The organism is Exiguobacterium sp. UBA1053, from assembly GCF_002316465.1.
Lineage (GTDB): Bacteria > Bacillota > Bacilli > Exiguobacteriales > Exiguobacteriaceae > Exiguobacterium_A > Exiguobacterium_A abrahamii.
The window spans coordinates 1-57671 of record NZ_DCDO01000013.1 but is presented as its reverse complement, the minus strand read 5'-3'; the positions used below and the strand labels follow the sequence as shown (position 1 = coordinate 57671).

55 protein-coding genes and 2 tRNA genes are annotated in these 57671 nt (G+C 45.8%); 37 read left to right on the top strand and 20 right to left on the bottom strand.

Translation table 11 applies throughout. The features are described 5' to 3' along the window. The first annotated feature begins 144 nt into the window (after window positions 1-144). The 6 genes from B3G15_RS08065 to B3G15_RS08040 all read left to right on the top strand — a co-directional run bounded on the left by B3G15_RS08065 (window position 145) and on the right by B3G15_RS08040 (window position 4863). A tRNA-Thr gene (locus tag B3G15_RS08065) sits at window positions 145-215 on the top strand. Window positions 216-304: 89 nt separating this feature from the next. Beyond that, a complete protein-coding gene (locus B3G15_RS08060; RefSeq protein ID WP_290719826.1) occupies window positions 305-1192 on the top strand; it encodes a helix-turn-helix domain-containing protein in 888 nt (295 codons plus the stop codon). 7 nt (window positions 1193-1199) lie between these two features. Further along, a complete protein-coding gene (locus B3G15_RS08055; RefSeq protein ID WP_290719823.1) occupies window positions 1200-2090 on the top strand; it encodes a helix-turn-helix domain-containing protein in 891 nt (296 codons plus the stop codon). 83 nt (window positions 2091-2173) lie between these two features. Next, window positions 2174-3055 (top strand): helix-turn-helix domain-containing protein, encoded by an 882-nt coding sequence (locus B3G15_RS08050; RefSeq protein ID WP_290719821.1) that lies wholly within the window; start codon window positions 2174-2176, stop codon window positions 3053-3055. 37 nt (window positions 3056-3092) lie between these two features. Then, the gene (locus B3G15_RS08045; RefSeq protein WP_214859885.1) at window positions 3093-3959 is read left to right on the top strand and encodes a helix-turn-helix domain-containing protein; all 867 of its coding nucleotides are present in this window, start codon (window positions 3093-3095) and stop codon (window positions 3957-3959) included. Between the two features lie 28 nt (window positions 3960-3987). Then, window positions 3988-4863: a helix-turn-helix domain-containing protein gene (locus B3G15_RS08040; protein ID WP_290719815.1), complete on the top strand. Its 876-nt coding sequence runs from the start codon at window positions 3988-3990 to the stop codon at window positions 4861-4863. Here B3G15_RS08040 and B3G15_RS08035 read toward each other — a convergent pair. After that, window positions 4860-5489 (bottom strand): FMN-dependent NADH-azoreductase, encoded by a 630-nt coding sequence (locus B3G15_RS08035; protein WP_050678294.1) that lies wholly within the window; start codon window positions 5487-5489, stop codon window positions 4860-4862. The two genes, B3G15_RS08040 and B3G15_RS08035, sit on opposite strands and share 4 nt — an antisense overlap. Before the next feature lie 145 nt (window positions 5490-5634). Here B3G15_RS08035 and B3G15_RS08030 point away from each other — a divergent pair, with 145 nt between their 5' ends. Further along, window positions 5635-7476, top strand: coding sequence for a putative bifunctional diguanylate cyclase/phosphodiesterase (locus B3G15_RS08030; protein WP_414651118.1), 1842 nt, complete (start codon window positions 5635-5637; stop codon window positions 7474-7476). Between the two features lie 81 nt (window positions 7477-7557). Here the strand turns inward: B3G15_RS08030 and B3G15_RS08025 are convergent, their stop codons facing one another. Both B3G15_RS08025 and B3G15_RS08020 read right to left on the bottom strand, forming a co-directional pair. Next, entirely contained in the window at window positions 7558-8235 is a 678-nt protein-coding gene (locus B3G15_RS08025) for an amino acid ABC transporter permease (RefSeq protein WP_290719810.1), read from the bottom strand. Between the two features lie 2 nt (window positions 8236-8237). Continuing rightward, window positions 8238-9080: a transporter substrate-binding domain-containing protein gene (locus B3G15_RS08020; RefSeq protein ID WP_064299704.1), complete on the bottom strand. Its 843-nt coding sequence runs from the start codon at window positions 9078-9080 to the stop codon at window positions 8238-8240. 294 nt (window positions 9081-9374) lie between these two features. Here B3G15_RS08020 and gltB point away from each other — a divergent pair, with 294 nt between their 5' ends. The 22 genes from gltB (at window position 9375) to B3G15_RS07910 (ending at window position 35900) form a co-directional block, all read left to right on the top strand. Then, window positions 9375-13847 carry a glutamate synthase large subunit gene (gltB, locus tag B3G15_RS08015; protein WP_290719806.1) on the top strand — a complete coding sequence of 1491 codons (4473 nt, stop codon included), beginning with the start codon at window positions 9375-9377 and terminating at the stop codon, window positions 13845-13847. Beyond that, the gene (locus tag B3G15_RS08010; protein WP_290719803.1) at window positions 13844-15310 is read left to right on the top strand and encodes a glutamate synthase subunit beta; all 1467 of its coding nucleotides are present in this window, start codon (window positions 13844-13846) and stop codon (window positions 15308-15310) included. The genes gltB and B3G15_RS08010 overlap by 4 nt, the downstream gene beginning before the upstream one ends. Window positions 15311-15467: 157 nt before the next feature. Next, on the top strand, window positions 15468-15761 hold the full coding sequence (locus B3G15_RS08005; protein WP_290719801.1) for a hypothetical protein: 294 nt from the start codon (window positions 15468-15470) through the stop codon (window positions 15759-15761). Next, window positions 15754-17766: a BglG family transcription antiterminator gene (locus tag B3G15_RS08000; protein ID WP_290719798.1), complete on the top strand. Its 2013-nt coding sequence runs from the start codon at window positions 15754-15756 to the stop codon at window positions 17764-17766. Before B3G15_RS08005 ends, B3G15_RS08000 begins: the two co-directional genes overlap by 8 nt. Before the next feature lie 192 nt (window positions 17767-17958). After that, the gene (locus tag B3G15_RS07995) at window positions 17959-19389 is read left to right on the top strand and encodes a PTS mannitol transporter subunit IICB (RefSeq protein WP_064299708.1); all 1431 of its coding nucleotides are present in this window, start codon (window positions 17959-17961) and stop codon (window positions 19387-19389) included. 34 nt (window positions 19390-19423) lie between these two features. Beyond that, a complete protein-coding gene (locus tag B3G15_RS07990) occupies window positions 19424-19861 on the top strand; it encodes a PTS sugar transporter subunit IIA (RefSeq protein WP_231884652.1) in 438 nt (145 codons plus the stop codon). 2 nt (window positions 19862-19863) lie between these two features. Continuing rightward, entirely contained in the window at window positions 19864-21006 is a 1143-nt protein-coding gene (locus B3G15_RS07985) for a mannitol-1-phosphate 5-dehydrogenase (RefSeq protein WP_290719793.1), read from the top strand. A 238-nt stretch (window positions 21007-21244) separates the two neighbouring features. Then, complete coding sequence (locus B3G15_RS07980) at window positions 21245-22042, top strand: hypothetical protein (RefSeq protein WP_050678284.1); 798 nt, start codon at window positions 21245-21247, stop codon at window positions 22040-22042. A gap of 68 nt (window positions 22043-22110) precedes the next feature. Then, window positions 22111-22635: a TraR/DksA C4-type zinc finger protein gene (locus B3G15_RS07975; protein ID WP_023468557.1), complete on the top strand. Its 525-nt coding sequence runs from the start codon at window positions 22111-22113 to the stop codon at window positions 22633-22635. 198 nt (window positions 22636-22833) lie between these two features. Next, on the top strand, window positions 22834-24354 hold the full coding sequence (adh, locus tag B3G15_RS07970; protein WP_214859903.1) for an aldehyde dehydrogenase: 1521 nt from the start codon (window positions 22834-22836) through the stop codon (window positions 24352-24354). Window positions 24355-24376: 22 nt separating this feature from the next. Continuing rightward, the gene (locus B3G15_RS07965) at window positions 24377-24739 is read left to right on the top strand and encodes a DUF779 domain-containing protein (protein ID WP_023468555.1); all 363 of its coding nucleotides are present in this window, start codon (window positions 24377-24379) and stop codon (window positions 24737-24739) included. 188 nt (window positions 24740-24927) lie between these two features. Beyond that, window positions 24928-25938, top strand: coding sequence for a S66 family peptidase (locus tag B3G15_RS07960; protein ID WP_290719787.1), 1011 nt, complete (start codon window positions 24928-24930; stop codon window positions 25936-25938). Window positions 25939-25953: 15 nt separating this feature from the next. Then, the gene (locus tag B3G15_RS07955) at window positions 25954-26295 is read left to right on the top strand and encodes a hypothetical protein (RefSeq protein ID WP_023468553.1); all 342 of its coding nucleotides are present in this window, start codon (window positions 25954-25956) and stop codon (window positions 26293-26295) included. Between the two features lie 21 nt (window positions 26296-26316). Next, window positions 26317-27249 (top strand): alpha/beta hydrolase, encoded by a 933-nt coding sequence (locus B3G15_RS07950; RefSeq protein ID WP_029341930.1) that lies wholly within the window; start codon window positions 26317-26319, stop codon window positions 27247-27249. Window positions 27250-27291: 42 nt separating this feature from the next. Then, window positions 27292-27375, top strand: a tRNA-Leu gene (locus B3G15_RS07945). A gap of 202 nt (window positions 27376-27577) precedes the next feature. Further along, window positions 27578-28345, top strand: coding sequence for a transporter substrate-binding domain-containing protein (locus tag B3G15_RS07940; protein ID WP_023468551.1), 768 nt, complete (start codon window positions 27578-27580; stop codon window positions 28343-28345). A 31-nt stretch (window positions 28346-28376) separates the two neighbouring features. Next, a complete protein-coding gene (locus tag B3G15_RS07935; protein ID WP_214859905.1) occupies window positions 28377-29021 on the top strand; it encodes an amino acid ABC transporter permease in 645 nt (214 codons plus the stop codon). Continuing rightward, entirely contained in the window at window positions 29018-29746 is a 729-nt protein-coding gene (locus B3G15_RS07930; RefSeq protein WP_023468549.1) for an amino acid ABC transporter ATP-binding protein, read from the top strand. Before B3G15_RS07935 ends, B3G15_RS07930 begins: the two co-directional genes overlap by 4 nt. A 312-nt stretch (window positions 29747-30058) precedes the next feature. After that, window positions 30059-32899 (top strand): 2-oxoglutarate dehydrogenase E1 component, encoded by a 2841-nt coding sequence (locus B3G15_RS07925; protein ID WP_290719781.1) that lies wholly within the window; start codon window positions 30059-30061, stop codon window positions 32897-32899. Window positions 32900-32934: 35 nt separating this feature from the next. Beyond that, a complete protein-coding gene (gene odhB, locus B3G15_RS07920) occupies window positions 32935-34191 on the top strand; it encodes a 2-oxoglutarate dehydrogenase complex dihydrolipoyllysine-residue succinyltransferase (RefSeq protein WP_290719779.1) in 1257 nt (418 codons plus the stop codon). Between the two features lie 151 nt (window positions 34192-34342). Then, window positions 34343-35239, top strand: a complete 897-nt coding sequence (locus B3G15_RS07915; protein ID WP_414651117.1) for a glycerophosphodiester phosphodiesterase — start codon at window positions 34343-34345, stop codon at window positions 35237-35239. A 217-nt stretch (window positions 35240-35456) separates the two neighbouring features. Continuing rightward, window positions 35457-35900, top strand: a complete 444-nt coding sequence (locus B3G15_RS07910; protein WP_050678277.1) for an Rrf2 family transcriptional regulator — start codon at window positions 35457-35459, stop codon at window positions 35898-35900. A 52-nt stretch (window positions 35901-35952) separates the two neighbouring features. Here B3G15_RS07910 and mnhG read toward each other — a convergent pair whose 3' ends face one another. From mnhG to B3G15_RS07875, 7 genes are read right to left on the bottom strand one after another with little or no spacing between them, the layout of a single operon-like run. Continuing rightward, window positions 35953-36327 (bottom strand): monovalent cation/H(+) antiporter subunit G, encoded by a 375-nt coding sequence (gene mnhG / locus B3G15_RS07905; protein ID WP_047395592.1) that lies wholly within the window; start codon window positions 36325-36327, stop codon window positions 35953-35955. Continuing rightward, complete coding sequence (locus B3G15_RS07900; protein WP_369792030.1) at window positions 36311-36547, bottom strand: Na(+)/H(+) antiporter subunit F1; 237 nt, start codon at window positions 36545-36547, stop codon at window positions 36311-36313. The genes mnhG and B3G15_RS07900 overlap by 17 nt, the downstream gene beginning before the upstream one ends. 47 nt (window positions 36548-36594) lie before the next feature. Next, on the bottom strand, window positions 36595-37071 hold the full coding sequence (locus B3G15_RS07895) for a Na+/H+ antiporter subunit E (protein WP_047395595.1): 477 nt from the start codon (window positions 37069-37071) through the stop codon (window positions 36595-36597). Between the two features lie 3 nt (window positions 37072-37074). Further along, window positions 37075-38562: a Na+/H+ antiporter subunit D gene (locus tag B3G15_RS07890; protein WP_290719769.1), complete on the bottom strand. Its 1488-nt coding sequence runs from the start codon at window positions 38560-38562 to the stop codon at window positions 37075-37077. Beyond that, a complete protein-coding gene (locus B3G15_RS07885) occupies window positions 38555-38896 on the bottom strand; it encodes a Na(+)/H(+) antiporter subunit C (RefSeq protein ID WP_023468540.1) in 342 nt (113 codons plus the stop codon). Before B3G15_RS07885 ends, B3G15_RS07890 begins: the two co-directional genes overlap by 8 nt. A 1-nt stretch (window position 38897) precedes the next feature. Then, window positions 38898-39338: a Na(+)/H(+) antiporter subunit B gene (locus tag B3G15_RS07880; protein ID WP_035407436.1), complete on the bottom strand. Its 441-nt coding sequence runs from the start codon at window positions 39336-39338 to the stop codon at window positions 38898-38900. After that, window positions 39335-41740: a Na+/H+ antiporter subunit A gene (locus B3G15_RS07875; RefSeq protein WP_290719762.1), complete on the bottom strand. Its 2406-nt coding sequence runs from the start codon at window positions 41738-41740 to the stop codon at window positions 39335-39337. Before B3G15_RS07875 ends, B3G15_RS07880 begins: the two co-directional genes overlap by 4 nt. Window positions 41741-42097: 357 nt before the next feature. Between B3G15_RS07875 and B3G15_RS07870 the strand changes: the two genes are divergently transcribed. After that, on the top strand, window positions 42098-42349 hold the full coding sequence (locus B3G15_RS07870; protein ID WP_029341919.1) for a hypothetical protein: 252 nt from the start codon (window positions 42098-42100) through the stop codon (window positions 42347-42349). Between the two features lie 40 nt (window positions 42350-42389). On the opposite strand, the gene B3G15_RS07865 is transcribed toward B3G15_RS07870, so the two are convergent. Together B3G15_RS07865 and B3G15_RS07860 are read right to left on the bottom strand one after the other, a co-directional pair. After that, window positions 42390-42683 carry a hypothetical protein gene (locus B3G15_RS07865; RefSeq protein ID WP_023468536.1) on the bottom strand — a complete coding sequence of 98 codons (294 nt, stop codon included), beginning with the start codon at window positions 42681-42683 and terminating at the stop codon, window positions 42390-42392. Between the two features lie 244 nt (window positions 42684-42927). Then, window positions 42928-43641, bottom strand: coding sequence for a YebC/PmpR family DNA-binding transcriptional regulator (locus B3G15_RS07860; RefSeq protein ID WP_023468535.1), 714 nt, complete (start codon window positions 43639-43641; stop codon window positions 42928-42930). Window positions 43642-43835: 194 nt separating this feature from the next. Here B3G15_RS07860 and B3G15_RS07855 point away from each other — a divergent pair, with 194 nt between their 5' ends. After that, on the top strand, window positions 43836-45608 hold the full coding sequence (locus B3G15_RS07855) for a glycoside hydrolase family 13 protein (RefSeq protein WP_290719749.1): 1773 nt from the start codon (window positions 43836-43838) through the stop codon (window positions 45606-45608). Between the two features lie 51 nt (window positions 45609-45659). Here the strand turns inward: B3G15_RS07855 and B3G15_RS07850 are convergent, their stop codons facing one another. From B3G15_RS07850 to B3G15_RS07825, 6 genes are all read right to left on the bottom strand, one after another. Then, window positions 45660-46862 (bottom strand): DUF1015 domain-containing protein, encoded by a 1203-nt coding sequence (locus B3G15_RS07850; protein ID WP_290719746.1) that lies wholly within the window; start codon window positions 46860-46862, stop codon window positions 45660-45662. A gap of 14 nt (window positions 46863-46876) precedes the next feature. Next, on the bottom strand, window positions 46877-48034 hold the full coding sequence (locus B3G15_RS07845; RefSeq protein WP_290719743.1) for a phosphoglycerate dehydrogenase: 1158 nt from the start codon (window positions 48032-48034) through the stop codon (window positions 46877-46879). After that, the gene (gene serC / locus B3G15_RS07840) at window positions 48035-49099 is read right to left on the bottom strand and encodes a 3-phosphoserine/phosphohydroxythreonine transaminase (RefSeq protein WP_290719740.1); all 1065 of its coding nucleotides are present in this window, start codon (window positions 49097-49099) and stop codon (window positions 48035-48037) included. Window positions 49100-49223: 124 nt separating this feature from the next. After that, window positions 49224-49589 (bottom strand): nuclear transport factor 2 family protein, encoded by a 366-nt coding sequence (locus B3G15_RS07835; protein WP_290719737.1) that lies wholly within the window; start codon window positions 49587-49589, stop codon window positions 49224-49226. Window positions 49590-49673: 84 nt separating this feature from the next. After that, complete coding sequence (locus B3G15_RS07830; RefSeq protein ID WP_023468529.1) at window positions 49674-49874, bottom strand: cold-shock protein; 201 nt, start codon at window positions 49872-49874, stop codon at window positions 49674-49676. A gap of 243 nt (window positions 49875-50117) precedes the next feature. After that, a complete protein-coding gene (locus tag B3G15_RS07825; RefSeq protein WP_055968430.1) occupies window positions 50118-50378 on the bottom strand; it encodes a hypothetical protein in 261 nt (86 codons plus the stop codon). Between the two features lie 144 nt (window positions 50379-50522). On the opposite strand from B3G15_RS07825, the gene B3G15_RS07820 reads away from it, so the two are divergent. The 5 genes from B3G15_RS07820 to egtD all read left to right on the top strand — a co-directional run bounded on the left by B3G15_RS07820 (window position 50523) and on the right by egtD (window position 55077). Continuing rightward, window positions 50523-51080: a GNAT family N-acetyltransferase gene (locus B3G15_RS07820; protein WP_290719722.1), complete on the top strand. Its 558-nt coding sequence runs from the start codon at window positions 50523-50525 to the stop codon at window positions 51078-51080. Then, window positions 51067-51573: an NUDIX domain-containing protein gene (locus B3G15_RS07815; protein ID WP_290719720.1), complete on the top strand. Its 507-nt coding sequence runs from the start codon at window positions 51067-51069 to the stop codon at window positions 51571-51573. Before B3G15_RS07820 ends, B3G15_RS07815 begins: the two co-directional genes overlap by 14 nt. 160 nt (window positions 51574-51733) lie before the next feature. Next, window positions 51734-52717 (top strand): GMP reductase, encoded by a 984-nt coding sequence (gene guaC / locus B3G15_RS07810; RefSeq protein ID WP_023468525.1) that lies wholly within the window; start codon window positions 51734-51736, stop codon window positions 52715-52717. Between the two features lie 123 nt (window positions 52718-52840). Then, window positions 52841-54121 (top strand): ergothioneine biosynthesis protein EgtB, encoded by a 1281-nt coding sequence (egtB, locus tag B3G15_RS07805; RefSeq protein WP_290719715.1) that lies wholly within the window; start codon window positions 52841-52843, stop codon window positions 54119-54121. Continuing rightward, the gene (gene egtD / locus B3G15_RS07800) at window positions 54121-55077 is read left to right on the top strand and encodes an L-histidine N(alpha)-methyltransferase (protein WP_215147502.1); all 957 of its coding nucleotides are present in this window, start codon (window positions 54121-54123) and stop codon (window positions 55075-55077) included. Before egtB ends, egtD begins: the two co-directional genes overlap by 1 nt. Before the next feature lie 79 nt (window positions 55078-55156). On the opposite strand, the gene B3G15_RS07795 is transcribed toward egtD, so the two are convergent. Together B3G15_RS07795 and B3G15_RS07790 are read right to left on the bottom strand one after the other, a co-directional pair. Next, on the bottom strand, window positions 55157-55480 hold the full coding sequence (locus tag B3G15_RS07795) for a hypothetical protein (protein WP_029341907.1): 324 nt from the start codon (window positions 55478-55480) through the stop codon (window positions 55157-55159). A gap of 42 nt (window positions 55481-55522) precedes the next feature. Next, the gene (locus tag B3G15_RS07790) at window positions 55523-56641 is read right to left on the bottom strand and encodes an NAD(P)/FAD-dependent oxidoreductase (RefSeq protein WP_023468521.1); all 1119 of its coding nucleotides are present in this window, start codon (window positions 56639-56641) and stop codon (window positions 55523-55525) included. A 284-nt stretch (window positions 56642-56925) separates the two neighbouring features. On the opposite strand from B3G15_RS07790, the gene B3G15_RS07785 reads away from it, so the two are divergent. Further along, a complete protein-coding gene (locus B3G15_RS07785) occupies window positions 56926-57474 on the top strand; it encodes a hypothetical protein (protein WP_023468520.1) in 549 nt (182 codons plus the stop codon). Window positions 57475-57671: the final 197 nt, after the last annotated feature.

Here is a 57671-nt window from a genome sequence, read left to right as displayed (position 1 = left end):
GATGAACATTATTCAGTTTTAGTCGTCTATGATAACTCGCTAACGAAAACTACATTGTAAATTAGTGACAAGAAGTTGATCTGAAAAGCATCGACTTCTTGTTTTGTCTTTTTTTATAAGTTATACTAGAATCAGGTTTTGCAAGCTTCCGTAGGTTAATGGCAGACCTCAGCAATGGTAATGCTGCAGTGCGAGTTCGATTCTCGCCGGAAGCATAGACACGTCTTCCGTCTCAAGTGATATATACTTGAAACGGAAGACTTTTTTCATGAGTTCGATATTTTTGATTTGAGGAGTGACCTCTATGCATCCAGTCATTCATTCTGTTGGTGATAAAATCAAGCAAGAACGAAAAAAACAAGGAATGACACAAAAAGCACTTTGTGAAGGAATTTGTAGTCAGGCTGAAATCAGTAAAATCGAAAATGGTCGAAATTCTCCAACGATTGATTTGTTACAGCAGATTTGTCGAAGACTACGCATCCCGATTTCATTGTTTTTTGAAGATGAAATCGTATCACAAAAGTTAAATGAGATAGACCAACGAATGATTCGGCATTTGCGTGAAAAAACGTACTCAGATATGGCAAAAGACTTAGCAAAATATGAGAACGTTAATAATGCGGTTGAAACTCAAATTTTAATTCGCTACCATCAAGAATTACTAGACTATGAAAGAGGAAATATTGATTTTCGGACATGTATCGCCTCCTTATTACAAGTTGTCAGACAGGAACAGGTCAAAGACAAATCCTTTCTTCTTTATACACGAATTCAGATGGTGATTGCTGTTCTGTATACGAACCACGAAGAATATAGTCGTGCCCATCAAATATATAAGGAACTATTAGACTTACCTTATCAAACAAGAGAATATAAAAAAATTCGAATGAAGATCATGTATAATTTCATACGTAATTTAGTAGAGTTTGAACGATTCGAAGAAGGGCTGCAGGAAGTTGAAAAGGTCATCGAAGAGACAAAACAATTGCAGGATTTAACGTATCTTGGACAGTTTTATTTTCAAAAAGGAATTTTATTAGAGGCGTTAAAAGCATCTGAATCAGAAACAAAGGAAGCGTATACGACCGCTTATTCTTTTTTCATTGCTACTCAGAGTCACTCTTATCTAAAAATCCTTGAAACCTATTTTTCTGAACACCTCTTATTTCCGATTAATGAAAGTGAGTGAATAAACGATGGAGATGAATACTTTAACTTCATCGATTGGTACAAAAATCAAACAATTTCGTATCGAAAAGCAAATGACTCAAAAAGAACTATGTGTTGATTTATGTAGTCAAGCTGAAATTAGTAAAATTGAAAACGGGTTAAATTCTCCGACTGTGGAATTATTAAAACAACTTGCTGTAAGGTTGCAAGTTCCCATCTCTTTGTTGTTTCAAGAACATACCGATGAGGAAAAGTTCTTTCAACTAGATCGATTCTTATCCGATTTGCTTCGAGAAGAGAAATACAAAGAGGCGTTAGAGCGAATTCACCAGCAAGAAAAGGATAGCATCGTCGAAATCGACATTTTAAAAAGCTACATCAAGACGATCATTGACCTAAAGCAAAATCGAATCGATTTTCGGGCAGCGGCAAGCCTACTCAGCAACTTGTTGATTGAAAAAGAAGTCTGGTCTCAGTCCATTCAATTGTTCATTCGAATCAAAATGGCAATTGCGAATATGTATTCAGAGCAGGACTTATTTCATTTAACGGAATCCGTGTATCAGGAATTAGAAAATGAAATCGAAGTTCTTCAGTCCACTACCCATCTAAATGCGCTATTGAAAATTTACTTCAATCATTGTCAGATTCTTGAGTACCAAGGGAAGTCTGAGGAAAGTATCGTCATCGCCAAAAAAGGATATGAGTTATGCTTGATGCATAATCATACATTTCTATTCGGTCATTTTTATTATCAACTCGCTCACTATGATGAATACTCAGGTGAGGATGAGAAGTCACTCCAAAAACAGTATTCAGTCGCCTATACACTATTTCATGCATTTGAACACGACGTTCGGAAAAAGATGATTCTTCGTATGAAGGAACCGTATATGTTGTTTACCTTTGAGAATTAATAAAAAGGATACGTAACCTTCTTGGTAAACAAGAAGGTTTTTTCATGAAAAGTGCAACTCGTTTATTTCAAAGAGGTGATTAGATGAAGGACGAACATCCAATTGGTAAAAAACTAAAATTTTTTCGACAGTTGAATGGTTTATCGCAAAAAGATCTGAGTGCAGGGATTTGTAGTCAAGCTGAAATTAGTAAGATTGAGAACGGGAAGACGATGCCGACTGTGGAATTATTACGACAAATCGCAACAGTACTTCGTGTTCCTATATCAGAATTATTAAAGAGCGATTCTGAACATCAATTGGAGCAGGCAAATATCCTTGATCAAAAACTTAGTACCTTACTACGCGAGAATGCTTTTGATGAATGTTTTCATGAAATGAAACAAATCTCAGTAGAGGATTCTGCTGATGAAATAAGACGATTAATAACCTACTATGAAATTGTGATTGATTATCGAAAAAAACAAGTTGATTATCGAACGACCTCCGTTTTATTTACGCGATGGATGGATCAAGAGGATCTATGGGTGAAAGATCCGATGCTTTACTTTCGAATCAAGATGGCATTATCCATTTTATATGCAGAGTGCGGACAGTATCAACAAGCAGAAAAGATTTATGATGAAGTATTACGCATCACTACAGAAATCAGTGGTCTGAAGAGTGAGCGACTAAAGATCCTTTATAACTATGCAAAATTATTATATAAAATGGATCAGTCTCAAAAGGGTCTTCGTATCATCGAGGAAGGCATACAGCTCAGTCGACAATTGAGACAGACTTCCTATTTAGCACATTTGTATTATCAACGTGGTGAGTTTCATGAACGGATGGATACGGACGTCACGCAGATGAAATATGATTATACGATGGCGTATGAATTATTCTCTGCTTTTCAGATGAAACAATACGCTACCATCGTTCTAAAGACGAAAGGTTCTTATTTACAATCTGTACTGGACTAAGATCATGACTAAAAAATACAAGAAAGGAGGAGGAAGATTGCGTATCGAGTCATTTGGTATACAGATAAAACAACTACGAATCGAGAAAAATTTAACACAAAAAGAATTAGCAAAGGGTGTATGTAGTCAAGCGGAATTAAGTAAGATTGAAAATGGAAAAATAATTCCAACGATCGATCTTGTTCAACGTTTGTCTCAAAAATTACATATTTCAATGGATCAAATCTTCATCGATTCAAATGAAGTAAAGCTATTTCAGGACTATGACGTACAACTGTCGGACTTTTCTAGGCAACGTCGTTATGATGAAATGCTAGAATTTATGAAACGTTTACCGACTAGTCTTCCTTCTTCCGTTCAATTATTGATTCAATATTTTGACTGGGTCGCTCGCGAAGGTAAAAAAGATATCGATTACCGGACATGTATCTCCCAATTGCTTCGCTTATCGGATGAACACCAAATGGAAATAGAGTATCCTGTTCTTTATTTACGTATTCGAATGTCAGTCGCGAACTATTATTATTTGAACGGTCAATATCCATATGCACGAAAAATCTACGAAGATTTATTAACGTATGAGTATTCGACATATGCACTCAAAAAATTACAGTGTAAAATCATATATAATCATGCGCAACAGTTGTATTTTCAAAATGACTTCAAAACAGGACTACAGGTTACTGAACAAGGAATTTGTTTATCCATCGAACGAAAAGATACAGCGATGTTAGGACATTTCTTTTATCAAAGAGGATGTTTCTATGAAGAATTGAATTATCGAAAGTGTGATATCCATGATGCGTTTACTCATGCCTATTCACTTTTTACTGCCTTCGGCAATGAGAATCATGCCGCGTTAGTCTTAAAAGGTAAAAAACAATTTCTCCACTTTCAAATGTGAGGATGGAAGTGAAAGAAAGGATGATATAATGGATCACTTACCCGTCTCGATTGGTTATGAAATCAAGCGGCTTCGAAAAGAAAAAAAGATTACACAAGCAGAATTGTGTGAGGGCATTTGTAGCCAAGCTGAAATCAGTAAAATCGAAAATGGTAAAAATTCACCCACCATCGATTTGCTACAACAAGTCGCAAAACGATTAAAGGTACCATTGTCGATGTTGTTTCAAGATCATTTACGAAGTGATGTTTTTCAAACGTATGACGAGCAATTAGCAGAACTATTGCGGACTAATCAATACGTTGATGCTTTAAAGATGATCGAACATGTTCTTTCAACGGTTGATTTTGAGGAAGTTCGTGATTTAGTAGCATATTATCAAGTCATCGTTCAGGAAAAAAGTGGTCAACTTCACTATCTAAAAGCCATTCAAGCGCTCGGACGATTACTCAATAAAGAACACCTTTGGTTTGAATCAGCTACTCTGTATGTAAGAGTTCAGATGGCGATAGCAAATTTGTATGTTGAACACGGTGACTTCGATTTAGCGGAGAGTATCTTTCAAACATTGATTCATTCGAATTATCCATCCATCGAATTGAAAAAAGTTCGCATCAAGATTTTATATAACTATGGACAACAACTTTATAGGCAAAAAAAATACCTTGCCGGTCTAAAAATCACCGAACAAGGTATTCAAGAGAGTCTTCAAATAGAAGATGGTCATTTCTTAGGTCACTTTTATTATCAGCGAGGATATTTCACTCAACAACTGAATGGCGATCTTTCAGCTATCCAACGCGATTTTACGATGGCCTATTCCGTTTTTCGAGCATTTGATATGCCAATTCATGAAAAAATACTTCTGGAAGAACATGCAGAGTACGTTCTCTTCCCAACTTAGAACGAACGACCGAATTGTCGGCATTCTTGAAGTGCTTGTTCGATTAATTCAGAGGCACGTTCCGGATATTGCTGATGTCCCTCGAGAATGACAGTCGATACATCCTCAATGCCGAAAAATGCCAATAGATCGAGCATGTAGCGAACAGCGTGTTCACTCGGTGCTTTCTCTTTCGTCGAATAATCACCACCGCGTGAATGAATCAACAGGACTTGTTTGTCTTCAACAAGTCCAATCGAACCTTCGGCCGTATAACGAAATGTTTGACCAGCTTGAGCAAGGTAATCCATATAATTGTGCAGCGGTGCCGGAACCGTCAAGTTCCACATCGGAAATGAGAAGACGACCTTATCGGCATCTAAGAAACCGTTTAAATACTCCTGAAGTCGCTGTGCATGTGTCGCATCCTCTCCAGTTAATTCCTCGCCTTTAAAGAGGCGACCTGCCGCGCTCGCCAGTTTCAAATCGAAGAAGGGAAGACGTTCTTCAAATAAATTTAAAACCGTAACTGTATCATCCGGATGTGTTTCACGATACGCGTTCAAAAAGGCATCGTTCAATTCAGAGCTAATGCCTTTTTTTTGATGTGTGCTATCGTTCGCTTCAATGAATAGTAAATGTGACATAATCATTACTCCTTTCTATACCTCTCTATTCCCATTCTACTTAAAATCATGACTTCCCAATATTTTATTATTTTTAGAAAATTCAGGTTTTATTTCGGTTCTGATAAGGAAAATAAACGACAGGAACTAGAAAGAGGGGATGGCGGTGAATACACAGCGACGTTCTTCCAATAGTCTGCAATATCATCGAGAAATTCGAGCAAATTATCAATTGTTCGGGATGATCATTTTTGTATTGACGAGTTGTGGTGCCGTTTTATATATCGTTGCCAACGTATTTAGTCGTTCTGGTCTGAACGGGGAGGATTGGACACGTGCACTTGTCATTGCAAGTGCTGGAATCGTGCAATATTTCATCGGTAAAAGTTCGTTGTCAGATCGTTTAAAACCTCATATGATGTCGAGTATTTTTTTATTGATTCCTTATATTTATTATCCATTCATCGATCGGGGAGTCCAGACGGTTTGGGCATGTGCCCTTCTTTTCATTTTAGCGTCCTTAGTCGTCATCAACCGGACGATGCTACTGTATGCAACAAGCATCACGACGATCTCCCTACTCTATATCTGGTATCAAACTCCTTCATTAGAGAACGTTACGATGTTTGCGTCTGATCATATCGCACGAATTGGACTTATCTTAATTGCGACGATCATTAGTTTACTGATTCATAATCAATATGTTACTCGTCTTGAACGCAATATTGACTACTTAGCCCGTCTACAGGAACAAGCATTTACGGATCCCGTGACAGGTTTGTCGAACCGTTCTTCTTTTGTCATAGAAGTGGACAAGAAAAAACGAGAAGGCGACATGATTTGTCTGGTTGATCTGGATGATTTTAAAACCGTCAATGATGCTTTTGGTTACCGGACAGGTGACCGCACTTTGCACATCATTGGTCGTCGATTGATGAATCGCTTTCCGGATTGTACGATTGCGAAAGCAAGCGGAAGTGCCTTTTTACTGCATGCTCCAAACCATTACGACGCACGAAGCCTTTGTGACGATATTTTATCGAGTGTATCAGAACGCGTCCAAATCGACTTTAAACAGATTAACGTCACTGCAAGTATTGGTGTTTCCTATATGAATGACGAAACGACGGACCATGTCATCAATGATGCGGAGATTGCCTTGTTCACTGCTAAATCCAATCGTAAAAATACGTATGCGATTACAGATTTGGCGACACAAAATGAACGAAAACGAGCGCTTCAGTTAACACGCGACTTATACGATGCAGAGTTGGATCGCGACTTTTTTATTTTATTTCAACCTCAAGTCAGTGCAAAAACGCGTCAAATTACAGGAGTCGAAGCATTGATTCGTTGGAATCATCCGGAATATGGTCTTGTTCCGCCAATTGAGTTCATTCCACTTGCGGAAAGGACACGTTTTATTGAGACTCTCGGAGGTTGGGTCATGCGTCAAGCCTGTTTCCAAGGAAAAGCATGGTTGGAAGAGGGGAAGGAACCTTTAACGATTTCCGTGAATGTCTCGCCGTGGGAACTGCGCCAACCCGATTTTACGGAGCGTGTATTAGCAATCTTAAAACAGTCAGGCTTTCCTCCATCATTACTCGAAATCGAAATGACAGAACACATCTTCATCGAAGGAACTGAGCAAATCATCGAGACATTAAATGCACTCCATTTATATGGGATTCGGATTGCGCTCGATGACTTCGGAACGGGCTTCTCATCCATGCAACCATTAGTGGAGTTACCATTCGATCAATTGAAGATTCCAAAAGAAATCGTTCAAGAAGCCATTCATTCAGAGAAAAAGCGAGCGATGATCGAGACGATTATTCAGTTAGGGAAACGATTAGATATGACAATCGTAGCTGAAGGGATTGAATTAGAAGAAGAGGCGACATTGCTCGAGCGATTGGGATGTCATACGTTGCAAGGATATCTCTTCCATCGCCCGTTACAACCAAGACAATTAGAACACTTTTTAACGATGTATCGAGAAGGCTGACGATATGATATATCAAAGAAAGAAAGTAAACAGGCGATGGACATGGTCCATCGCCTGTTCGTATAGCTATTTATCAATGAATCACAGATACCGCGCAAAACGACGTTCGAGAACCTCTTGAATGACTGCGATACAAGAACAGATTCCCCAGTAGATGAACGCAACAACAAAATAAACGGTCATATAATCGAATTCGCGCCCACCGACGATTTTTGCTTTTTGAAAAATCTCAGGAACTGTAATCATGGCAGCAAGCGATGAAGCTTTGACCAGATCAAGCAAGACGTTTGAGAGTGGTGGGATGGCATTCCGGATCGCTTGTGGCAAAATGATTCCAACAAACGTCCGATACCTGGATAAACCGAGAGACGCTGCCGCCTCTTCTTGACCACGATCAATCGACAACAAGGAGGAACGAATGATCTCCGCCATGTACGCCGCACTGTTCAAACTAAAACCGGTGATTGCTGCTGTTAACGCGTCAAGTTGAATATTGATGACCGGCAGTCCGAAATACAACATGAACAGCAACACGAGAATCGGAACACCACGCATGAACGAGATATAAGCGCTAGCCCCGATGCGTAAAAGTCGAAGGTGAGACAGACGGCAAAGGGCAAGGATTAACCCGATTCCGAGACCAATGGCCATGCTGAGCAAGGAAATCCATAGCGTCTGTCCCAATCCACTCAAAATATAAGGAAACGATTCGACCGCCAATTCCGGATTGAAGACGGACCGCCAATCAATTGAAGACATCGTTAGTTCACATCGACGATCGTCGTTTTGACGTCAGGCATTTGGGAGACATCTTTTCCGGCATAGAATTGCTTCGAAATTTCTTTTAATGTGCCATCTTCCTTCATTTTATCGAGTTGTTCGTTAATGTTGGATTGAAGTTCCTTGTTATCTAAATCCATGATTAAACCAACCTGACTTGGATTATAAGCGATATCAGGATGAATCGTAATATCGAAGTCCTTGAAGAAATCGACAGCGAGTGTTTGCAAGTAGTAATCATTCAAGATAACGTCTGTTCGACCATTTGAGACATCGCGTAGATACTGATCGTTCGTCGCGTTATCGTACGTGACTTCTTTTGCACCGAATTTTTTAGCAATCTGCATATACGTCGTTGTAGCTTCTCCGGCAGCTTTTTTCCCTTTTAAGTCTTCAAGAGACTTGATGCCTGACAAATCACTTTTACGGACGATTGCCGTACCATACGTATATTTATATGGTTTTGAGAACGCGAATTTTTCTTTACGATCATCGGTGATCGTAATGTCGTTAGCGGCAAGATCAACTTGACCCGTATTAACACTTGTCAACATACCGTCGAATGACATCTCTTTGAATTTCACTTTCAAATCAAGACGTTTTGCTACTTCTTTGACGACTTCGACATCAAATCCAGTCAACTTATTGTTTTTCTCTTCATGATAAGATGTCGGAAAAAGTGTACCAGCCGTCGCGACGACGATCGTTCCTTCTTTTTGAATCTTATCATATGCGGTTGCCTTCTCCTCTTGCTGACCACATGCGCTTAATAAAATCGAGCTTCCTGCGATCAAGAGACCCGTAAATTGCATTGTTTTTTTCATCGTATTATTCCTCTCTTTATTTCCATGATCAATAACTCTTTTCATAGTTAAAAATACCACGGAATCATATGTTCGGGCAAAGTAATACGCGCACAAAGTGTAGAATTCAACCAAAAAAAATATTGAATGAATATCCAAGTTTATGTAAGCGTTATCAATGTTGATATATGGTAATTCTATCTCTAGAGGTTGAACAAAATGGTGATTATGCATAGTAGCGTATAAACATAAAAGGGTGTAAAGTATAATTTAACTGAATATACAGAAAATTAAGAAGGCAAGGAGAGTGCTACTATGACATTTCATCAATACCCTGAACAGCAGGGATTATACGACCCTCGTATGGAACATGATGCGTGCGGGATCGGGGTTTACGCACATCAAACAGGACGAGCGAGTCATGAAATCGTTGAACATGCATTGACCATGCTTTGTCAAATGGAACACCGTGGTGGACAAGGAAGCGATGCGAAGACGGGAGACGGGGCGGGTATTTTAACGCAATTACCAGATCGTTTGTTTCGTGAAACGGTTCGTCACATTTCCTTTCCTAAAAAAGGGGATTATGGCGTTTTCATGATTTTCTTACCACGTGAGGAACGGGAACGGATGCGACTCGAACGAACGTTAGAGTCAATCATTTTGACGGAAGGACAAGACGTCTTAGGATGGCGAACCGTACCCGTCCAGTCCGAAGTGCTTGGGTCGGGTGCCCGCCGCACAGAGCCAGTCATTCGTCAATGTTTCATTGGTGCAAAGGCGATGGAAGGATTGACATTTGAACGAACACTCTTTTTGATTCGTCGCGCATTTGAACGTGAATCGGAGCAACTCGGTCTTGAACAATACGTCCTGAGTAGCTCGAGTGAAACAATCGTTTATAAGGGACTCGTGACGACGGATCAATTGCGTGCGTACTTCGATGACTTACGAGACGAACGTTATCAATCAGGATTTGGTATTGTGCATTCGCGTTTTAGTACGAATACGTTCCCAAGTTGGAAACGTGCCCATCCGAACCGTTATTTGATTCACAACGGCGAAATCAATACGTTGCAAGGAAATATTCGTGCGATGCGCGGTCGAGAACGTCGACTTGCTGAGACGACATATGGTAATCGGGCAGAGGAAGTGTTACCGATTCTAGATGAGACAGGTAGCGACTCGTCGATGCTTGATAATGCGTTTGAGTTTCTTCATCTGTCCGGACTCTCACTCGCTGAGACAGCACTGATGCTCGTACCGGAACCATTCGAACATGCTGAAATCAGACCAGCGAAGCGCGCGTATTATGAGTACCACAGTAGCATGATGGAGCCATGGGATGGTCCGTCTGCAATCGTCTTTACGAACGGAAAACAGATCGGTGCGACGCTTGACCGAAACGGTTTACGTCCAGCGCGATATGTATTGTTACGCGATGGTCACTTCATGTTGTCGTCAGAAGCAGGAGTACTCCCTCTTCGTGAACAAGACATCCTGTACAAAAAACGATTAGCACCGGGTGAACTGCTTTTACTCGACTTTGCGTCCGGTCAGTTGATCGCAGACGAAGAGATTAAACGGGAGCTAGCGACACGTCATCCCTACGCGGAGTGGCTCGCGCAAGAAGTCGTTTCCCTTTCAAGTAACGACTTCAAGGAAACACTCGTTGAACTTGGAACGAAACAACGACACTTCGGATATACGCGTGAAGATATCGATCAATACTTGATCCCGCTCGTCGAAGAACAAAAGGATCCGTTAGGTGCGATGGGGACGGATATACCGCTAGCGGTCTTAAGTGAACGCCCTCAATCCTTGTTCCGATATTTCAAGCAACTGTTCGCACAAGTCACGAATCCACCAATTGACGCGTTACGCGAAGAGATCGTCACCTCGACGCTGACATGGCTTGGTCGACAAGGGGAACTGCTGACGCCGAACCGCGCGAACTGTCGTCGTGTTCGCTTAGAGACCCCGATTCTGCGACCAGACGAAGCCCATGCGCTTAAACAAAGTGGGCTTAAGCAAAAAACGATTTCGACGACGTTCACCGACTCGCTTGCAGAAGCGCTCGACATGATCGTTGATGAGGCTGTGACCGCTGCACGAAACGGGTATGAATTATTGACATTATCGGATCGTCTCGTACGCCCTGGCACATTGCCGATGCCAATCCTCTTAGTGACGAGTGCGATTCATCATGCGCTGATCCGCAAGGGATTACGTACAAATCTCAGCTTGATCGTTGAAGGGGGAGAGATTCGTGAAGTCCACCATGTCGCGACGTTGCTCGGATATGGTGCGGATGCGATTTATCCGTACCTGGCATATGCGACGCTTGAAGAAGCGGTAGGGGATCGTTTTACGGATGTCGACAAACGTTACCAAAAAGCAGTCACGGAAGGCGTCGTCAAAGTCATGTCGAAGATGGGCATTTCGACGGTCTTCAGCTACCGTGGTGCGCAAATCTTTGAAGCGGTCGGAATCGATCGTTCCGTCATCGAGCAGCATTTCACGGGTACGGTCTCTCAATTGAGCGGGATGACGCTTGAACTGATGGAAGAAGAAGTCCGACGAGCACAACAGATTGCAGATGAACGGATTTATTTAGAGTCCGGTAGTGTCTTCCGGTACCGTCAAGCGGGAGAACATCATGCCTTTAACCCAGCAACGATTCATTTGTTGCAACACGCATGCCGTACGAATGATTACCGGCTCTATCAAAAGTACGCTCAACGCATTCAGGAGGAACCGGCAACGGTGCTACGACATCTGTTGACGTTCAAGGAGACGACGGCGATCCCAATTGAAGAAGTTGAGCCTGTCAGCGAAATCGTCAAATACTTCAAGACGGGTGCGATGTCATACGGCTCGTTATCAAAAGAAGCGCACGAGACGCTTGCGATCGCGATGAACCGCTTAGGCGGAAAGAGTAACAGTGGTGAAGGCGGTGAAGAGGAGGAACGATACGAACGGGATGAAAATGGTGACTTCCGGATGAGCCGAATCAAGCAGATCGCCTCTGGTCGTTTTGGGGTGACAAGTCATTACCTCGTTCACGCGGACGAATTACAAATCAAGGTGGCACAAGGTGCGAAGCCCGGAGAAGGTGGTCAATTGCCTGGTGAAAAAGTCTATCCGTGGATCGCACGGGTGCGTGCATCGACACCGGGTGTTGGATTGATTTCTCCTCCACCACATCACGATATCTATTCGATTGAAGATTTGGCCCAGTTAATTCATGACTTAAAACGTGCCAACGATCAAGCCCGGATTAGCGTCAAACTTGTCGCAAAAGGTGGCGTTGGAACGATCGCGGCTGGAGTTGCGAAGGGGCTTGCGGACGTCATTGTCATCAGTGGTCATGACGGCGGCACGGGTGCCTCGCCGAAGACGAGTATTCAACATGCCGGACTGCCATGGGAACTTGGTCTTGCTGAGACGCACCAAACGTTGACATTAAACGGGTTGCGCGAGCGTGTCGTCCTTGAAACCGACGGAAAGCTATTGACTGGTCGCGACGTCATCCTCGCCGCGATGCTCGGAGCGAATGAGTATGGGTTTGCGACAGCTCCGCTCATCGCCGTCGGATGTATCATGATGCGTGCTTGTCATCTCGATACGTGTCCTGTTGGTGTCGCGACGCAAGATCCAGAGCTCCGTAAGAAATTCACGGGATCTGCCGATGACGTCGTCCATTTCATGACGTTCATCGCAGAGGAAGTACGAGAACATTTAGCGAAACTCGGTGTAAGACGGCTGCAAGATCTCGTAGGGCGTACGGATTTACTCGAACCATCGGAGCGACAACGGACACATTGGAAAGCGAAGAGTCTTGATTTTTCGCGTCTCCTCGTCCATGTGACACACGGTCCGGCTGAACAACAACAGCATCATGTCGAGCGTTCCTTTGACGCTCGTGAAATCTCGCCGTATTTAGAGGCGGCAGATTTCAGTCAGCCTCAGACACTACGTTTAACGATTCAAAATACAGACCGTGCGATCGGAACACAGACCGGTGCCATGCTGACAAGACGGTTTGGAGCACTTGGTCTGCCGACGGATCGATTGAAACTCGAACTGAATGGATCTGCCGGACAAAGTTTAGGCGCGTATTTACCACGCGGAGTAACGCTTGATGTCACGGGAGAAGCGAATGATTACGTCGGGAAAGGATTGTCCGGAGGTATCATCGCCGTCCATCCTCCACGTTCGATTTCGTTCGTCTCGTCCGATCAGTCGATCATTGGTAACGTCGCACTTTACGGGGCGACGAGTGGAGAACTCTATGTCAACGGTCAGGCAGGTGAGCGATTTGCGGTTCGAAACAGCGGAGCAGTCGCTGTCGTCGAAGGAATCGGTAATCATGGACTCGAGTATATGACCGGTGGATCCGTCGTCGTCCTTGGCGATGTCGGAAAAAACTTTGCTGCCGGTATGTCAGGTGGTGTCGCCTATGTCTTACCGCGTAATCCTGAACAATTTTTACAGCGCGTCAACCGCGAACTCGTCACGACGGGACTCGTCACGCATGTCGAAGAGATTGCGCGACTGAAGACGTTTATCGAACGTCACGTTGCACGAACCGGTAGTGAGCAGGGCGATGCGATTCTAGCGAACTGGGATCATGTCATTCATTCGTTCATCCGCGTCATTCCTTCGACGTATGAGAAAGTGACGACGTTGATGGCTGATTTCGCAAAACAAGGACACAACACCGAAGAAGCGATGTTGCTCGCATTTGAGACACATCTAGGGCGCAGAACAGGAGGGGTACGATGAAACGACGCGATCAATTCATGACAGTTGCTCGTTCGGGTGGGACGGAACGACATCCAAGCGAACGGGTGGATGACTTTAAGGAATATAAGACGGCTTTGACGGAAGCGGAAGCGAGTCAACAAGCAAGTCGATGTATGGATTGTGGCACCCCGTTTTGCCATGTAGGGGAAGTATTTGATCAAGTGAAGATTGGTTGTCCAGTCTATAACTTGATTCCAGAATGGAACTTGCTCGTAGAAGAAGGACGTTTTCAAGAGGCACTCGATCGCCTTCTTGAGACGAACAATTTCCCGGAATTCACGGGTCGCGTCTGCCCGGCGCCATGTGAAGGGTCGTGTACGTTGTCGATTCATGAACCTGCGGTCGCAATCAAAGATATCGAACGGACGATCATCGACATTGGCTTTGAAAAAGGATGGGTCGTGCCCCGAATTCCAGCAATACGATCGACACGTTCGATTGCCATCGTTGGATCTGGTCCTGCCGGTCTTGCGGCTGCCGATCAGCTGAATCAAGCCGGTCATCAAGTGACGGTCTACGAGCGGGAAGATCGGATTGGCGGATTACTCACGTACGGTATACCAGCCATGAAACTTGATAAAGAGGTCGTACAGCGCCGTGTTGATTTGCTTGAAGCAGAAGGGATCCACTTCCGGACGAACGTCACGATCGGTGCAGATATCACTCTCGAGACACTTGAAGCGGAGTATGACGCCGTCATCTTATGTGTCGGCGCGACGGAACCACGCAAATTGATGGATGCGCCAACGCGTGGAGTCGGTTATGCGATGGATTATTTGACAGGGGTAACACGTCACGTGCTCTCGCAAGAACCGTTGTCTGCTGATCATGACGCAAAAGATAAAGATATTCTCGTCATCGGTGGAGGCGACACCGGAGCGGACTGTGTGGCAACAGCACTCCGTCAACGTTGTCGCTCCGTCGTCCAATTCGGTAAACATGAACAACCGGGTACGACGCGTGCAACAGGAAACATGTGGCCGGATACACCGTCACTCTACTCCATCGATTATGGGTACGCAGAAGCGTTTCAACAATTCGGTCGGGATCCTCGTGAATACTTGATCGCGATCAAGCGATTCACAACAAGTGAATCGGGTCAAGTCACGGGTGTCTGGACGATTCAGACAACGAAAACAAAAAATGAATCGGGAGCAGTGATCTTTGAGGAGATCGAAGGGAGCGATCGTTACTTCCCGGTCGATCAAGTCTGGATCGCCATCGGATTCAGTGGTGTCGAAGAGAATGTACTCGAACATTTAGCGGTCGCCTCGGAACGAGGGAAAATCAAGACGACGCGTTACGCGACGAACCGGCCAGGCGTATTTGCCGCAGGTGACGCAAGACGGGGTCAATCATTGATCGTCTGGGCGATTCGCGAAGGTCGTGAAGTAGCGGAAGCCGTCGGACAATATTTAAAAGCAATGCAACAAACAGGCTAAATCACATAGCCTGGATTTCTGGCATCATCAGAAATCCAGGCTTTTTTGTGTTTGGCAAAGAAAGCTGCCAGTTCAAAAATAACTATTGATTTTGTTTCAAGGTGAAACACCGAAAATATTTCTGCTATTCTTATAAAATGAAGAGGAGGTATGACAGATGAATTCAGAAATCATCTATTTCGTATGCGAGAGTGGAATAGCGAGTAGTGTCATGGGTGCTACGATTTTAAGAAAGCGCTTACTTGAATGCGGTATTACGACAGACGTTAAGACATGTCGGATCGCAGAACTACCTGATCAGGCATCTTTTATCGTCGGAGAAACGCAACTCGTCCATCGACACGTATGGAAAACACATTGTTCGGTGCATCCAGTCGATCGGGTTCTTGATCCGACTGCATATGATGTCATCCTCGAATCTTGGCAGAAAAGAGTGAGGCTGCATGACTGAATTTACACCACGGGAACATGATATCTTATTTTTCCTCTTATCACGCGAAGAACCTGTTCAAATACAAGAGATCGCGGAAACACTCGAGACATCGGAACGAACGATTCAACGTGAACGCGATCGTCTTGCCCAATCTTTAGAAGATCATGACTTGCGTTTGACATATGTCCGCGGCAGAGGTCTCTTAATTGAAGGAACAGACGAAGCCAAACATGCATTACGGGACCAACTCTTGTTGTCACATAAACAATTACCTAACGCTGAAGATCGCCAAGTCGAGTTAGCGTATCGGCTACTACAAGAAGAAGGGATGGTCAAATTACAGGCAATCGCCCATGCGATGTATGTGGCTCCGAGCACGGTTAGCCAGGATTTAGAGCGGATTGATGAATGGTTTCTACAATATGACCTTGAAATCAAGCGAAAAAAAGGTATTGGTGCCGAAGTCATCGGCGAAGAAATCAACAAACGCCGTTTACTGATTTCATTGATCTTTACGCAATGGGATGTTCTTGCTTTCTATCGCTTGTTACAAGGCGACGCCGGGCAATTACCTCATCTGTTACGCATGAATCGAACATCCTGGCTTGAGATGATCAATCAAGCGTACGCGGTCATAGCATCATTGACGAAAGAAGGGCGTCTCAATGACCGACAAATCATGCGTGCGACACTCAGCTTAGCTTTACAAGCGTTACGCAAAGATCAGTTTCCGATGCGTTACGAGTTAAAAGCGTATCCGGTCGAAATCCTCAAATGGGTGGAACGCGTCGAAGAGCGTTTACCTGACACGTTGTCGATTGCTGAACGCCAATGGTTATCAGAAGAATTGCGTGCTTTCTTTCAATCGGACGCAGGGGATACGGAAGAACTCGTCACGCGCCTTCGTGTAAAACGATTGATTGAGCATGTTTCCTTACTATATGGAACGAACTTTACGAAGGATCATGCGCTAGAACGCGGACTCGTTTCGCATATTCAATCGTACACACGTCAAAATAGCGTCAATCCGTCCTATGTCATCAAACAAATCGAACGGGAATATCCGCGCTTGTTCGATGCGGTCAAACAAGCAGCGCTGTCTATCTTCACCGATGCGACATTTGAAGACGTGGATTTAGCATTTTGGGTCATGCATTTCGGAGCTGTCCTGAGTAAACCGACACCTAAACTACCATATCGTGTTCTCGTCGTTTGCTCTGCTGGACTCGGTTCTTCGAAGTTATTGATGAACCGGTTACGGCAAGAATTCGCTGAACTCGAGCACATCGATAACTCGTCCCTTTTTGGCATCGAACGGTTACCAATCGACTCGTACGACTTCGTTTTGTCGACTGTGCCGTTGCCTGATATTCGCCCACCACATCTTCTCGTCAACCCGTTGCTTCCTCAGGATGAGGTCGAACGTATCCGGAAATTAATTCTCGCCTTGCCTAAATCCTTTCAACCGGCACCGCGAAAGACGAAAACGGAATGGCTCGATCTTGAGCAATTGCATCGGCTCGTTGCATCGTCCATTCAAGTATCGGACGGATTCCGAATGGAACGGTTAGAGCGCGTGGGCGATGGGATTGAATCGCTCTTGTTTGAAATCAGTACACGCATGGTCGAGCAAAGATTAGCGAAGTCAGCTGTGTCGCTCTCTGGACAATTGCTACGTCGTCATGAGATGTCAGGTCTTGGTATTCCGGGAACGCGGCTTGCGCTGTTTCACGGACGCGATGCGACGATTCAACGAGGGGGATTCCTCATCTTTGAATTGCCTGAACCGATCGACTTGCTCGGAATGGATCAACAGTTACAATCCGTCGAACGGCTCCTCGTCTTGGTCGCACCGGAAGAGACCTCGAACGAACTGCTTGAATTACTCAGTTCGATCAGTGCTGCGATCATCGAGAGTCCCGAACAAATGGATCAATTCGAGTTCGGGGAGGAACAGACGATTCGTCTGCTTTTGAATCGAACGTTTCGAACGGTCATTGATCAATTCCTAGGTCACACTTGAAAAATCCCTGTCACTCCATTCCTGAAGTGACAGGGATTTTTTCACGTCAAGCAGGCTTCTTTTCAGTCTGTCCAACTTCTTGGACAAAGACTGAACTAGGAAAGATTGAGTAAGCGCTTGCAGTACTCTTACAATAAGGTCATAGCAAAGCAATCATCTTATCAACTCATACACGAAATGGAGGCTAACGCAATGGCGACAGCTCAAAATGGAGCACGGGGCATCCGTGTACAAGTTCAACGGTTCGGAAGCTTTTTAAGCGGTATGGTCATGCCGAACATCGGTGCATTCATCGCCTGGGGGATCATCACGGCACTGTTCATCCCAACTGGATGGGCACCAAATAAGGAACTCGGTGAACTCGTCGGTCCGACAATCACCTATCTTTTACCGTTGCTGATCGGATACACAGGCGGAAAATTAATGCATGACGTCAGAGGGGGCGTCGTCGGGACGCTCGCGACGATGGGGGTCATCGTCGGAACAGAGATTCCGATGTTCCTCGGTGCCATGATCATGGGACCACTTGGCGGATACGTCATCAAAAAGTTCGATCAGTTGATCGAAGGAAAAATCAAACCAGGTCTCGAAATGCTCGTCAACAATTTCTCGGTCGGAATCATCGGTGGTTTGTTGATGCTCGGTGGATTCAAAGTATTCGGACCACTCATGACAGGTCTTGACGACATCATGGCTGCAGCAGTTGGTGCGATCGTCAGTGCACACTTGCTACCATTAGCGAGTTTGTTCATCGAACCAGCGAAAATTTTATTCTTGAACAACGCCATCAACCACGGCATCTTAAGCCCACTGGGTCTCGATCAAGTAAACGAGGCGGGCAAATCAGTTCTGTTCTTACTCGAAGCTAACCCCGGTCCGGGTCTCGGATTGTTACTCGCTTACTCGTTCTTCGGTTCTGGTGCAGCAAAGAAAACAGCACCGGGTGCTGCGTTCATTCAGTTCATCGGTGGGATTCACGAAATTTACTTCCCTTATGTCTTGATGAAGCCGGTCTTATTGCTTGCGATGATCGCAGGTGGTATGAGTGGGATCCTCACATTCGTCCTATTTGATGTCGGTTTAGTTGCACCTGCTTCACCAGGTAGTATCATTGCGGTTCTTGCAATGGCATCCCGCGGTTCTTACGTCGGATTGATCGCCGGTGTCCTTGTTTCAGCATCTGTGACCTTCGTTGTCTCAACTGTTCTGCTGAAGACAAGCAAAGCAAAAGAGACATCCCTTGAAGAAGCAAGCGCGAACGTCAGTGCGATGAAAGGAAAACAATCGATTGCCTCGACACTCGTTTCAGCTGATGCCAAACCACTTGCGGAAGTCGAACACATCATCTTCGCTTGTGACGCTGGTATGGGATCGAGTGCGATGGGAGCATCCGTCCTTCGCAATAAGATCAATAAAGCGGGCTTACCGATCAAGGTAACGAATACGTCGATCAGTCAATTGCCGCCAAACGCCGAACTGATCATCACGCATCGTGATTTGACGGAGCGGGCGAAGGAACAAGTACCAACGGCAGAACACCGATCAGTCGATAATTTCTTAAATGCAGGATATTATGATCAACTCGTTCATGAGATCGAAACAGCAAGAAATAAGATTTCTTAAAAATAAAGATAGAGATATTCAAGGAGGAATAAACATGACAACGACAATGAACCTTTCACCGGAACTTGTATTACTGGACCAACAATTCGCAGACGAGACGGCAGCCATTACGGCTGCCGGTCAACTCCTCGTCGATCATGGATATGTCGAAGCGGGTTATATCGATTCAATGCAAGAGCGTCACGCTTTATCGACGGTCTATATCGGTAATCATGTCGCAATTCCCCACGGAACAGAGTCGGCTAAATCACAAGTCAAGAAAACAGGACTATCGATTCTACAAGTACCGCAAGGCGTAACGTTCGGAACGGAACAAGCACGACTCGTCATCGGTATCGCTGGCGTCGGGGACGAACATCTCGAGTTGCTCTCGAATATCGCGGTCATTTGCTCCGATGAGGAGAACGTCGAGCGTATCGTGGCAGCGACATCAAAAGAAGAAATCATCGCCTTATTGACAGCGGAGGTGTAACCATGAAAGCCATCCATTTTGGTGCCGGTAACATCGGACGTGGTTTCATCGGCTTACAACTTGTCAAGACGGGTTACGAAGTCTGTTTCGTAGATGTCAATACGACGGTCGTCGATGCATTAAAAGCACGCCATACCTATGAGGTCGGTTATGCCTCTGAACAAGGGGGACGTGAACGGGTCGACGGCGTAACGGCGCTCAACAGTTTGTCTGAACCGGATCAAGTCATTGCAGCGATTCGCGATGCAGATGTGATTACAACAGCTGTCGGTCCGAGCTTGTTGTCGAAAGTAGCTCCTTTGATCGCGGAAGGGTTACGTCAACGTGATCAAAAGACACCTGTCTACGTCATTGCGTGTGAGAACATGATTGGTGGGTCAAAACACTTGCAAACAGAGGTGGCGAAACATCAGCCGGTAGCGGAGAACTGGTATTTCCCGAATGCAGCGGTTGACCGGATCGTGCCGTTTCAGCATCATGAAGACCCGTTGTACGTCGAAGTGGAAGAATTCTTCGAATGGGTGATTGAAACGACTGGACTACCGGAAGACTATCCACGGATCGAAGGCGTCACCTATGTCGAGAACATCGAACCGTTCATCGAGCGGAAGCTGTTCACCGTTAATACGGGACATGCGATCGCTTCTTATCTCGGAGCACTATTCCATAAAGAGACAATCGCTGAAAGTTTAAAGGATCCACGCATCCGTCGTGGTGTCCAGACAGCACTTTACGAAACAGGATGGCTATTACTTGAAAAGTACGGCTTTAATCCGGTCGATCATAGTGCGTATATCCAAAAGAATATGAAACGCTTTGAAAACCCGCGGATTCATGATGAAATCATACGTGTCGCTCGTTCACCGATTCGTAAACTGAGTCCAAGTGACCGACTCGTCAAACCAGCAAAGGAATTGATGGAGCGTGGCATCGAAGCAGATGGATTAGCGCGTGGGATCGCAGCAGCTCTAACCTATTTCGATCCAAATGATTCAGAATCTTCAGAATTAAATGCATATATTACGAAACATGGAATCAAAGATGCGCTAAACGCGTATTTACAATTATCGGCAACGGATCCACTTGGATCTCGAATCATCGAACATTATGAAGCGATGCAACAACAAGTCAATTCGATTGCTTAAGAATAAGTGTTCTCAACACCTTTCACGGGATGTGAAAGGTGTTTTTGTATATCGAATTAAATGCGACGTGTCGTCATCGAAATGATCAGTTTTTGAAATTCTTCTATCACAATTTGATTACAATTTGTATATTAAATTTGGAATATTCGAAAACGAATATTTAGCGATTAAAATACATTGTACGCTATATGAACGGAACATCTCTATTCCGATTTTTCAGGTAAGAGAAGGTGATCATATGTTGAATTATAAAGTGAACGTATATAGATTAAACGGAGCACGACCAAAAACTACAAAAGGAACCGGACCAAAACATTTGATTTATTCGAGTCAATTTTCTTCGCGTACGCCAGTCCATTTATTGCATCAACTCATCTTGAATCGACTATTGGTTGAACAAGAAAAAAACCTTGATTTGACGTACACGATCGAAGTAAATGCGGTACTTGATCAATTCGTGATCGACGTCCGTGTCTTTTCGACAGATACGGTCAGTGTCCAAGTTGAGCGTGACTTGATTGAAATCATTGAACGCGAAGAAGTCCGTCATATCCCGGCTCTTGAAATCGGGAAACCTGATTTTGCTGAATTCGCCCACATCGTCTTAAAGGTGAAGGAAGGTGGACCACGCCTTTCACAAGAGGATACGCAACGAATTTTCAATGAGTCTGGTGTTCGAGGACGAATCATCCTGCACAAGGAGCGCATCGATAGTCATGAGCCCTCCCATTCGATTCAGTTGTTGATTGGTGGGGCCGAGAAGTGTTTGTATAGTCTTTCGCAATATCAGCTTGATCCACTCTTCCGTAAACATGGTTTGACGATTCAATCCTTGAATCTGTTACCGTTTGATTTATTCATGATTCGTGACAAAATTGCGATGCTGTCTTCGGCAGATGCTTCGCAACTGTGGATTGATGACATCACGACATCCAAGAACGGACGATCACATCAGATTTGTTTTAACGATGGGAATGAATGCATGACGGTCATCTGTGATCTTCATGGATCAATTCGTTCTTATAAGTGTTCGTGATGGTTTAACTCTTCTTCGAATAGGCTACATTCTTAACAGAGGTTCTAACGAAGGGGAGTCGAACAATCATGTTATCTAAACAACAGACGGAAGAATTCAAGCAACGGTTATTAAAGGAAAAAGAAAAGACGACATCAAACATCGAACAACGCGATACCGACTACGATGAAGGTGAATTGTCGAGTTACGATAATCATCCTGCCGATTCCGGCGATGAATTGTTCTTGCGGGAACGCGATCAAGCAATCACGGACATGCAAGAGGATATGCTTTCGGATGTGGACCGTGCCCTAAAAGCGATCGAGGACGGAACGTATGGCATTTGTAAGGTCTGTGGAAAAGAGATTGAGATTGAACGTCTTGATATCATTCCGGAAACGTTATTATGCATCGAGCATGCAAAAGAAGAAGCAGAACAAAACGAGAACGATCCCAATTCGCGACCAAGCGAAGAAGACGTACTGGATCCATCTGTCACAGCCCGCGGCAAAGACATCGACGGTGATACGGACGGATTCTCGAAAGTGAGTGACTTTGGTAGTTCTGATACACCGTCTGACCAAGAAGACGGAATTGACCCGACACGGTCTTGACCGGCAAAACATCTCCCGAAAATGGAGATGTTTTTTTCTCGAAAAAAAATCATAAATAGTTACCGGAATTTTTTGACTTTTCATATAATTTTGGTACGATGGTATCGAGAGGGCTGTTTTTAGCCTATATTAAAATGTAAGCGCATACAAGCATCCGTCTCACTGCTTGACCATTTTAGTTGAGGGAGGAAATAAAGCATGATTTATGACATTCCGAACAAGCAAGGGTCAAAGGTACAGTACAAGGAACGGTATGAAAATTACATCAATGGAAAGTGGACGGCACCTGTCGGGGGAGAATATTTTGATAATGTAACACCTGTTACCGGTAAAGTATTGTGTCAAGTCGCTCGTTCCGGTAAGGAAGACATCGAACTGGCTCTTGACGCAGCACATGCGGCAAAAGAAGCATGGGGGAAAACGTCTGTAACGGAACGCTCAAACATTTTAAATAAAATCGCGAATCGGATGGAAGAAAACCTTGAGATGCTCGCTTATGCAGAGACACTTGAGAACGGGAAAGCGGTCCGTGAGACACTCAACGCCGATCTACCGCTCGCAATCGATCACTTCCGTTATTTCGCCGGCGTCATCCGTGCCCAAGAAGGTTCGGTCGGCGAACTCGATCAAGATACGGTCGCGTATCACTTCCATGAGCCACTTGGCGTCGTTGGTCAAATCATTCCATGGAACTTCCCACTCCTGATGGCTGTCTGGAAACTAGCGCCAGCACTCGCGGCAGGGAACTGCGTCGTCTTAAAACCAGCAGAACAAACACCAGCGAGCATCATGGTACTCGTTGAGCTCATTGAGGATTTACTCCCACCGGGTGTTCTTAACATCATCAACGGTTTTGGTCTTGAAGCAGGGAAACCGCTCGCTTCAAGCAAACGAATCGCAAAAATCGCCTTTACGGGTGAGACGACGACAGGACGTTTGATCATGCAGTACGCATCACAAAATTTGATTCCAGTCACACTCGAACTCGGTGGGAAATCACCGAATATCTTCTTTGAGGATATCATGCAGGCAGACGATGCTTTCTTCGATAAAGCAATCGAAGGATTACTGATGTTCGCGTTGAACCAAGGAGAAGTCTGTACGTGTCCGTCGCGTGCCTTGATTCAAGAATCGATTTACGAACCGTTCATGGAACGTGTTCTTGAGCGCGTCAAAGCCATCAAGATCGGAAATCCCCTTGATTCGGACGTCATGATGGGTGCTCAAGCTTCGAACGAGCAGATGGAGAAAATTCTTTCATATCTTGAAATCGGTAAGTCAGAAGGCGCAGAATGTCTCATCGGTGGAGAGCGCAACATGCTCGAAGGGGATCTCGCAGAAGGATATTACATCCAACCAACGATCTTCAAAGGACACAATAAGATGAGAATCTTCCAAGAAGAAATTTTCGGACCGGTTCTATCGGTCACGACATTCAAGACGGAAGAAGAAGCACTCGAAATTGCGAATGATACGTTATATGGTCTTGGTGCGGGCGTCTGGACACGTGATATGAACCGTGCTTATCGGTTTGGGCGTGCGATCGAAGCAGGACGCGTCTGGACGAACTGTTATCACCAATATCCAGCTCACGCGGCGTTTGGTGGTTACAAAATGTCAGGGATCGGACGTGAAAACCATAAGATGATGCTCAACCATTACCAACGGACGAAAAACCTACTCGTTAGTTACAACCCGAATAAACTCGGTTTCTTCTAAGTCGGAAAGGACGTGGATGCAAATGGTGGAACGTGTTCAGGCGACAGCAGCTTGTTTAGAGTTAATCGACCAGTTGAGAGAAAAACACGGTCCGTTGATGTTTCATCAATCTGGTGGTTGTTGCGATGGCAGTTCCCCGATGTGTTTTGCGCAGGGTGATCTATTCCTGGGAGATCAGGATAAAAAACTGGGAGAGATCGGTGGTTGTCCGTTTTATATTCATGAAGATCAATATGAGTACTGGAAACATACGCAACTCATCATTGATGTCGTGGATGGTCGAGGCGGAATGTTCTCTCTTGAAGGTGTCGAAGGGAAACGTTTTTTGACACGCTCCCGTGCGTTCACGCAAGAGGAATACGCTGAACTATCAGCATCAAGCTAATAAAGGAATCAAACACGGTTTCGTCGATGCGACTTGTTCATTCAGGTCGCTTGTACGGAATCGTGTTTTTTGTTCGTATCACGACGTTCTAACAGGATAAAAGTTGGTAATGCGGCATAAGAACGGTATAATGAACTCATATTTTGACGAGAAGATAGTTCCACACTATGACATTATAGGGGGTCACCATGAAATATCCATTTTTAGGTTGGACAGGTCAAACGATCGGAGTGACGGCGCCCTCCTCCGGATTACGTGAACAGCAACAGGAATGGGTCGAACAAGCAGTTGAACAGGTACAAGCACGGCAAATGAACGTCCGTTTAGGCGAAACGATTTGGTCGCATCAACTTGCTGAGAGTGCACCGGTCAAACAACGCGCCGAAGAATTGAATCACATGATGACGGATGAGACGATTGATGCCGTCATCCCGCCATTTGGCGGGGAACGCGCCATTGATCTATTCCCCGAGTTGACGCTAGCTACTTACCAAACAAAATGGTTGCTTGGCTATTCCGATATCAGTACGTTATTGCTCAGTCTGACGCTTCAGACGGGAATCGCGACAGCACATGGTCCAAATTTCGTTGAGCTTCGAAGTGAAGAATGGGACGAGACGACAAGTGCCTGGCGACGGGTGCTCGCGACGCCAACTGGAGGAACCGTCACACAGTGGGCTTCCGATCGTTATCAACCCGAGTGGACTGATGAAGAACGTCCAGCAGGTTCGTTATTTCAGCTAACGGAAGCGACGGAATGGAAAGCACTTGATGAGCGAACCGAGGTGACCGGACGTTTACTTGGTGGATGTCTGGAGACGATTCGCCATCTGATTGGGACACCGTATGGAGATGTGCAGCGTTTCCAGCGTGAAGAAATAAACGGAGAACCGATACTCTGGTACTTCGAGGTGTCTGAAGCGAATTCGGCAGAGGTGCACCGGACACTGCGACAAATGGCGTATGCTGGGTGGTTTGACCATGCGGCTGGCTTTTTATTCGGGCGTACGTCTGCAAGGATTACAGAAGATCTGACATGGCTAGACGTGTACCAATATCTAGCGGATGAGACGGGCTTACCAGTCTTATACGATCTTGACATCGGTCATCAGCCGCCACAGTTGACGTTAATCAATGGAGCGACGGGTACGGTTCGTATTCAAGGAAAAGATTCACGAATCGATCTGACGTTCAACTAAAAAGGAGAGCACGCAATGGCACGTCGTAAGTTTCAAGCACTAGGCGTTTATAAACGCGTCCATATCAACCCGGAGACACGTCGTATGACGTTACCGGAACCATTTTACGATGCACTTCGTCTAGAAGATGAATTGCTGATTGCACAAGTCGGAGATGTTCTCGTCATGCGACGTCCGGGGGAGGTCGTCGAGACAGAAACAGATTTATTGAGCGAACTCGTAGAAGATGGATTCACGGGTACAGAGCTTGTCCAAGAGTTTGCCTACCGGCGTCAGCAACAAGAACAACGATTACGTCAACAAGTCTTGCAGGATGAAGAGGATGACCATGCTGCTCAACTGAAGATCGAGCTATAACGGAAAGAAGGAGTGGGGCAGATGCGTCGCAGAACAAAAATTGGAATCGGAGTCATCGGATCCGGATTAGTAGCAGCGAGTTATTATTTTTATGAGATGGCAATCGCCACGAATCCAAAGCCATTCTTATCGAATAATCGAGATTTAAGTGACGAGATGGTCCGATTGATGCAACCTGGTCAGACGTGGATCAAGGAGCAACCGCTTGAGCGGATCGAGATTGAAGCGAAAGACGGTTTAACGTTACGCGGGCATTTTCTTCCGTCACCTGTTCCGTCAGATCGGATCGTCATTCTCGTGCACGGGTACGGAGGCGTCGGAACGGATTTAGCCGGATTCGCCTATCTGTACCATCAGGCCGGTTTCCATGTCATGATGCCCGATAATCGTGGACACGGAATGAGTGACGGTCACTATATCGGATTCGGATGGCATGATCGGGAAGATTGTCTCAGTTGGTCGAATTATCTGATTGAACGGATCGGACAGGATGCGAAACTGTTCTTGCATGGGGTGTCGATGGGAGGGGCGACCGTATTGATGACGAGTGGCGAACAACTCCCACCACAAATCAAAGGAATCATTTCTGATTGTGCCTATACGTCCGTCAATGCTGTCCTTGCGTATCAGATGAAGCGGATGTATCGACTACCACACTTTCCGTTCTTAGGCATGACGAGCGTATTGACGAAGCTAAAGGCAGGTTATACGTTCCGTGAAGCATCAGCGTTGAAACAAGTCAAAAAAGCACAGGTACCGATTTTGTTCATCCATGGTGGGGCGGATACGTTTGTACCGACAGACATGGTATATGAGCTGTATGAAGCTTGTCCAACGGAAAAAGAGCTCGTCGTCATTCCAAATGCCGCTCACGCGATGGCCTATTTTGAGGATCCGGCATTGTATGATGATGTCGTCGAGAAGTTCGTTCGCAACATCTTGCGAAATGATTGACAACTCAGTTCGTTACCCGCTATATTAATATCATAAATCAACGTCGTCGTGGCGGAACTGGTAGACGCGCTAGACTCAGAATCTAGTGGTGGCAACACCGTGGAGGTTCAAGTCCTCTCGGCGGCATAAATGATTGAAGGAGGCAATCCCAGCAAGGGGTTGCCTTCTTTTTTGTTGCTGAATAGAAAACGATTACAACGAATAAAAATTCAGAAATATTTATCTTTTTAGAATTTTTCTGGTAAAATACGTTTTAAAGAGGGTACTCTTCAGGGAAAGTACTAAGTGAAGTAGACAATCTTTAACACATAGGAGAGGGGAAACAAACATGAAAAAAGGGAGTATCTTGCTAGCGCTCTTGATGAGCTGTGTTCTCGTACTTGGTGCATGTAGCATCGGTTCGAAAGAAGAAGAGTCGTCTGAAGGAAAGACTTATAAGGTCGGCATTGACGTCACGTATCCACCATTCGAATATAAAGACGGGGATACGTACAAAGGAATCGACATCGATCTCATGAAAGCAATCGCGAAGGATCAGAACTTCAAGATTCAATTTGAAGCGATGGACTTTAGCGGCATTATTCCGGCACTTCAAGCAAATCAATTGGACGTTGCCATTGCTGGTATGAGTATTACGCCAGAACGGAAGAAAGTCGTCACATTCTCGGATCCATACTTCAAAGCTGGTCTTATTCTAGTCGTCAAAGAAGATGAGAATGGTATTAAATCCGTCAACGATTTAAAAGGGAAAAAAGTAGCCGTCAAAAAGGGAACGACGGGTGCGAAATATGCAACGGATAACGCAGACAAACTGGGATTCACGGTCACACAGTTCAATGACAGTCCAGCGATGTTCCAAGAAGTGAAGAACGGTAACGCTGCTGCTTTGATTGAAGATTATCCTGTCATCTCATATGCAAACAAACAACAAAACCTTGGATTAAAACTTGTCGGAGACCGTCTCAACGGGGACAACTACGGAATCGCTGTCTTAAAAGGTGAGAACGAGGATCTGATGAAGAAAATCAACAAAGGACTTGCGAATCTGAAAGAAAACGGTGAATACGATAAAATCGTTGACACGTATCTGAAATAAGTCGCAAGGCGATAAGGGAGTGGGATAGCCAATGGAAGTGGTCAAAACCGCATTTCCATTTTTCTTGGAAGGGCTTCAAGTCACATTGTATATTTTCATCATCGCGGTCATCGTCGGCTTTCTGATTGGCTTAGTCGTCGCATTGATGCGGTTATCACCATCAAAAATCTTAAACGGGATCGCAATTGTCTATATTGATGTCATTCGCGGAACGCCGTTCATCGTTCAGTTATTCTTCATCTATTTTGGACTCAATTCGCTCGAATGGTTATCGATGGACCGGATGTATGCAGGGATACTGACGGTCGCAATCAATGCCGGTGCTTATTTTGCGGAGATCATTCGAGCTGGTATCCAGTCGATTGATAAAGGACAAACAGAAGCTGCGCGTTCACTCGGGATGACAGGGCGTCAAACGATGGTACAGATCATCTTACCGCAAGCATTCCGACGGATGTTACCAACGATTACGAACCAATCGATCATCAGCTTAAAAGATACATCGTTGTTGTCGATTATCGGAATCGCTGACTTGACACAACAAGGTCAAGTGCAGCAGTCAACGACGTTTGAACCATTCATCGTCTGGTCCGTCGTCGGATTGATGTACTTCGTCATCATTTATCTCTTGTCCGTAGTGGCGAAGTTCTTGGAACGGAGGTTTACATTACGATGAGTATCATAGAAGTAAAGAATCTAAAGAAATCATTCGGTTCGAATGAAGTCTTAAAAGACATCAACGTCTCGATTGCCGAAAAAGAAGTCGTTTGTGTCATCGGTCCGTCGGGATCTGGGAAAAGTACGTTTTTACGCTGTTTGAATCGATTGGAAGAGATTACAGGTGGCACGGTCATCGTCGATGATTTCGATATTACGAGTCCAAAGGTCGATATCAACAAGGTCCGGGAAGAAGTCGGGATGGTCTTTCAACATTTTAATCTCTTCCCGCATAAGACCGTGCTAGAAAACGTCACGCTTGCACCGATCAAAGTGCGTAAATCGGATAAAGAACAGGCGAAACAGCGGGCACTTGAACTACTCGATAAAGTCGGATTACGTGAAAAAGCGGATAATTATCCAGGTGAATTATCTGGGGGGCAAAAACAGCGGGTCGCGATTGCCCGCGCGCTTGCAATGAATCCGAAAATCATGTTATTTGATGAGCCGACGTCAGCGCTCGACCCGGAAATGGTCGGTGACGTGCTTGCCGTCATGAAACAACTTGCCCTTGAAGGCATGACGATGGTCGTCGTGACCCATGAGATGGGATTTGCTCGTGAGGTCGGAGATCGCGTCTTATTCATGGATGGTGGCTATATCGTCGAAGAGAACGTACCACAAGCATTGTTTGATTCTCCACAACACGAACGGACGCAATCGTTCCTTAGTAAAGTCTTATGATGGAACCGGCGTATCTAACTGCGGATACGCCGGTTTTTTAACGAATCATAAATAACTGACTAAGTGCTCATAAGAAAAACTTATACATTTAAGCGTGAGAATTTGGGAATTCGAAATGCACACACAGGAAAAGAGTAGTAATATAGTAACGAAGGCACTTTCATGGAAGAATGACACGATCATTCCTTCTCATGACGTTCAGCGTTTCATTCATGCAATTCCTTTTGAAAGCGCTAACAGGTAGAGGGCTGGAAACACATCGAGTATCCACTGGATGTGTGGGGAGAAATATAGAAACGGGGGGAACCGTACATGGCAGGCCACGAGCAAGATCAACAAGCATTCTATGGACCAAACCTTGGCTACATCATTGAATTGTACGAGCGTTTTTTAGAAGACAAGACATCCGTTGATGAGGAGACACGTGCTTATTTCGAAGAGCATGGTGCACCCGTGACGGAATCAGTCGTACCGATGCAAGTCGAGACAGGAGATTTCGAAAAATATCTTGCGGCGAATCGTTTAGCGGAACAAATTCGTGCAAAAGGACATCTTGCGGCGGATATCTATCCGCTGAAGGACCATCCGCGAGAAACAGGACTATTCGAATTGAGTCAGTACGGATTAACAGAGGCAGATCTTCGAAAAATGCCAGTCTCACTCGTCTGTCCTGAACCACCAACTGGTGTAAAGGACGCGTTTGAAGGCATTGAACACTTAAAGGCGCAGTACACGGGAGCAGCCGCAGTTGAGTTCCAGCATGTCGACGATCTCGATGAAAAGAAATGGCTTCGTCAGAAAATCGAGCAAGGTGCTTTGACAGCGACGCTAGACGCTGAACAAAAGAAACAGTTGTTCAAACGCTTAGCTGAAACGGACCTCTTCGAAAAATACTTGCACAAAACATATGTCGGTCAAAAACGCTTCTCGATTGAAGGACTTGACGCGATGGTGCCATTGCTCGACACGATCGTCGGACACCTCATCTCGAACGGGTCGGAGACGATTAATATCGGAATGGCACACCGTGGACGGTTGAACGTTTTGGCGCACGTACTCGGGAAGCCATATGAAATGATCTTTGCTGAGTTCCAGCATGCACCGAACCACGACCTCGTACCATCTGAAGGATCGATCGGGATCACGTACGGTTGGACGGGCGACGTGAAGTATCACCTCGGTTTAAACCGAAAACTCGAGCAAGAGACACGTAACGTGCGGATGACGCTTGCGAACAATCCGTCGCACCTTGAGTTCGTCGACCCAGTCGTCGAAGGCTTCACACGTGCGGCTCAAGATGATCGCTCACAAAAAGGGGCACCACGTCAAGAGCAAGCAGCAGCAGCTGCGATCCTCATTCATGGGGATGCAGCGTTCCCAGGTCAAGGAATTGTGGCTGAAACATTGAATTTAGCGAATCTCAAAGGATATAACACCGGCGGAACGATTCATATCATCGCGAACAACACGATCGGCTTCACGACGGAGCCGACGGACTCCCGTTCGACGCGTTACTCGAGTGATCTTGCCAAAGGGTATGAGATCCCAGTCTTCCACGTCAACGCGGATGAGCCGGAAAGCTGTCTCGCTGTCGCTTTGCTCGCGAGCGAGTACCGGGCAACGTTTAAGAAGGATGTCATGATTGATTTGATCGGATACCGTCGTTTTGGTCATAACGAAATGGATGAACCGATGAATACGAACCCGGTCTTATATGATTTGATTCATAAACATGATCCAATTCGTGTCCTGTACGGGAAAACACTTGTCGCGAGCGGGGATGCGACAGCTGACGAAATTCAATCGATTGAAACATCGATCAATGATCAAATGAAAGCGGCTCGTGAAAAAGTACCGAACGTCGAGAAAGAGTATGGTGGGGTCATGCCGGACGTCGTCTTTAAAGGCGTACCGACAATCGAGACAGGGATCTCGATCGAAACACTAACAGCGTACAACGAAGAATTATTACAGTGGCCGGATGGCTTCCAGGTGTTCCATAAACTTGAGAAGGTCCTGAAGCGCCGGACGGATGCGTTCTCGACAAAGAACGGAATTGACTGGGGACATGCCGAAACATTGGCGTTCGCTTCGATTCTCTCAGATGGAACACCAATCCGCTTGAGCGGTCAAGATTCTGAACGAGGAACGTTCGCACAACGGAACATTAATCTTCATGATGTGAAAACAGGAGAAGGCTTCTCGCCACTCCATGCCTTATCAACGGCAACTGCATCATTCTCGGTCTACAACAGTCCGTTGTCTGAAGCAGGTGTACTTGGTTTTGAATACGGTTATAACGTCTTCGCTCCGGAAACGCTCGTATTATGGGAAGCGCAATATGGGGACTTTGCGAACTCAGGACAAGTCATCTTCGACCAGTTCATCTCAGCTAGCCGCGCGAAATGGGGACAAACGTCAGGTCTCGTCATGTTGCTTCCGCATGGTTATGAAGGGCAAGGACCAGAACACTCGAGTGGTCGTTTAGAACGCTTCTTGACGTTATCGGGTGAGAAAAACTGGACAGTCGCGAACGTATCGAGTGCTGCCCAGTACTTCCACTTATTGCGCCGACAAGCAGCGATTCTCGGAAAAGAGGAAGTCCGACCGCTCGTCGTCATGACGCCGAAGAGTCTCTTGCGTCATCCGCTTGCAACATCGGATGTCTCTGAGTTGACGGAAGGTAGTTTCCAGCGTGTCATCGAACAATCAGGGCTCGGAGAAGCACCAGATCGAGTTAAACGTCTTGTGTTCTGTTCTGGTAAGATGGCAATCGATCTAGCGGAAGCCGTTTCAAAATCAGATGAGAATCTCGATTGGCTACAAATCGTCCGGGTCGAGGAGTTGTATCCATTCCCGGCGAAAGCCTTACAAGAAGTCATCGCGCGCTATGAAGCCGTCGAAGAGATGGTCTGGGTACAAGAAGAACCGAAAAACATGGGGGCTTGGTCCTTCATGGAACCTCGACTTGAGACAGTTGCACCGAACGGCATCCAAACCGTCCGTTACATCGGTCGTCGTCGTCGTTCGAGTACAGCAGAAGGTGATCCGTCAGGTCATAAAGTAGAGCAGGCACGTATCATCAATGATGCACTCACAGCGACTGCTTCTACTCCAACAGCACCATCACACGTATCAAATCACACATCATAACTTAAGATAGAATCGAGTCATAGGGGGAGAATACGATGGAAATCAAAGTACCAGAACTTGCCGAATCAATTACAGAAGGAACGGTGGCGTCTTGGTTAAAACAACCAGGTGATCACGTAGAAAAAGGGGAAGCCATCGTTGAACTCGAGACAGATAAAGTCAACATCGAAGTACCGTCAGATGAAGCGGGTACGTTGACGGAAGTGATGGCTGCTGAAGGAGATACAGTTCGCGTCGGGGAAACGATTGCTGTCATCTCTGCTGGTGGCGAGGCTCCAAAACCGGCTGCGGCAGAACCAGTACAAGAAACGTCAAAAGAGACACCAAAAGCAGAAGAAAAAGCGGAACAACCGGTGGCTGCAGCAGCGACTGAAAGTACATCTGTTGCGGATCGTCCGATTGCTTCACCTGCTGCCCGTAAACTGGCTCGTGAAAAAGGAATTGATTTAGCACAAGTGGCAACGCAAGATCCGCTCGGTCGGATTCGTGTGCAAGACGTCGCGACGTTTGAAGTAGCACCACGTGAGCAAGCAAAACCGGCTCCTACGAAACCTGCTACACCGGCATCAGCACCTGCAGCCGCTCCTGGGAAACCGGAAGAGCGAATCAAGATGTCACGCCGTCGTAAGACAATCGCGAACCGACTCGTTGAAGTTCAACAAACGGCAGCGATGTTGACGACATTCAATGAGATCGATATGTCAGCGGTCATGGCACTGCGTAAACGTCGCCAAGAGAAATTCGTGAAGGAAAACGAAGTCAAGCTCGGCTTCATGTCATTCTTTACGAAAGCAGCAGTCGCAGCACTTAAAAAGATGCCATACTTGAATGCTGAGATTCAAGGCGATGAGATCGTCCTCAAAAAATTCTATGATATCGGTATTGCCGTTTCAGCACCAGACGGTCTCGTCGTTCCGGTCGTTCGTGATGCGGATAAGAAGAACTTCGCTGAGATTGAAAAAGACATCATTCAACTAGCGGTCAAGGCGCGTGATAATAAACTCGGTCTATCTGATTTGACGGGTGGTACGTTCACGATCACGAATGGTGGTACGTTCGGTTCACTCATGTCGACACCGATCTTAAACGGTCCACAAGTCGCGATTCTCGGAATGCACGCAATCAACTTACGTCCTGTAGCGATTGATGCTGAACGCATGGAAAACCGTCCGATGATGTATGTCGCACTCTCTTATGATCACCGAATCGTTGATGGAAAAGAAGCCGTTACGTTCTTGAAGCACATTAAAGATCTCCTCGAAGATCCAGAGTCATTGATTTTCGAAGCGTAATCATAAAAAGACCCGTTTTAGATGCGGGTCTTTTTTTGTTGATATCACTTTGTCATCAAATCACGAAACGACATTTACGTCTTCTCTATATCAGCTTCATACAAACGATATAGGATAAGTGTTGTAAGAATATTTCAAGGGGGAATTGATTATGTTGAAACAATTTGGATTGACGATGGTAGCAGGAGCCGTATTAAGCACAGGTCTTCCGACAGAAGATGTCAGCGCACAATCAAAAGGAACATCGTTACTTGATCCAAATCGAATCATCAATGTTGCTCACCGCGGAGCTTCGGGATACGCGCCAGAGCATACGATGCCAGCTTATGAAATGGGACATAAGACATTCAAAGCAGATTACATCGAAATTGATTTACAGATGACAAAAGACGGTCAATTGATTGCGATGCACGATGAAACAGTTGATCGGACGACGAACGGAACAGGTGCCGTCAAAGATAAAACGCTTGCTGAAATCAAGAAACTTGATGCCGGTAGCTGGTTCAATGAAGCGAACCCGACCCTTGCGAAAAAATCGTATGTCGGTTTGAAAGTTCCGACGCTTCAAGAAGTCTTGAGTAAGTATGGGAAGCATGCGAATTACTACATCGAGACGAAATCACCGGAAGTGTACCCGGGAATGGAACAGAAATTGCTCGACGTACTAAAGCAGAACGGATTGTCGAGTAACAAGGTCAAATCAGGACAAGTCTTGATTCAGTCGTTTAGTGAAGCGAGTCTTCAAAAAGTCAGAGCCATCGACCCGAACGCTCCCTTGGTTCAGTTGATGGAAGCAAATGAAGTCAAGGCATTGACGGATGAACGATTAACAGCAATCCGCCAGTATGCGGTCGGTGTCGGTCCTTCCTTCAAAGCATTGACACGTGAGAACGTCGCAGCAATTCGGGCGCATGATTTGTTACTTCACCCGTACACAGTGAATGAAAAAGCGGATATGGTTCGTATGCTTGATTATGGTGTCACGGGAGTCTTTACGAACTATGCCGACCGTTTTAATGATGTCGTGAAAGGACTGTACAAAAAATAAGGTAAAAAGGAAATAGTACTATTTCTTCTTTCGAACAGGAAAGGAGGAATAGTTTTTTTGTTTTTAAAACTCGTATTTTAAATCCAATATTTCATTCCATACGTAAACCCTATAGAGGTTTATGAGAATTTCGAATCATGAGACAAAACAATGTAGTCAGTTTCGTATTTCATGGTACGATAACAGTGCAGTTTTGGGAAGGAATGGAGTGAGGATCGTGAGAATTACACAGTATACGGATTATGGATTACGTGTGTTGATGTACCTCGGGGTGCACCGGGATGTCATCACACCAATGCCGCAGATTGCCAATCATTATGGCATCTCATCCAACCATTTAATGAAGGTGACACAACAGTTAGCGAAACTTGGCTATGTCGAATCAACAAGAGGTCGGTCAGGCGGACTCCGTTTGATTCGTGATCCAAAAGACATCAACATCGGTAAAGTCGTTCGGGAGATGGAACCGATGGATATCGTCGAGTGTTTTGGAAGCAACGGTCATTGTGTCATCGAACCAGGATGTCGTCTAAAAGGTGTGCTCGGACGAGCGCTTCGAGCTTTTATTCGGGAACTGGAACAGCATACATTAGAAGAATTGCTGGATAATCGTGATGAGTTGGCACTCTTGTTTGCTGCCTCACCTTTACAGCGTTCTTAATCAAAAACCCTCGTTTCCGTGAATGGAAACGAGGGTTTTGTCATAGCGATACTTATACGTCATCTTGGCGTTTCTTTGGTTCCACATGTTCTTTGTTCTGGGACAAGTCGTCTCGAACAGACGATTTCCATAACGGCACATTGCTGTAATATGCAGCACGAGCGATCAGATGTCCTCCAATCGGTGCTGTAATGAGCACGAACAGGATGCCGAGAACAACACGAGAGGAGAAGAATCCATCTTCAGTGACGAAATAGATGATGACGCCGATTAAAATCGACATGACACCTAATGTCGCGCTTTTAGATGCAGCGTGAGCACGCGTATAGACATCCGGTAAGCGGATCAGACCAAGCGCGGTGACGAGACTAAATCCCATACCGAGCAAGGCGAAGACCGCGACGATCAATTCATTGATTGCGATCACGTTCGATGATCTCTCCTTTCTCGATATATTTTGAAAAGGCAACCGTACCGATGAAGGCGAGTATACCAATCAACAGGATGACTTCGAGGTAGTCGCTCGTCCGTAAGATGATCGATACAAGACCAACGATTGAAATCAAGCTGATACCAATCGAATCAAGAGCGATGACACGATCCGCCACACTTGGTCCTTTGATGACCCGGTAAAACAGACCAAGCATCGAGAGAAAGACACCCCCGAGTGCGATATAGATTAAAATATCGAACATCACCGACTCACCTCCAGAATGGCTTTCTCAAAACTATCACGAATCGAAGCGACCGCTTCATCAACCTCTGGCATGTGGAGTGCATGAATGTAGAGTGTCTTATTATCATCCGAGATATCAACGACGAGCGTTCCCGGTGTCAATGTGATCAGCATCGACAGCAACGTGATCTGCCACGGTTGATCGAGTTCGGTCTCATAAGCGAAGATACCAGGCTGAATATCTAACTTCGGCTTTAAGATGATTTTCAAGACATCGATGTTCGCGACGACAAGCTCGTAGAGAAAGCGGAAAAACAATAGGACGAGTGCGACGACGGGTCCGAGATAAAAGCGTCCTTTGAAGCCGCGACGGAAAGCGAACATCGCAATCAACCCTAGCGCGTAACCGATGACGAAACCGGAGGCCGAGAAATTGTTTGAGAGAAACATCCACAAGAATGCAAGAAATAAGTTGAGCAAGACTTGAAATGGCATGAATTAACGACCTCCTTTTAGTACGGCATCGATATAGAGCGTTGGATTCGTCAACGGTTCGACGGCTTGTTGAATCAGTGGACGCATCGCCTCAGCACCTACTCCATAGAGAACGCTGAGCGCAACTAAGGCAATCGTAGGAACTAGCAGCTTTGGAACAAGCGCTTGTTTATCACCAGAGTAAGTCTTCGGTGTTCCCCAAAAGGCACGCATGAACAATTGAACGACCGAATACAAGACGAGTAGACTGGATAGTAGAACGATGATTGGTCCAATCAACTCACCGGCTTCAATACCACCACGAACGATCAGGAATTTCCCAATGAATCCGCTGAGCGGTGGAATCCCGGCAAGTGATAACGCCGCGATGAAGAACGTCCAACCTAATACAGGATAGGCTTTGATCATCCCGCCCATATCTTTCAGCTTACTCGAGCCGGCAATTCCGACCATGATTCCTACGAGTAGGAATAAAGCGGCTTTAATCAACATATCATGAAGAAGATAGAAAATCGCACCTTCTAGTGCTTGCGGTGTCATGAGGGAAACCCCGTACAAGATGACTCCGACTGCGACGATGATGTTGTAGATGATGATTTGCTTCGCATCCCGTGTCGCGAGCGCACCGATCACCCCGATGACGATCGTACTGAGCGCAAGGATACTCAAGATTTGATGAATCGTTCCAATCTCATTTGAGAAGAACAAACTATACGTCCGTAAAATCCCGTAGACCCCGACCTTCGTCAGCAAGGCACCGAACAGAGCAAGAACAGGCGTCGGCGGTACTTGATAAGAACCAGGTAACCAGAAGTAGAGCGGGAAGATCGCACCTTTTAATCCGAAGACGATCAGGAATAACAAGGCGATGACGTTTAGGATTGCCGGCTGTCCGACCTCTGAAATCTTTTGACTGATATCCGCCATGCTGAGCGATCCGATGATTCCGTACAAGAAGGCAACCGTCATGACGAATAATGCGGACGAGATGACGTTGATCAAGAGATACTTCAGCGATTCTCGTAATTGTGCCGGTTTCCCGCCAAGAACGATCAAGACATAAGACGAAATCAGGAAGACTTCGAAGAAGACGAACATGTTAAAGATATCACCTGTCGTAAAGGCACCATTGACACCAACGAGCAGGAATTGGACGGCAATGAAATAGTAGTACCGTTGATAGGAAACGCTCAAGTAGACAATGGCATACCAGATGATACAAAGAACAAGAACGCTTGTCGTCGTGACGAGTAAAGCGGATAGCATGTCAGAGACGAGTGTGATACCAAAAGGTGCTGGCCAGCTACCGAGTGTGACTGTTAAGATTCCGTTCGACCGGACAGTCAGCACGAGATAGATGGAGGCACAGACAGTTAAAATCGTCGAAAAGAGGGAAACGATTCGTTGTCCTTTGAGGTGTCGCGGGAAAAACATCAAGATGACACCAGTCAACAAAGGGATGATGATTGGTAGTAGCGGTAAGTTAATCATTCGAATCGGTTCCTTTCATCTCTTCGATATTATCGGTTCCGAGTTCTTGATAGGCACGATAAGCGAGTACCAAGAAAAAGGCAGTGACACCAAAGCTGATGACGATGGCGGTCAAAACGAGTGCTTGCGGTAGTGGATCCGTATAGGAAGTCACGCCGTCCTTTAAGACCGGAGCCGCGCCTCGTTTTAATCCACCCATCGTCATGACGAGCAGATGGGCAGCGTGGCTGAGCAACCCTGTTCCGATGATAATGCGAAGAATACTTTTCGAAAGAATGAGATAAATGGCACACATCGTCAGGATGCCTGCGGCGATCGCCATGATGATTTCCATATTAATCACTCTCCCCAATCGTTTGAATAATCGTCATCGTCACACCGACGACGACAAGATAAACACCAAGATCAAACAACATCGCCGTATGAAGTGATGTCTTACCGAATAACGGTAGGTTGAAATAGTCATGTGCATGTGTGAAGAACGGGACGTTAAAGACAAGCGCTCCTGAAGCCGTCAGTACGGCAATCAACATGCCAAGAGCCGTAATCCATTTGTAGTCGAATGGCAAAATCCGGCGTAACGTCTTGATGTCGTAAGCAAGTAAGATCAAGACAAGAGCAGACGCCGTCACAAGACCGCCAATGAAACCGCCACCCGGTGTATAGTGTCCAGCAAAGAACAAGTAGACAGCAAACAGGAAGATGATGAACGTGATAAAGGAAGTCGCGGACTCTAAGATGACGTCATTCGTATGCTTTTTTGCCTGCTTTTTCATTTATCCATCCCTCCTGTTCGTCTGAATTTAATCATCGTGTAAATTCCGATTCCGGCAAGTGCGAGAACGGCAATCTCAAACAACGTATCGAAGCCACGGAAGTCGACGAGAATGACGTTGACCATATTACCGCCAGCGGCAAGATCAGCGACATTATCGATGTAATATTTGGCGATTGAAGTAAACGATCGTTGGCTGAGAGAAGCAAGTGCGACGAGTGTCACCGTCAATCCGACGAGTGCCGAAATCAAGGCGTTGCCGAGCTTGAACGGAATGCGCTCTTCTTTCCGGCTGATTTCCGGTAAACGATAGAAAACGAGCAGGAATAGAGCGACCGATACGGTCTCGATGACGAGTTGCGTCAAGGCAAGGTCTGGCGCTCGGAACAAGACGAAGAACAGAGCGACCGTATAACCTGTCACACCGAGCAAGATGATCGATGTCAGTCGTGAACGCGCAAAGGTGATCGAAAGGGCACTCGAAACGAGAACGAGTGCAAGGATGATCTCATACGCGTCAATCGAGCTGATTGGATCAACCGCGAAGCGGAAGGCATCAAACCCGTATAATGCCGTCAAGATCAAGATGACGATGAATCCGAAGATGTAGACGAGATACGACCGCATGTATCCGGTCATGACCGTATCGTGAATACGTGTCGATGTCTGTTCACCACGACGCAATAAAGCGTCATATTGATGATTCAAGGAGACGGCACGAGGCATCCGGTTATAGAGCGATTGCCAGCGTGGCAGTGTTTTATACAAAATGAACCCGACTGTAAAGATGAGTAACGTCAGGAAAAATTCTGGTTGGAATCCATGCCACATTGAAATATGCACATCAATCTTGCCACCCGCATCAACGACTTGCGGTAAGATCGCTTCGACTGCCGGTCGAATCAACGTATCCGATAATAGATTCGGGAAGAGTCCGATGATGACGACGAGCGATACGAGGACGAGAGGTGGAATCAACATTCCAATCGGTGCCTCGTGTGGTGTTTTCGGTAACTTATCGTCTTGACGCTTACCGAAGAATGTTTTGCGGACGATCAAGATGCTATAGACGAATGTAAAGATACTTCCGACGACGGCGAGTACAGGAATGATCCAACCGTAAGACGGTAAGTGGAACAAGTCAGATCCTGAAACTTGAAGTACACCTGTCAAGAACATCTCTTTACTTAAGAACCCGTTGAATGGTGGAATCCCCGCCATCGAAAGCGTCCCGATCATCGCAATCGTCATCGAAATCGGCATGAGTTGCGCAAGACCACCGAGCTTCCGAATATCGCGAGTACCAGTCTCGTGATCGACGATTCCCGCCATCATGAAGAGACTGCCTTTAAACGTCGCATGGTTGATCAGATGGAAGATCGCAGCAACTGTCGCGATTGTATATAATCCGTCATCTAACGCGTCAACGTGCAAGGCGGCGGCTCCGAGTCCAAGTAAGGACATGATTAATCCAAGCTGAGAAATCGTGGAGTAAGCAAGAATTCCTTTCAAATCATGTTGTTTCACCGCATTGAGTGAACCCCAGAATAAGGTGAATATTCCGACAGATGAGACGAGATAGAACCAAAGCGACTCATCCGCAAAAATCGGACTGAAACGAGCGACGAGATACAACCCTGCCTTGACCATCGTTGCCGAGTGCAAGTAGGCACTGACAGGGGTCGGTGCTTCCATCGCATCCGGTAACCAGATGTGGAACGGAAACTGAGCCGATTTCGTGAAGGCAGCTAGCAAGAATAAAACAAGGGCGACCGTAAAGAAAGGTTCACCTTGAATCGATTCAAGTGACGCATAGGTCTCACGAATACTTAACGATCCACTGAGTGTAGAGAGAATCGCAATTCCCCCAAGCATCGCCAGTCCACCAAAGACGGTGATCAACATCGATTTTTGAGCGCCATAACGAGAACGTTCCCGCTCGTACCAGTAGGCAATCAATAAGAACGACGAAATCGACGTTAATTCCCAGAACAGATAGAGGACGATCACGTTATCTGACAGTACGACCCCAAGCATGGCGGTCATGAACATCAAAAGATAGACATAAAATGTTCCGAGTGATTCTTTTTTCGCATCTAGATAAAAAATCGAATAAAGAACGACGAGTGATCCGATTCCTGTGATCAATAGTGCGAACAATAAGCCGAGTCCGTCAAGATACGTGACAAAATCGATACCGAGCGATGGTATCCACGGCATGCGTGCCGTAAAGGTCTCACCGGACATCGTACCAGGGAGAAAGCGGCTGAAATACGAAACGAGCAGTACAGGTACGACAAGTACAAACCAACCGGTATGAATGTTCGGAAGGCGTTTCGCTAGAAGCGGAATGAAAAGACTGATCAATATGGGCAGTAAAATAGCCCCGTGCATCACGGACACGAAATTCCCTCCTTTGTGACATCGACGACCAAAAATGAAAAAGGGACGCGAACGCAAGCTGTTGAAGCTCGGAACTGTCCAGTAGAAGACACGATTCATTTTGTTCGTCGAAGATGTTTCTGAATCAAGTATAGCGTACTTTTTTCCTTCTTGCATGACGTGAAGCGTTGAAGCATAAGGGATAGAGCCATTTTTTCTCTTGATTATTAAATATGTAGGAACACGGCAGAAATAGGCTGAAAATTTTTTTGATTTTTTTCAAAAAACACGTGGATCCATGAGAAGAATGATTCAAACTCAAGGAACGCGGGTACATTTATCTAGAGCACAACTAATGACCATAGAGGGGGAACTTTCATGCGAGCAACATTCAAGACAGGTGTTATTTTAGGTGGTCTAGCAGCGATTGCGACAATCGCCTATCAACAATACCAACAACGAAAATCGACTTCAGATGATATTGACCATCGTCCAAGTGTCGACGCGAAACGCGATCCGGCTGAAGTCGGACTGACACAACTGGATTCCATTCATCGGGCAGATTGGCAAGCGAATGGATTCCCACAAACACACGCAGAACTCGAACGCCTCGAGCGAGAAGAAAATTAAAAAAGCACGTCTCTCGAATGAGAGGCGTGTTTTATGGTCATTAAGCACTTGTTGTGACTAGGGCACGTGTCCGTTCACTGTGTGCAGTATAAGAAGAGAGATGTTCGAATTGATAAAGTGTTAAGGTCGCTGTGCGACGTTGACCGGTACTCGATTCAAGCATTAAATAAGCTTCATTGAAGTCCGTACCACCACCATCATAGCGGATGTGTGCCGTAATCGTTCGTCCATCTGTTGTCTGCATATAAATATCGTAACCCCCGAAATCAACGCGCTTAAAGCTAGTTGCCTCGCTTACGATGTGTTTGAATGTTTCAATTAAAGAATATGTCATCGTTCGTTCCTCCTTTTATTTCTTCAAAGCAAAATAAGTTATAATCAACTCCGAATATTACTATTCCCATTAAATACAAGAAATAAACATTACAAATGAATCTTTTTTTGTTCTTGTTATGAAACGCGTTTCATACTTTATGATAAAAACAGACGGTGCGTGACCGATTTTGGGCGTTAACCGATACAGAAACTATAATTAAAAAGACAAGGGGATGGTCGTGACCATCCCCTTGTCTTTTTAATTATAGTTCTACGTTATGGTAGACCTGTTGCACATCCTCAAGATCTTCCAGTGCATCGATCATTTTCTCGAATTGTGCGACGTCGTCTTCAGACAACGCGACTTCGTTTTGGGCGAGCATGACCAGTTCGGCAAGTGAGAACTCAGTAATGCCTGCAGCTTTCAACGCTTCTTGTACAGCATGGAATTGTTCCGGCTCAGCGTAGATGATGACAGATTCGTCTTCTTCGAGGATATCGCGCACATCAATATCCGCTTCCATCATCAATTCGAGAACGTCATCTGCAGTTTTACCTTCAAAGGCAAAGATTGCCGTCGCATCGAACATATAAGCGACGGATCCGCTCACGCCCATGTTTCCGCCATTTTTTCCGAATGCAGCACGAACGTCAGAAGCCGTCCGGTTAACGTTGTTCGTCAACGTTTCGACGATGACCATTGAACCGCTTGGACCGAATCCTTCATAACGCAAGACGTCGTAGTTTTCTTCCGCTCCACCTTTTGCTTTTTCAATCGCCCGATCGACGATGGCACGTGGCACGTTGTATGTTTTCGCTCGTTCGAGAACGACCTTTAATGCTTGGTTTGATTCTGGATCGGGTTCACCTTGTTTAGCCGCTACATAAATCTCACGACCGAACTTTGCGTAAATCCGACTCGTATTTTTGTCTTTTGATGCTTTTTTTTCCTTGATGTTATTCCATTTACGACCCATTTCGTATCCACTCTCTTTCCGTAATGTCAGAAATCCGTGATTTCCTATGCGTTATCAGTATACCTTAAACTACCTGACAGACTGAACTAAAATGTCGGTGGAACCGTTGAATTTCTATTAAATACGTTTAAGCGATGTGGAAGAAAGGAACTTTACCGATAGAGAAATATCAATTTAAGGGAGAGTGGCAGAATTTGAACCAGGCTGGGGTAGTTCATCGCGCATTATCACCGTTCGTTTATGCTTACGATCAAGAGACGGTCCATGTCCGACTCATGACGGCTAAAGACGATATTAAAAAAGTTGAATTGATATATGGTGATCCGTACGAATGGGAAGCGGAAAAAGAAGAAGACCGAGATTGGAATTTTGATCCGGAGAAAGAAAAATCATGGAAAGTAGAGCGGACGCCGATGCAACACAATGGAAGTGATGCGACGTATGACTATTGGTTCGTTGCAATCCGTCCAGAACGGAAGCGGGTACGATATGGGTTTGAGGTTCATGGCGATACGACAGCCGTTTTAACCGAGCGTGGCTGGTATGACGAAGCGCCACTCGATCATCCGGGCTATTATTTTTCAGTGCCATATGTTCATGCGACGGATGTCTTTGATACACCGGAGTGGGTGAAGGATACGGTCTGGTATCAAATTTTCCCGGAACGATTCGCGAATGGTGACCGGACGAATGACCCAGCGGGAACGAAGGAGTGGGGAAGTGAAGCACCAGCTTTTCAGAATTTCTTCGGTGGAGATTTTCAAGGGGTCATCGATCACGTCGATCATTTACAACGTCTTGGTGTCACGGGTGTCTACTTCTGCCCAGTCTTTGAGGCACCATCGAATCATAAATACGATACGCTTGATTATCTGAAGCTTGATCCTGCATTTGGTGACGAGAAAACGTTCCGCAAGATGATCGATGTGCTACATGAGAACGGTATCCGCGTATTACTCGATGCCGTCTTCAACCATATTAGTGAAGATCACCCCGCCTTTCAGGACGTCTTAGAAAAGGGGCAAGATTCAAAATACGCCAACTGGTTTACGATTGATTCCTTCCCAGTCGATCCATCGATTCCGAACTATGAAGTGTTTGCCTTTGAACGGAACATGCCGAAATTGAATACTGCTCATCCGGACGTCAAAGACTATTTGCTTCACGTCGGACGTTACTGGGTCGAGGAATTCGGAATCGACGGCTGGCGTCTGGATGTCGCGAGTGAAGTCGATCATGCATTTTGGCGTGAGTTTCGCAAGGAAGTCCGGGCTGCGAACGGAACATGTTATATCGTCGGTGAATGCTGGACGGATTCGCAACCGTGGCTCCTCGGCGATCAATTTGATGCCGTCATGAATTACGGTTTGACAGAGAGCTTTTTGACTTGTTTTGCGACGGGCGAGACGAGCGTTCGTGATTTCTCACATGCAGTCAGCCGAAATTTAAACTGGCATTCTCAAAATGTCAACGAGGTCATGTTCAATTTGATTGACTCGCATGATACGCCGCGTGCTCTAACGCGTGCGAAAGGGAATATCGATCGAATGAAATTGCTCTTCACTACACTGTTGACATTTCCAGGTTCACCCGTCATCTATTATGGTGATGAGATTGGAATGAAGGGTGGGCAAGATCCGGCCAACCGTGCGTGTATGGAATGGGACGAGACGAAGCAGAACCTTGAGTTGTTCGATCACGTTGCGCAGTTGATCGCCCTTCGAAAACAGCATCCGGTTTTAGCAAATGCCGGAACGTATCATTTCCAAAGGATCGATGATACAAGACAGACATTTATTGTCGAGCGACGTCAGGGCGAACAGGTTTACTTGCTCGTCGTCAACGTCAGTGAAGAGGCACAATCTCTTTCGCTTGAAGGAACGTATGAAAGTCTGTTGGATGGAACGACGTTATCGGGAACTATTCAAGTAGAAGCTGTGTCAGCTCTTCTTTTGCGACACGTATAAGAAAAAGCAAGTCGTGGATATCGCATCCGCGACTTGCTTTTTTGGTGTGCATTACGAATCAAACGGATGGATCAGTAAACCGCTCCGAAGTTTCGGTTCGAACCAAGTCGATTTCGGTGGCATCACTTCTCCGGCATCAGCCACAGCCATTAAATCTTCGATCGAAGTCGGATGCAAGTGAAAAGCAACAGCGGCATGCCCAGAGTCCACGATCTGCTCAAGACCAGCATATCCCTTATGACCACCGACGAACTGGATCCGTGCGTCCGTCCGTGGGTCTTCGATACCGAGTAACGGTGTCAACAACTCTTCTTGTAAAATCGAGACGTCGAGATTCGCTTTCGTCCCGATTCGTTCAGATTTGTACGAAAGGGTATACCATTGCCGGTTGAGATACATCTCAATTTGGTGAGACTTCGTTTGTTCAGCGCGTCCTTTTGTAATCGTAAAGCGATGGGCTAATCGCTCGAGGAAGTCAACGACCGATTGACCGTATAAATCTTCGACGACACGGTGGTAGCCAAGGATTCGTAATTGATCCTGCGGGAAGGAGACACCAAGAAAACGTTGGGCTTCCTCCTGATCCGTCCGGCTGGCAGCGATGGCTGCCGCCGCTGCACGGTGGTGACCATCAGCGATATAGAGAGCGTCGTGACGGGCGAACTGGCTCCCGATCGTCAACAGGTGATTACGATCGGCGATTTTAAAAATTCGGTGCGTCACTCCATCGACGGTGAAATCATATAGGGGATCTCCAGCAGTGACCGTTGTGACGATTGCTTCGAGTTGTGGATCCGTCTGATGCGCCAGTAAAATCGGTCCCGTATGAGCTTGTAACTGTTCGACGTGTCGGACACGGTCGCGCTCCTTATCTGGACGTGTGAATTCATGTTTACGAATTTGATTCGTCTCATAATCGCTGACGGCAACACATCCGACGAAACCGGATTGCGTATGTGTCCCGTCTGACAACTGATAAATGTAATATGTCTCGTCCGTGTCGAGCTGTAAGATACCGTTTGTTTGACTCTCTTCGAAGGCAAGCGCTGCTTGCTGATAAACGCGTGGGTCATCTTCAGCGATCAATGACGGAAGGGTGGCTTCTGCTTTATCGATCCGTAAAAAAGACAGCGGATGACGTCGAATCTCAGAACGTGCTTCTTCGCGCGAATAAACATCATACGGTAAGGCGGCAAATTCTGCCGCATATTTTGAGTCCGGTCGTAACGCCGCAAAAGGTTCGAAAGTTGGCATGGGGTTCACTCCTTTTAAAGTAGACGTGTTTTCAAGACGCCAGGAATCTGATTCAGTCGGTCGAGCGAGATTGATTCGTCCGCATGGTTATCGATATCGATGATTGTATAGGCAATCGCATCTTTACTACCGTTGATCATGTTGGCGATATTGATCGACTCTTGTGCTAACACCGAGGCGATTTGACCGACCATGTTCGGAATGTTGTGGTGAGCAATCGTAATCCGTCGTTTTCCAGTGAACGGTAACTCGACAGCCGGGAAATTGACAGAATTACGGATGTTTCCTGTCTCAAGGAATAGACGCAGTTGATCGACTGCCATGATGGCACAGTTTTCCTCCGCTTCACTTGTTGATGCCCCGATATGTGGTAAAGCAATGACACGGGGGAGGGACAAGATGAAGGCATTCGGGAAATCCGTCACATAGTTCGCCAGACGACCCGACCGGAGCACTTCGGCTAACGCTTGTTCATCAACGAGTTCGCCACGCGAGAAGTTGAGCAGGGTCGCGCCATGTTTCATCTTCGAGAAGAGTGACGCATCGAGCAGACCCGTCGTCGCGTCAACGAGTGGGAGATGCAACGTAATGTAGTCACTGGTCGCGAGGAGATCTTCGAGCTGTGTCGCCCGCTGAATCTGATTCGAGACGCGCCAAGCGGACTCGACGGACATGTGTGGATCATAGCCTGTGACGCTCATGCCAAGCTCGTGAAGGGTGTTGGCTAAGTTTGCCCCGATTGCTCCAAGTCCGACGATCCCGATTCGTTTCCCGAGTAACTCCGTTCCGACGAATTGTTTTTTGTTCGCTTCGATCCGCTCCGGAATATCCGGTCCGCGTAAGTTGTTCGTCCAAAGCAGACTCGGCACGAGCTTTCGCGCCGTCAGGAATAAACTACCGATGACGAGTTCCTTGACGGCATTCGCATTAGCACCTGGCGTTGAAAAGACGGGAATCCCGCGGTTTGCGAGTTGATCGAGTGGAATTGTATTGACACCGACACCGGCTCGGGCGACGGCTTTGAGACTATCCGGAAAGCGCATGTCATGTAAATCCTTGCTGCGGACGAGAAAAGCGTCTGGTTGTTCCGTTTCTCGCTGAACGAGATAGTCATCTGTGAATCGTTTTAATCCTTTGTCCGATAAATCATTCCATAGTTGGATTTGATACATTTAACGTTCCCCCTGTTCAAAACGGTGCATGATGTGAATCAGTGCCGTAACCCCTTCGGTCGGCATCGCGTTGTAGAGACTCGCGCGCATTCCACCAATCGAGCGGTGACCGGCAAGGTTGATTAAATCGTGACGCGCAGCAAAGTTCAAGAACGCAGCGTCCTCCGACTCACTTCCGGTCGAGAACGGAATGTTCATCCGGCTTCGATCCTTGACGGCTACATGGTTATGAAATAGATTGGATTGATCAATTGCTTCATATAACATGCGTGCTTGTGAGACGTTTCGTGCCGCGATCGTCTCGAGTCCCGTCTCTTCAATCCATTCGAGCACTAATTTCGTCATATAAAGACTGAATGTCGGCGGCGTGTTGTACAGAGACCGCTGTTTGGCATGGATGTCATACCGTAAGTAGGCACCAATCGTGTCAGGAACACGATCTAGCAACTCGTTCTTCAAGATGACGACCGTCAAACCAGCGACGCCAAGGTTTTTTTGAGCACCAGCATACAACACATCGAATGACTCGATTGGCAATGGTTCAGACAAAATCGAAGAAGAGACGTCTGCGACGAGTGGCACATCGACGAGAGGCGGTGTCTGATACGTAGTCCCTTCAAGTGTATTGTTCCAAGTAATATGCAGATAGTCGGCCGTTGATGTGAACGGACCTTCTGGGATGAAGCGATATCCGTGATCAGCGGAAGAGGCGAGCACATTGACAGAGGTGTACAGTTTGGCATCTGCAATCGCCTTCGTCGACCAGCCACCGGTATCTATGAAATCAACCCGTCCGGTCTTCGTCGCTAGATTTTGCGGTAACATCGTGAACTGAAGTGTAGCTCCCCCTTGAAGAAACAATACGGAGTACGTATCGGGAATCGACATCAGTCTCCGTAAGGATTGTTCAGCCGCATCTCGAATCGATTCAAAGATTGGCGAACGATGACTCATTTCAAGAACGGATTGTCCTGAATTTTCATAATCGAGTAGCTCGGATTGAGCCTTCAATAGGACCGGGGCAGGAAGGACTGCTGGACCGGCAGAGAAGTTATAAACCGTCATGAGGAACACTCCTTCTTGAATTTTCAGAAAATATGTACCCCTCAAGTGTAACGGAATGAAAAATGAGAAGCAATTCCAACTGACGATGAATGGAAAATGAAAACAAAAACATCCCTTGAATCCGTTACGACGGATCAAGAGATGTCAATTGACCAAAGTGCCATTTCCAACCATCTGACGTAGCACGATAGATGGACACGATCCGGAAACGACCAACGTATTGAGTTGTCCCGTATTCAAATCGGTCTTCTGTCAAACTATACTGGATTGCCGTATCTTCGAAATGATCAATGTATAAAAAATCATCAGTTCGGGATAACCAGCGGATGTTTGCAGGATCCACGTAATGATCGAGGTAGGTCTCGGCATCAAATGACCGCCCTAATGCATCGATGAACGTAAATTCGGGAGATAATAGATGCGAGACTTGTGTTAGGTCGCCTTTTAGCATAGCATCTTGAAGGTGTTGCATCGTTTGTTCAAGTGTCATATTACATCTCCTTTCTTCCTGAATCGCTAGTGTAGCATATATAAACACAAAAAAAGACCCTGCGTGAGCAGGGTCTAAAAGAAATTAAAGTTTTACAACGTTAGTTGCTTGTGGTCCACGTTGACCTTCTTCAACTTCGAAAGAAACCTCTTGACCTTCGTCAAGTGATTTGAAACCTTCAGATTGGATTGCTGAGAAGTGTACGAATACGTCGTCTCCGCTTTCGCGCTCGATGAAGCCGAATCCTTTTTCTGCGTTAAACCATTTTACTTTACCTTGTTCCATGTGTATTGCCTCCTGCGTGTGACTGGCACACTGATTATTACTACCGTGATCAATTTCATCGAATATAAAGTGAAACACTTCGTATCTCCACCGAACAACAATAATTACTTAATAATATAGCATGCCTGAATCGAAAAAGAAAGGACAAAACAAAAAAAGAACAAACGAAGCTGTTCTTCTCTGAATAAAGCATACAATTAAAGGGTTCATTTTACTTGTGTCGAAAGAGTATAACTGATTCTTTCAACGAGTCGGAATATGTTCTCTTTTACTACTGAGTTGTCGTAATGTATGCAAAATGAATCCTTGGAAGTTCGGATAACGTGTCGGTTGTTCCCAAACAGTTCGGAATAGTTGCGTCATTGCGGAATGAATGAGTGCATCCTCGACTTGTGTGCGACGGAACAGAAGAAAGAGTGTTTTTTCGTAACGATCGTATAATCGTTCTAACGCGACAGGGTCGCGTTGTTTGATTTGATTGAGCAAATCAGTGTCTGAATACATAAGTCACTCCTTCTTCGACAGTTTTCTCTATAGTATGCTGTCACTGTAATGTAATGAAACTATTATGTAGATTCCCGCTACATGAATTATGAAACACCCAAACTTCTTGAACTAAAGATAATAATGGAAATGGAGGAACGTTATATGTTTCCTGTATACATTCGTCCGTACATCTTGGACGATGCAGCAGAGATCCTTGAGATGAATTTACGAAACCGTGATCACTTTGAATACTGGATGCCAATCAAACCGTCACCAGAACAATACACGATCGAAGGGCAACGTGAACGGATTCATCGTCATCAAGAGTTAATGCGTCAAGATGCTTATTATGCGTATGGTGTTTTTTTATCCGAGACGGACCAGTTGATTGGGGATGTTTCGGCGATGTTCGTTCAACGTGGACCAGCGGAGACGTGTATGATTGGCTACCAGTTGGATGGCGCCTTTTCAGGACGAGGATATATGGCTCAAGCGGTCGGATTGTTCGTGGATCATTTATTTGATGTCCACCAGTTCCACCGGATCCGTGCTGAAGTCATGCCAAAGAATATCGGCTCGATCCGTGTCCTTGAGAAAGTTGGGTTTCGCCAAGAAGGAATCGCGAAACAAAATCTCTTCATCAACGATGCCTGGGAAGACTTTATTTTGTTTGCTCTATTAAAAGAAGACCGGAAGGAGTCAAAACATGCCAATCTCTAATTATTATGCCAATCTGCGCCAACTTGTCGGAACGCAGCGTCTTTTTACACCATGCATCGCAGCGATCATTCGAAACGAAGCAGGTCACATCCTCTTTCAGGATCCAGGAGGTCCGTTTTGGAGTTTGCCTGCAGGAGCGATCGAACTGGGAGAATCTCCTGCGCAAGCAGTCATTCGTGAAGTCTATGAAGAAACGGGTCTATTCGTCCGACCGGTCCGACTGATTGCGACATTCGGTGGAGAGTCATTTCGTTTGACGTACCCGGACGGAAACGAAGTTGAATACGTAGCGACAGTATTCGAGTGTAAGGTAGTCGGGGGAACGCTCAAAGCGATTGATGGGGAATCGAAGCAACTAGCATATTTCCCAAAACAGGATCGTCCACCTCTAGCACTCCCTTATCCTGATCATGTGTTTGAAGCATCCGAAGCAACAAGTTATTTTGACTGGGAAGAACACTGGTTGACAGATTTACAACGTCAAAATCGGTGAAATCCGAACATTCAACTGGTTATATCTGAATAAAGTTCTTGAAAAACCTTAAAAACGCGAAAATTTCTTTGACACTATGATGACAGTTCGTTATAGTAGTCAAGGGGCGAATGATTATCGCCAATATATTAAAAAATATTCGTAATTAGAGGTGTTATTCATGGATGTAGTATTCGATTATGAAGATATTCAATTAATTCCAGCAAAATCAATCGTTGGTAGTCGTTCAGAATGTGATACGTCAGTCGAGTTCGGTGGTAGACGTTTCAAGCTTCCGGTCGTACCGGCAAACATGCAAACGATCATTGATGAATCGATTGCTTTGTTCTTAGCGGAAGGCGATTATTTTTATATCATGCATCGATTCGAACCGGCTCGTCGTTTGGCATTCGTACGTATGATGCAAGAACGTCAACTGTTCGCTTCAATCAGCGTCGGTGTCAAGGAAGAAGAATATCAGCTGATCGAACAGCTTGCGGCAGAGGGCCTAACTCCTGAATACATCACGATTGATATCGCACACGGTCATTCGGAAGCCGTCATTCAGATGATTCGTCACATCAAGTCGCTTCTACCAGCAAGTTTCGTCATCGCGGGTAACGTTGGTACGCCAGAAGCGGTGCGCGAACTTGAGAATGCGGGAGCCGACGCAACAAAAGTCGGGATCGGACCAGGTAAAGTGTGTATTACGAAGATTAAGACAGGATTCGGTACAGGTGGTTGGCAACTCGCGGCACTTCGTTGGTGTGCAAAAGCAGCAAGTAAACCGATCATCGCTGATGGCGGGATTCGGACGCATGGCGATATCGCGAAGTCAGTTCGGTTCGGTGCTTCGATGGTCATGATCGGTTCACTCTTCGCAGGGCACGAGGAATCGCCTGGTGAGACGCATGAAGTAGATGGGGTGCTCGTCAAGGAATACTTCGGTTCTGCTTCTGAGTTCCAAAAAGGGGAACGCAAGAACGTCGAAGGGAAGAAGATGTTCGTCGAGCATAAAGGAAGTCTAGCGGATACGTTGATCGAGATGGAGCAAGATTTGCAATCGGCAATTTCGTACGCTGGCGGGAACAAATTGCAAGCGATTCGGACGGTCGACTACGTCGTCGTCAAGAACTCGATCTTCAACGGCGATAAAGTATATTAAAGTGATCAGTTCGCTCTTAACGGAGCGGACTTTTTTTGTTTCTTTAGCATAACTCTTCCATTTGGGGGGTATACATCAAATGGACCAAAAGATTCGGAATATTTTGGATAGGGAGTGATTGACATGCTATTTGAAACGACATCGTACTTAATCGAAAAATTTGCCACTGTTCGTAACCAAACAATTGCCTTGATTGAACCGCTCGAAGCAGAAGACTTCATCATTCAAACAAGTTCGGACGTGAGTCCGCCAAAATGGCACATCGCCCATACGACTTGGTTTTTTGAACGGATGATTTTACAAGAATATAGTAAAGGCTATCGAGTTTTCCATCCGAAGTACAATTATCTATTCAATTCTTACTATAATTCAATCGGTCCTTACCAGCCTCGTCAACAACGGGGAATGCTGTCGCGTCCGACCGTCGAAGACATCATTGCTTACCGGTCATATGTCGATGGACAAATGGTCGAGTTCTTGAAAGAAGAACGGACTCCAGAAGACCAACGGAAAATCGAAGCGTTAGTCGAGATGGGACTGCAACACGAGCAACAACACCAGGAATTGATCTTGATGGACGTGAAGTATAACTTTTTCACGAATCCACTGTTACCTGCTTATCAGTCAAAGTCGTTGGCAACAGATGTGCCTGAAAATGCAGTCAAGGAAACATCGTTTATCCAATTCGAGGAAGGACTCGTCGAGATCGGTCATACAGGAGACGGTTTTGCGTTTGACAACGAGAGTCCACGTCATAAAACGTGGTTACATCCGTTTGAATTAGCGACGCGTCCTGTCACGAACGGGGAGTATTTGGCGTTCATTGAAGCAGGGGGCTATCAAAAATCAGAGTACTGGCTATCCGATGGGTACGCGACGGTTCAAAAAGAAGGCTGGAAAGCACCGTTATATTGGATGAAGGATGACGCGGGAGAATGGACGATCTTTACGATGAATGGCGTCGAACCACTCCGTCTCGATGAACCGGTCTGTCATGTCAGCTTTTACGAGGCGGATGCCTATAGCCGTTATCAAGGGAAACGCTTACCGACGGAAGCGGAGTGGGAGTGGGCTTCTCGTCAAGTCGATTCCGTTACGAAGCGTAATATGATGGGAAGCGGAACATTCCATCCGGTAGCCGTCGAAGAGTCAGAGACAACGCTTGCGAGCATGTTCGGAAACGTTTGGGAGTGGACGTCGAGTGCTTATAGTTCATATCCAGGCAGTAAACCACTCGAGGGAGCGCTCGGGGAATACAACGCGAAGTTCATGTGTAATCAAATGGTACTGCGTGGAGGAGCGTGCGTGACGCCTGACGATCACATTCGCGAGACGTACCGCAACTTCTTCCCGCCTGATAAACGTTGGTTATTTGGCGGCTTCCGATTGGCAGGTGACATGTGATGCGAGAGACAGTCATTGGGTACGATTTATATACGCCGCAACAAAACATGCGTTTAGAAGTCATTGAAGGTCTGATGCGAGAACAAAAGGTCTTACCGGCAAAATATTTTTATGATCATATCGGATCCCAGTTGTTCGAACAGATTACGCAACAACCGGAATATTATCCGACACGGACAGAGCTCGCCATCTTGGAGCAGCATCGAGCGGAGATCGCACGAAGTATCGGGGATGTGCATACACTGATTGAATATGGAAGTGGAAGCAGTCGTAAAATCCAGATGTTACTGGAGACATTTACACATCTAGACACGTACATGCCCATTGATATCTCAAAAGATTTCCTAATGGAATCTGCACGCCAATTGTCGGAACGGTATCCTGCGCTGCATATTAAAGCGGTCTGTGGGGATTACTCACAATCGATTTCCTTACCGGTCGAGGAGTCTCAAAAACGAGTCATCTTTTTCCCGGGATCGACGATCGGAAACTTTGAACCGGAGGAAGCGATGCGCTTCTTACGTCATTCCTCACGAATTCTTGAAACAGGCGATGGATTCTTGATCGGCGTCGATCTGAAAAAGTCTGTTGATGTGCTTGAACGGGCTTATAACGATGTAGCCGGCGTCACAGCGGCATTCAATTTGAACATGTTGACGCATTTGAATCAGATGCTCGAGGGAACGTTTGATGTGACGCGATTCGAACATCATGCTTTTTATAATGAGGAAAAAGGACGAATCGAAATGCATCTTCGGAGTCAACTCGATCAACTCGTACAAGTCGGAGATGTGACGGTTCCGTTTAAACAAGGGGAAACAATTCATACGGAAAACTCCTATAAATACAGTAAAGAAGAGTTTGAGACACTCGCCCTTAAAAGTGGTTTTCATCCAGTCAATTGCTGGATCGATGACGATGAACGATTCAGCGTGCATTATTTAGAAAAAATGTAACGGCACATCTGAAAACACTCCCACATGTAAGCTTCCGTTACGAAGCGACACAGGGGAGTGTTTTTCTAAATGATATGCCTTATTCGACACGTGCTCCTTCCGGAATCGGATGTTCCGGTACGACGAGAATCGGCATCCATTGTTCCGAGCGACCGATCTCAAGCACCCGACCGGACTCTTCAGGCGTACGACCGGGTATATTGAGTACAGCAATCGCTTGTTTTCCAAGCAATTCATGGACATCGGGTCGCAGTGATTCCCACTCGAGTGAGAATAAACGCGTAAATCCGTCGAATTGTAGTTCAAGCTGAATTGAGCCATCGGTAAGATCCGAAAGCGACTGGATTGTACCAACACGTATATCTAAAGCATCGAATAATTCAAGAGGAACGATTGGTTTCATGGACAATGGTGTACTTCCTTTCAAAGTGAAGCATAGAGTTGGTCAGGAATCGAGAGAAACGTAGGTCGGCTCATAAGTCGTCCATTCGATATCAGGCGCTTGATGACGTGCAAGCTTCGCTAATTGGCTACCGAGATATGGTCCGATCGTCAAACCGGATGCACCAAGTCCGTTCGCTAGGAACACGTTCGGATGATTTTGAAGCGGTCCAATCACCGGCAGGGAGTTTTTCGTATACGGGCGTAAGCCGATACGCAGTTCATCAATCGTCGTTTCTTCGAGACGCGGTAAGACAGGTAAAGCTCGATTCAATAAGGCATACATCCCCTTAACGGTTGGTTTCAAGTCGTAGTCGGTCTGTTTTTCGTGTGTTGAACCAACGATCAATTTCCCTTCGTGGATGGAGACGAGATATAATCCGCGTTGTCCCATGACGACGGGCCATGTCGTTGATGTAGAATCCGTCAAATCGAGTTGCAGGATCTGTCCCTTCTCCGGATGCAAATCGATTTTAAGCTCAAGTGGACGGAGTAGGTCATTTAACCAGACGCCCGCCGTTAAAATGAACTGTTCTGCCGAGTACTGTTCATTTTCCATGGTTATACCGGTGACGACTCCCTTGTCTACGATAAGAGAAGCATCTCCTTCTAGGACGGTCGCACCGTGTTCGACAGCGCCACGAATCAGTGCAGCACACAAGGCACGTCCGTCAACGCGGGCACCACCGGAAACGAATAAGGCATCTTCGATCTGTTCGACGAGTGGAAAGAGCGTTTTGACACGATCTTGGTCCAGTCGTTCGATACGTTCGATGGCAGGTGCTTCCGGAAAACGGTTTTGCGCAATCGTCTCCATCTTTTCGATTTTTGATGTTTCGTGTAAGGCGATCGTGCCAACTTGCTGATAACCCGTACTCGTCTCACCGAGTGCTTCCAGTTCAGGAATCAATGTCTTATAAAAATGAGCCCCGTTATTCGCTAATTTGTACCATGCCTTATTTCGCCGCTGTGTCATCCATGGACAGATGATGCCGGCTGCCGCATGAGAGGCTCGACCGGGTTCCTTCCGATCGACGAGTAAGACGCGTTCACCAGCCTTCGATAAATGATAGGCAGTCGAGGCACCGAGAATTCCGGCGCCAATGATGATATGGGTGTACATGAAAGATTCAACTCGATTCTGTTCAATTGGAATATCTTTTATTGTAGCAGTAGAAGATCCGGACGACTAGCAAGAGCGGGTTTCCAATCTGTAGCACATCGAATGATGGGAAATGATGGGGAAAGTGAACCATTTAGCGCGTCATGACGTATACTAAATATACAGTTTCTAAAAACTGTGAATTAGACGATTAGAAACAGCTGAATTCGGAAACATACCCTTATAGGCATCATGTCCTGTCATCATCGACTTTGAAACGGTCCATCATGAAGGAGGGGAAGGCAATGAATATGAGTCAAGCCATCGTACGCAGACGCTACACGGATCATACTTTATTTTATTCCGCCATCCTAATCTGGAAATTGCTATTCTTCCTGCCACTGCTCATGTTCGTCAACAGCGGCACGGACCATGTGTTTCAAATGTATTTCGTACCGTACCTCACGGTCATCTTCCTATTTCGTGTGATGACCTACTTTGCGACCTATAAAGCATCTTTCATGGAGATGACGGAAATGGGTCTCTCGTTATCCTTGCTGATCGCAGATGTATATTTGATTGCGTTGTTCGATATTCCACTTCCGTTTGCTTTAATTATCCTTGCGCTTGCCTTACTCCACTTCAGTGCGGCATTCAGTCGTTTTCGTTGGTTCCGCCGTCGTCTTTGGTTGAATCGGCATCTTGAGATCCTCAATTATTTGACGGATCACGGTGAAGTACCTATTAAAATCGCCGTCATGGCAGAAGATGAAATGCTTGTGACGACGAAGAGTGGAAAAGAGTTTACGTATCGTCAGGTTTATTGGAGCGGATTTTATATTGAACATGGTTGATTGCTATATGAAACGGATTTCTCTTCGGGGAAATCTTTTGAGACTGAAGACAAGTGCAATTGTTCTCTAACGAGAAGGATTGCGCTTTTTTTGTTCGACTCGCATCGTTTTCCTGGGACAAGCATCGCGCCGCTTCGCTTCGCTGCAGGGTCGCTCTTGCTTGTTTTTCCCTAGGAAGCGATGTCGAGTGAACAAAA

Coding starts and splice junctions, on each gene's coding strand:
- B3G15_RS08005 (WP_290719801.1), top strand. CDS start 15,468: ATGAATTCAGAAATCATCTATTTCGTATGCGAGAGTGGAATAGCGAGT.
- B3G15_RS07815 (WP_290719720.1), top strand. CDS start 51,067: ATGCCAATCTCTAATTATTATGCCAATCTGCGCCAACTTGTCGGAACG.
- gltB (WP_290719806.1), top strand. CDS start 9,375: ATGACATTTCATCAATACCCTGAACAGCAGGGATTATACGACCCTCGT.
- B3G15_RS07785 (WP_023468520.1), top strand. CDS start 56,926: ATGAATATGAGTCAAGCCATCGTACGCAGACGCTACACGGATCATACT.
- guaC (WP_023468525.1), top strand. CDS start 51,734: ATGGATGTAGTATTCGATTATGAAGATATTCAATTAATTCCAGCAAAA.
- B3G15_RS08055 (WP_290719823.1), top strand. CDS start 1,200: ATGGAGATGAATACTTTAACTTCATCGATTGGTACAAAAATCAAACAA.
- odhB (WP_290719779.1), top strand. CDS start 32,935: ATGGAAATCAAAGTACCAGAACTTGCCGAATCAATTACAGAAGGAACG.
- B3G15_RS08020 (WP_064299704.1), bottom strand. CDS start 9,080: ATGAAAAAAACAATGCAATTTACGGGTCTCTTGATCGCAGGAAGCTCG.
- B3G15_RS07850 (WP_290719746.1), bottom strand. CDS start 46,862: ATGCCAACTTTCGAACCTTTTGCGGCGTTACGACCGGACTCAAAATAT.
- B3G15_RS07820 (WP_290719722.1), top strand. CDS start 50,523: ATGTTTCCTGTATACATTCGTCCGTACATCTTGGACGATGCAGCAGAG.
- B3G15_RS07980 (WP_050678284.1), top strand. CDS start 21,245: ATGTTGAATTATAAAGTGAACGTATATAGATTAAACGGAGCACGACCA.
- B3G15_RS07965 (WP_023468555.1), top strand. CDS start 24,377: ATGGTGGAACGTGTTCAGGCGACAGCAGCTTGTTTAGAGTTAATCGAC.
- B3G15_RS07960 (WP_290719787.1), top strand. CDS start 24,928: ATGAAATATCCATTTTTAGGTTGGACAGGTCAAACGATCGGAGTGACG.
- B3G15_RS07935 (WP_214859905.1), top strand. CDS start 28,377: ATGGAAGTGGTCAAAACCGCATTTCCATTTTTCTTGGAAGGGCTTCAA.
- B3G15_RS07880 (WP_035407436.1), bottom strand. CDS start 39,338: ATGAAAAAGCAGGCAAAAAAGCATACGAATGACGTCATCTTAGAGTCC.
- B3G15_RS07985 (WP_290719793.1), top strand. CDS start 19,864: ATGAAAGCCATCCATTTTGGTGCCGGTAACATCGGACGTGGTTTCATC.
- B3G15_RS07900 (WP_369792030.1), bottom strand. CDS start 36,547: ATGCTTGGTCTGTTTTACCGGGTCATCAAAGGACCAAGTGTGGCGGAT.
- B3G15_RS07835 (WP_290719737.1), bottom strand. CDS start 49,589: ATGACACTTGAACAAACGATGCAACACCTTCAAGATGCTATGCTAAAA.
- B3G15_RS07860 (WP_023468535.1), bottom strand. CDS start 43,641: ATGGGTCGTAAATGGAATAACATCAAGGAAAAAAAAGCATCAAAAGAC.
- adh (WP_214859903.1), top strand. CDS start 22,834: ATGATTTATGACATTCCGAACAAGCAAGGGTCAAAGGTACAGTACAAG.
- egtB (WP_290719715.1), top strand. CDS start 52,841: ATGCTATTTGAAACGACATCGTACTTAATCGAAAAATTTGCCACTGTT.
- B3G15_RS07995 (WP_064299708.1), top strand. CDS start 17,959: ATGGCGACAGCTCAAAATGGAGCACGGGGCATCCGTGTACAAGTTCAA.
- B3G15_RS08040 (WP_290719815.1), top strand. CDS start 3,988: ATGGATCACTTACCCGTCTCGATTGGTTATGAAATCAAGCGGCTTCGA.
- B3G15_RS07845 (WP_290719743.1), bottom strand. CDS start 48,034: ATGTATCAAATCCAACTATGGAATGATTTATCGGACAAAGGATTAAAA.
- B3G15_RS08060 (WP_290719826.1), top strand. CDS start 305: ATGCATCCAGTCATTCATTCTGTTGGTGATAAAATCAAGCAAGAACGA.
- B3G15_RS07795 (WP_029341907.1), bottom strand. CDS start 55,480: ATGAAACCAATCGTTCCTCTTGAATTATTCGATGCTTTAGATATACGT.
- B3G15_RS08050 (WP_290719821.1), top strand. CDS start 2,174: ATGAAGGACGAACATCCAATTGGTAAAAAACTAAAATTTTTTCGACAG.
- B3G15_RS07790 (WP_023468521.1), bottom strand. CDS start 56,641: ATGTACACCCATATCATCATTGGCGCCGGAATTCTCGGTGCCTCGACT.
- B3G15_RS07955 (WP_023468553.1), top strand. CDS start 25,954: ATGGCACGTCGTAAGTTTCAAGCACTAGGCGTTTATAAACGCGTCCAT.
- B3G15_RS07915 (WP_414651117.1), top strand. CDS start 34,343: ATGTTGAAACAATTTGGATTGACGATGGTAGCAGGAGCCGTATTAAGC.
- B3G15_RS07940 (WP_023468551.1), top strand. CDS start 27,578: ATGAAAAAAGGGAGTATCTTGCTAGCGCTCTTGATGAGCTGTGTTCTC.
- B3G15_RS08010 (WP_290719803.1), top strand. CDS start 13,844: ATGAAACGACGCGATCAATTCATGACAGTTGCTCGTTCGGGTGGGACG.
- serC (WP_290719740.1), bottom strand. CDS start 49,099: ATGACGGTTTATAACTTCTCTGCCGGTCCAGCAGTCCTTCCTGCCCCG.
- B3G15_RS07885 (WP_023468540.1), bottom strand. CDS start 38,896: ATGGAAATCATCATGGCGATCGCCGCAGGCATCCTGACGATGTGTGCC.
- B3G15_RS07975 (WP_023468557.1), top strand. CDS start 22,111: ATGTTATCTAAACAACAGACGGAAGAATTCAAGCAACGGTTATTAAAG.
- B3G15_RS07890 (WP_290719769.1), bottom strand. CDS start 38,562: ATGATTAACTTACCGCTACTACCAATCATCATCCCTTTGTTGACTGGT.
- B3G15_RS08025 (WP_290719810.1), bottom strand. CDS start 8,235: ATGTCTTCAATTGATTGGCGGTCCGTCTTCAATCCGGAATTGGCGGTC.
- B3G15_RS07925 (WP_290719781.1), top strand. CDS start 30,059: ATGGCAGGCCACGAGCAAGATCAACAAGCATTCTATGGACCAAACCTT.
- B3G15_RS07830 (WP_023468529.1), bottom strand. CDS start 49,874: ATGGAACAAGGTAAAGTAAAATGGTTTAACGCAGAAAAAGGATTCGGC.
- B3G15_RS07865 (WP_023468536.1), bottom strand. CDS start 42,683: ATGACATATTCTTTAATTGAAACATTCAAACACATCGTAAGCGAGGCA.
- B3G15_RS07825 (WP_055968430.1), bottom strand. CDS start 50,378: ATGTATTCAGACACTGATTTGCTCAATCAAATCAAACAACGCGACCCT.
- B3G15_RS07870 (WP_029341919.1), top strand. CDS start 42,098: ATGCGAGCAACATTCAAGACAGGTGTTATTTTAGGTGGTCTAGCAGCG.
- B3G15_RS08035 (WP_050678294.1), bottom strand. CDS start 5,489: ATGTCACATTTACTATTCATTGAAGCGAACGATAGCACACATCAAAAA.
- B3G15_RS07950 (WP_029341930.1), top strand. CDS start 26,317: ATGCGTCGCAGAACAAAAATTGGAATCGGAGTCATCGGATCCGGATTA.
- egtD (WP_215147502.1), top strand. CDS start 54,121: ATGCGAGAGACAGTCATTGGGTACGATTTATATACGCCGCAACAAAAC.
- B3G15_RS07930 (WP_023468549.1), top strand. CDS start 29,018: ATGAGTATCATAGAAGTAAAGAATCTAAAGAAATCATTCGGTTCGAAT.
- B3G15_RS07990 (WP_231884652.1), top strand. CDS start 19,424: ATGACAACGACAATGAACCTTTCACCGGAACTTGTATTACTGGACCAA.
- B3G15_RS08000 (WP_290719798.1), top strand. CDS start 15,754: ATGACTGAATTTACACCACGGGAACATGATATCTTATTTTTCCTCTTA.
- B3G15_RS07895 (WP_047395595.1), bottom strand. CDS start 37,071: ATGCCATTTCAAGTCTTGCTCAACTTATTTCTTGCATTCTTGTGGATG.